The sequence below is a fragment of the Pseudomonas sp. 86_A genome (genome assembly GCF_017491705.1).
GTDB classification, from domain to species: Bacteria; Pseudomonadota; Gammaproteobacteria; order Pseudomonadales; family Pseudomonadaceae; genus Aquipseudomonas; species Aquipseudomonas koreensis.
On record NZ_JAFGYS010000010.1, the window covers coordinates 78,499 to 133,991 of the forward strand.

61 protein-coding genes and 1 tRNA gene (2 of these 62 only partly in view) are annotated in these 55,493 nt (G+C 57.7%); 27 read left to right on the forward strand and 35 right to left on the reverse strand.

Annotated elements, in window-relative coordinates; translation table 11 throughout:
• The 17 genes from J5M57_RS16460 to trmJ all read right to left on the reverse strand — a co-directional run.
• Positions 1-504 carry the 5' portion of a tetratricopeptide repeat protein gene (locus J5M57_RS16460; RefSeq protein WP_007964436.1) on the reverse strand. The gene continues 138 nt to the left of window position 1, outside the view, so 504 of the gene's 642 nt are visible here — the first part of the coding sequence; the start codon lies at positions 502-504; the stop codon falls past the left edge of the window.
• A gap of 41 nt (positions 505-545) precedes the next feature.
• Positions 546-1,835, reverse strand: a complete 1,290-nt coding sequence (gene hisS / locus J5M57_RS16465) for a histidine--tRNA ligase (protein ID WP_003227887.1) — start codon at positions 1,833-1,835, stop codon at positions 546-548.
• 36 nt (positions 1,836-1,871) lie between these two features.
• Positions 1,872-2,981, reverse strand: a complete 1,110-nt coding sequence (ispG, locus tag J5M57_RS16470) for a flavodoxin-dependent (E)-4-hydroxy-3-methylbut-2-enyl-diphosphate synthase (protein ID WP_064589068.1) — start codon at positions 2,979-2,981, stop codon at positions 1,872-1,874.
• Positions 2,982-2,984: 3 nt separating this feature from the next.
• Positions 2,985-4,019: a RodZ family helix-turn-helix domain-containing protein gene (locus J5M57_RS16475; RefSeq protein WP_207847910.1), complete on the reverse strand. Its 1,035-nt coding sequence runs from the start codon at positions 4,017-4,019 to the stop codon at positions 2,985-2,987.
• Entirely contained in the window at positions 4,019-4,777 is a 759-nt protein-coding gene (gene pilW, locus J5M57_RS16480; RefSeq protein ID WP_025109217.1) for a type IV pilus biogenesis/stability protein PilW, read from the reverse strand. The genes J5M57_RS16475 and pilW overlap by 1 nt, the downstream gene beginning before the upstream one ends.
• A gap of 12 nt (positions 4,778-4,789) precedes the next feature.
• On the reverse strand, positions 4,790-5,938 hold the full coding sequence (gene rlmN / locus J5M57_RS16485) for a 23S rRNA (adenine(2503)-C(2))-methyltransferase RlmN (RefSeq protein WP_003227893.1): 1,149 nt from the start codon (positions 5,936-5,938) through the stop codon (positions 4,790-4,792).
• Positions 5,939-5,966: 28 nt separating this feature from the next.
• A complete protein-coding gene (gene ndk / locus J5M57_RS16490) occupies positions 5,967-6,392 on the reverse strand; it encodes a nucleoside-diphosphate kinase (RefSeq protein ID WP_007964426.1) in 426 nt (141 codons plus the stop codon).
• 87 nt (positions 6,393-6,479) lie between these two features.
• Complete coding sequence (gene iscX / locus J5M57_RS16495; RefSeq protein ID WP_123530472.1) at positions 6,480-6,680, reverse strand: Fe-S cluster assembly protein IscX; 201 nt, start codon at positions 6,678-6,680, stop codon at positions 6,480-6,482.
• Positions 6,681-6,694: 14 nt separating this feature from the next.
• Complete coding sequence (fdx, locus tag J5M57_RS16500; RefSeq protein WP_025109219.1) at positions 6,695-7,036, reverse strand: ISC system 2Fe-2S type ferredoxin; 342 nt, start codon at positions 7,034-7,036, stop codon at positions 6,695-6,697.
• Entirely contained in the window at positions 7,036-8,901 is a 1,866-nt protein-coding gene (gene hscA, locus J5M57_RS16505; protein ID WP_064589072.1) for a Fe-S protein assembly chaperone HscA, read from the reverse strand. The genes fdx and hscA overlap by 1 nt, the downstream gene beginning before the upstream one ends.
• A gap of 51 nt (positions 8,902-8,952) precedes the next feature.
• Complete coding sequence (hscB, locus tag J5M57_RS16510; protein ID WP_207847909.1) at positions 8,953-9,474, reverse strand: co-chaperone HscB; 522 nt, start codon at positions 9,472-9,474, stop codon at positions 8,953-8,955.
• Between the two features lie 8 nt (positions 9,475-9,482).
• A complete protein-coding gene (gene iscA, locus J5M57_RS16515; protein ID WP_003227904.1) occupies positions 9,483-9,806 on the reverse strand; it encodes an iron-sulfur cluster assembly protein IscA in 324 nt (107 codons plus the stop codon).
• Between the two features lie 28 nt (positions 9,807-9,834).
• Complete coding sequence (iscU, locus tag J5M57_RS16520) at positions 9,835-10,221, reverse strand: Fe-S cluster assembly scaffold IscU (RefSeq protein WP_064589074.1); 387 nt, start codon at positions 10,219-10,221, stop codon at positions 9,835-9,837.
• A gap of 83 nt (positions 10,222-10,304) precedes the next feature.
• Positions 10,305-11,519, reverse strand: coding sequence for an IscS subfamily cysteine desulfurase (locus tag J5M57_RS16525; RefSeq protein ID WP_047599294.1), 1,215 nt, complete (start codon positions 11,517-11,519; stop codon positions 10,305-10,307).
• Between the two features lie 50 nt (positions 11,520-11,569).
• Entirely contained in the window at positions 11,570-12,061 is a 492-nt protein-coding gene (gene iscR / locus J5M57_RS16530) for a Fe-S cluster assembly transcriptional regulator IscR (RefSeq protein WP_007956690.1), read from the reverse strand.
• A 248-nt stretch (positions 12,062-12,309) separates the two neighbouring features.
• Complete coding sequence (cysE, locus tag J5M57_RS16535; RefSeq protein WP_064590079.1) at positions 12,310-13,086, reverse strand: serine O-acetyltransferase; 777 nt, start codon at positions 13,084-13,086, stop codon at positions 12,310-12,312.
• A 3-nt stretch (positions 13,087-13,089) separates the two neighbouring features.
• On the reverse strand, positions 13,090-13,860 hold the full coding sequence (trmJ, locus tag J5M57_RS16540; protein ID WP_064589075.1) for a tRNA (cytosine(32)/uridine(32)-2'-O)-methyltransferase TrmJ: 771 nt from the start codon (positions 13,858-13,860) through the stop codon (positions 13,090-13,092).
• Between the two features lie 145 nt (positions 13,861-14,005).
• Here trmJ and suhB point away from each other — a divergent pair, with 145 nt between their 5' ends.
• Positions 14,006-14,824, forward strand: a complete 819-nt coding sequence (suhB, locus tag J5M57_RS16545) for an inositol-phosphate phosphatase (RefSeq protein WP_003227916.1) — start codon at positions 14,006-14,008, stop codon at positions 14,822-14,824.
• 247 nt (positions 14,825-15,071) lie between these two features.
• On the opposite strand, the gene J5M57_RS16550 is transcribed toward suhB, so the two are convergent.
• The 6 genes from J5M57_RS16550 to queA all read right to left on the reverse strand — a co-directional run bounded on the left by J5M57_RS16550 (position 15,072) and on the right by queA (position 21,175).
• Complete coding sequence (locus J5M57_RS16550) at positions 15,072-15,620, reverse strand: glycine zipper 2TM domain-containing protein (protein ID WP_025109224.1); 549 nt, start codon at positions 15,618-15,620, stop codon at positions 15,072-15,074.
• Positions 15,621-15,741: 121 nt separating this feature from the next.
• On the reverse strand, positions 15,742-16,656 hold the full coding sequence (gene secF / locus J5M57_RS16555) for a protein translocase subunit SecF (protein ID WP_207847908.1): 915 nt from the start codon (positions 16,654-16,656) through the stop codon (positions 15,742-15,744).
• Between the two features lie 9 nt (positions 16,657-16,665).
• Positions 16,666-18,534, reverse strand: a complete 1,869-nt coding sequence (gene secD, locus J5M57_RS16560) for a protein translocase subunit SecD (protein ID WP_207847907.1) — start codon at positions 18,532-18,534, stop codon at positions 16,666-16,668.
• A gap of 64 nt (positions 18,535-18,598) precedes the next feature.
• Positions 18,599-18,937: a preprotein translocase subunit YajC gene (gene yajC / locus J5M57_RS16565; RefSeq protein WP_003227923.1), complete on the reverse strand. Its 339-nt coding sequence runs from the start codon at positions 18,935-18,937 to the stop codon at positions 18,599-18,601.
• Between the two features lie 43 nt (positions 18,938-18,980).
• On the reverse strand, positions 18,981-20,096 hold the full coding sequence (gene tgt, locus J5M57_RS16570; protein ID WP_161794909.1) for a tRNA guanosine(34) transglycosylase Tgt: 1,116 nt from the start codon (positions 20,094-20,096) through the stop codon (positions 18,981-18,983).
• Positions 20,097-20,110: 14 nt separating this feature from the next.
• Positions 20,111-21,175, reverse strand: coding sequence for a tRNA preQ1(34) S-adenosylmethionine ribosyltransferase-isomerase QueA (gene queA / locus J5M57_RS16575; protein WP_064589078.1), 1,065 nt, complete (start codon positions 21,173-21,175; stop codon positions 20,111-20,113).
• Between the two features lie 108 nt (positions 21,176-21,283).
• On the opposite strand from queA, the gene J5M57_RS16580 reads away from it, so the two are divergent.
• The 12 genes from J5M57_RS16580 (at position 21,284) to J5M57_RS16635 (ending at position 31,630) form a co-directional block, all read left to right on the forward strand.
• Positions 21,284-21,368: transfer RNA gene (locus J5M57_RS16580), tRNA-Leu, on the forward strand.
• Between the two features lie 164 nt (positions 21,369-21,532).
• On the forward strand, positions 21,533-22,774 hold the full coding sequence (locus tag J5M57_RS16585; RefSeq protein WP_207847906.1) for a tyrosine-type recombinase/integrase: 1,242 nt from the start codon (positions 21,533-21,535) through the stop codon (positions 22,772-22,774).
• A 279-nt stretch (positions 22,775-23,053) separates the two neighbouring features.
• The gene (locus tag J5M57_RS28940; RefSeq protein ID WP_243435090.1) at positions 23,054-23,893 is read left to right on the forward strand and encodes a hypothetical protein; all 840 of its coding nucleotides are present in this window, start codon (positions 23,054-23,056) and stop codon (positions 23,891-23,893) included.
• A 100-nt stretch (positions 23,894-23,993) separates the two neighbouring features.
• Positions 23,994-24,275: an AlpA family phage regulatory protein gene (locus J5M57_RS16595; protein ID WP_169431792.1), complete on the forward strand. Its 282-nt coding sequence runs from the start codon at positions 23,994-23,996 to the stop codon at positions 24,273-24,275.
• A complete protein-coding gene (locus J5M57_RS16600) occupies positions 24,272-24,577 on the forward strand; it encodes a hypothetical protein (protein WP_085606852.1) in 306 nt (101 codons plus the stop codon). The genes J5M57_RS16595 and J5M57_RS16600 overlap by 4 nt, the downstream gene beginning before the upstream one ends.
• Positions 24,578-25,111: 534 nt before the next feature.
• Entirely contained in the window at positions 25,112-25,396 is a 285-nt protein-coding gene (locus tag J5M57_RS28945) for a hypothetical protein (RefSeq protein ID WP_243435089.1), read from the forward strand.
• Positions 25,393-25,665, forward strand: coding sequence for a DUF3077 domain-containing protein (locus J5M57_RS16610; RefSeq protein ID WP_085641054.1), 273 nt, complete (start codon positions 25,393-25,395; stop codon positions 25,663-25,665). The genes J5M57_RS28945 and J5M57_RS16610 overlap by 4 nt, the downstream gene beginning before the upstream one ends.
• Positions 25,662-28,577, forward strand: coding sequence for a DUF927 domain-containing protein (locus J5M57_RS16615; protein ID WP_207847904.1), 2,916 nt, complete (start codon positions 25,662-25,664; stop codon positions 28,575-28,577). The genes J5M57_RS16610 and J5M57_RS16615 overlap by 4 nt, the downstream gene beginning before the upstream one ends.
• An 88-nt stretch (positions 28,578-28,665) precedes the next feature.
• Complete coding sequence (locus tag J5M57_RS16620; protein WP_243435088.1) at positions 28,666-29,529, forward strand: hypothetical protein; 864 nt, start codon at positions 28,666-28,668, stop codon at positions 29,527-29,529.
• A gap of 54 nt (positions 29,530-29,583) precedes the next feature.
• Entirely contained in the window at positions 29,584-29,772 is a 189-nt protein-coding gene (locus J5M57_RS16625; RefSeq protein WP_169431796.1) for a hypothetical protein, read from the forward strand.
• A 62-nt stretch (positions 29,773-29,834) separates the two neighbouring features.
• Entirely contained in the window at positions 29,835-30,200 is a 366-nt protein-coding gene (locus J5M57_RS16630; RefSeq protein WP_207847903.1) for a histone-like nucleoid-structuring protein, MvaT/MvaU family, read from the forward strand.
• Between the two features lie 767 nt (positions 30,201-30,967).
• The gene (locus tag J5M57_RS16635) at positions 30,968-31,630 is read left to right on the forward strand and encodes a hypothetical protein (RefSeq protein WP_243435087.1); all 663 of its coding nucleotides are present in this window, start codon (positions 30,968-30,970) and stop codon (positions 31,628-31,630) included.
• A gap of 151 nt (positions 31,631-31,781) precedes the next feature.
• On the opposite strand, the gene J5M57_RS16640 is transcribed toward J5M57_RS16635, so the two are convergent.
• The 3 genes from J5M57_RS16640 to J5M57_RS16650 form a co-directional block, all read right to left on the reverse strand.
• Positions 31,782-32,768, reverse strand: coding sequence for a HEPN domain-containing protein (locus J5M57_RS16640; protein ID WP_207847902.1), 987 nt, complete (start codon positions 32,766-32,768; stop codon positions 31,782-31,784).
• Entirely contained in the window at positions 32,765-33,298 is a 534-nt protein-coding gene (locus J5M57_RS16645) for a hypothetical protein (protein WP_207847901.1), read from the reverse strand. Before J5M57_RS16645 ends, J5M57_RS16640 begins: the two co-directional genes overlap by 4 nt.
• A gap of 92 nt (positions 33,299-33,390) precedes the next feature.
• Positions 33,391-34,029, reverse strand: a complete 639-nt coding sequence (locus J5M57_RS16650) for a hypothetical protein (RefSeq protein WP_207847900.1) — start codon at positions 34,027-34,029, stop codon at positions 33,391-33,393.
• Positions 34,030-34,071: 42 nt separating this feature from the next.
• Here J5M57_RS16650 and J5M57_RS16655 point away from each other — a divergent pair, with 42 nt between their 5' ends.
• From J5M57_RS16655 to J5M57_RS16665, 3 genes are all read left to right on the forward strand, one after another.
• On the forward strand, positions 34,072-34,566 hold the full coding sequence (locus J5M57_RS16655; protein WP_207847899.1) for a hypothetical protein: 495 nt from the start codon (positions 34,072-34,074) through the stop codon (positions 34,564-34,566).
• A gap of 351 nt (positions 34,567-34,917) precedes the next feature.
• Positions 34,918-37,164 (forward strand): hypothetical protein, encoded by a 2,247-nt coding sequence (locus tag J5M57_RS16660; RefSeq protein WP_207847898.1) that lies wholly within the window; start codon positions 34,918-34,920, stop codon positions 37,162-37,164.
• 1,536 nt (positions 37,165-38,700) lie between these two features.
• The gene (locus J5M57_RS16665) at positions 38,701-39,030 is read left to right on the forward strand and encodes a hypothetical protein (protein ID WP_207847897.1); all 330 of its coding nucleotides are present in this window, start codon (positions 38,701-38,703) and stop codon (positions 39,028-39,030) included.
• A gap of 18 nt (positions 39,031-39,048) precedes the next feature.
• On the opposite strand, the gene J5M57_RS16670 is transcribed toward J5M57_RS16665, so the two are convergent.
• Positions 39,049-39,798, reverse strand: a complete 750-nt coding sequence (locus J5M57_RS16670) for a hypothetical protein (RefSeq protein ID WP_207847896.1) — start codon at positions 39,796-39,798, stop codon at positions 39,049-39,051.
• 120 nt (positions 39,799-39,918) lie between these two features.
• Here J5M57_RS16670 and J5M57_RS16675 point away from each other — a divergent pair, with 120 nt between their 5' ends.
• From J5M57_RS16675 to J5M57_RS16695, 5 genes are all read left to right on the forward strand, one after another.
• On the forward strand, positions 39,919-40,293 hold the full coding sequence (locus tag J5M57_RS16675; RefSeq protein WP_207847895.1) for a hypothetical protein: 375 nt from the start codon (positions 39,919-39,921) through the stop codon (positions 40,291-40,293).
• Positions 40,294-40,403: 110 nt separating this feature from the next.
• Positions 40,404-41,135 carry a hypothetical protein gene (locus J5M57_RS16680; protein ID WP_064589083.1) on the forward strand — a complete coding sequence of 244 codons (732 nt, stop codon included), beginning with the start codon at positions 40,404-40,406 and terminating at the stop codon, positions 41,133-41,135.
• A 72-nt stretch (positions 41,136-41,207) separates the two neighbouring features.
• Positions 41,208-43,127: an alkaline phosphatase D family protein gene (locus J5M57_RS16685; protein WP_207847894.1), complete on the forward strand. Its 1,920-nt coding sequence runs from the start codon at positions 41,208-41,210 to the stop codon at positions 43,125-43,127.
• Positions 43,128-43,357: 230 nt separating this feature from the next.
• Positions 43,358-43,612: a type II toxin-antitoxin system prevent-host-death family antitoxin gene (locus J5M57_RS16690; RefSeq protein WP_086791676.1), complete on the forward strand. Its 255-nt coding sequence runs from the start codon at positions 43,358-43,360 to the stop codon at positions 43,610-43,612.
• The gene (locus J5M57_RS16695; protein WP_169842387.1) at positions 43,609-43,863 is read left to right on the forward strand and encodes a Txe/YoeB family addiction module toxin; all 255 of its coding nucleotides are present in this window, start codon (positions 43,609-43,611) and stop codon (positions 43,861-43,863) included. Before J5M57_RS16690 ends, J5M57_RS16695 begins: the two co-directional genes overlap by 4 nt.
• On the opposite strand, the gene J5M57_RS16700 is transcribed toward J5M57_RS16695, so the two are convergent.
• Positions 43,857-45,023, reverse strand: a complete 1,167-nt coding sequence (locus J5M57_RS16700) for an aspartate aminotransferase family protein (RefSeq protein ID WP_207847893.1) — start codon at positions 45,021-45,023, stop codon at positions 43,857-43,859. The two genes, J5M57_RS16695 and J5M57_RS16700, sit on opposite strands and share 7 nt — an antisense overlap.
• A gap of 102 nt (positions 45,024-45,125) precedes the next feature.
• On the opposite strand from J5M57_RS16700, the gene J5M57_RS16705 reads away from it, so the two are divergent.
• From J5M57_RS16705 to J5M57_RS16715, 3 genes are all read left to right on the forward strand, one after another.
• Positions 45,126-46,031 (forward strand): LysR family transcriptional regulator, encoded by a 906-nt coding sequence (locus J5M57_RS16705; protein WP_207847892.1) that lies wholly within the window; start codon positions 45,126-45,128, stop codon positions 46,029-46,031.
• Between the two features lie 55 nt (positions 46,032-46,086).
• A complete protein-coding gene (locus tag J5M57_RS16710) occupies positions 46,087-46,488 on the forward strand; it encodes a GNAT family N-acetyltransferase (protein ID WP_207847891.1) in 402 nt (133 codons plus the stop codon).
• A gap of 61 nt (positions 46,489-46,549) precedes the next feature.
• Positions 46,550-47,065 carry a hypothetical protein gene (locus J5M57_RS16715; protein WP_207847890.1) on the forward strand — a complete coding sequence of 172 codons (516 nt, stop codon included), beginning with the start codon at positions 46,550-46,552 and terminating at the stop codon, positions 47,063-47,065.
• 1 nt (position 47,066) lies between these two features.
• Here the strand turns inward: J5M57_RS16715 and msrA are convergent, their stop codons facing one another.
• From msrA to msrB, 3 genes are read right to left on the reverse strand one after another with little or no spacing between them, the layout of a single operon-like run.
• On the reverse strand, positions 47,067-47,771 hold the full coding sequence (msrA, locus tag J5M57_RS16720) for a peptide-methionine (S)-S-oxide reductase MsrA (RefSeq protein ID WP_207847889.1): 705 nt from the start codon (positions 47,769-47,771) through the stop codon (positions 47,067-47,069).
• Between the two features lie 15 nt (positions 47,772-47,786).
• Positions 47,787-49,562, reverse strand: a complete 1,776-nt coding sequence (locus tag J5M57_RS16725; protein ID WP_207847888.1) for a cytochrome c biogenesis protein DipZ — start codon at positions 49,560-49,562, stop codon at positions 47,787-47,789.
• A gap of 43 nt (positions 49,563-49,605) precedes the next feature.
• Entirely contained in the window at positions 49,606-50,124 is a 519-nt protein-coding gene (gene msrB / locus J5M57_RS16730) for a peptide-methionine (R)-S-oxide reductase MsrB (RefSeq protein ID WP_207847887.1), read from the reverse strand.
• 151 nt (positions 50,125-50,275) lie between these two features.
• Between msrB and J5M57_RS16735 the strand changes: the two genes are divergently transcribed.
• The 3 genes from J5M57_RS16735 (at position 50,276) to J5M57_RS16745 (ending at position 53,324) form a co-directional block, all read left to right on the forward strand.
• The gene (locus J5M57_RS16735; protein ID WP_169842395.1) at positions 50,276-50,986 is read left to right on the forward strand and encodes a response regulator transcription factor; all 711 of its coding nucleotides are present in this window, start codon (positions 50,276-50,278) and stop codon (positions 50,984-50,986) included.
• Positions 50,983-52,503 (forward strand): HAMP domain-containing sensor histidine kinase, encoded by a 1,521-nt coding sequence (locus tag J5M57_RS16740; RefSeq protein WP_207847886.1) that lies wholly within the window; start codon positions 50,983-50,985, stop codon positions 52,501-52,503. The genes J5M57_RS16735 and J5M57_RS16740 overlap by 4 nt, the downstream gene beginning before the upstream one ends.
• A 119-nt stretch (positions 52,504-52,622) precedes the next feature.
• Positions 52,623-53,324 carry a hypothetical protein gene (locus tag J5M57_RS16745; protein ID WP_207847885.1) on the forward strand — a complete coding sequence of 234 codons (702 nt, stop codon included), beginning with the start codon at positions 52,623-52,625 and terminating at the stop codon, positions 53,322-53,324.
• Positions 53,325-53,391: 67 nt separating this feature from the next.
• On the opposite strand, the gene J5M57_RS16750 is transcribed toward J5M57_RS16745, so the two are convergent.
• From J5M57_RS16750 to cyoC, 4 genes are all read right to left on the reverse strand, one after another.
• On the reverse strand, positions 53,392-53,883 hold the full coding sequence (locus J5M57_RS16750) for a RidA family protein (RefSeq protein ID WP_207847884.1): 492 nt from the start codon (positions 53,881-53,883) through the stop codon (positions 53,392-53,394).
• A gap of 311 nt (positions 53,884-54,194) precedes the next feature.
• Entirely contained in the window at positions 54,195-55,082 is an 888-nt protein-coding gene (gene cyoE, locus J5M57_RS16755; RefSeq protein ID WP_003227980.1) for a heme o synthase, read from the reverse strand.
• A 10-nt stretch (positions 55,083-55,092) separates the two neighbouring features.
• Entirely contained in the window at positions 55,093-55,428 is a 336-nt protein-coding gene (gene cyoD, locus J5M57_RS16760; RefSeq protein WP_003227981.1) for a cytochrome o ubiquinol oxidase subunit IV, read from the reverse strand.
• Positions 55,428-55,493, reverse strand: partial view of a cytochrome o ubiquinol oxidase subunit III gene (cyoC, locus tag J5M57_RS16765; RefSeq protein WP_003227982.1) — the 3' portion only. 558 nt of this gene lie beyond the right edge of the window; only the last 66 of its 624 coding nucleotides appear in the window; its start codon lies beyond the right edge, outside the window — the gene reads right to left on this strand; the stop codon is at positions 55,428-55,430. The genes cyoD and cyoC overlap by 1 nt, the downstream gene beginning before the upstream one ends.

Below are 55,493 nucleotides of genomic sequence, written 5' to 3' on the forward strand. Positions count from 1 at the left end.
CTTGAGTTCTTCGCGAGTGGCCAGGAACGCCTTGTCGGCGTCGCCGTCGAGCAGCTTCAGGGCTTCATCGGCCTTGTTCTGCGCACCCAGCACCTGAGCCAGACGCTGACGGGCGATTTCGCCCAGCGCCGGGTTGGCCGGCTTGGCTACGATGGCTTTGAGCTCGGTGGCTGCGTCGTCCAGCTTGCCGCTGTCGACCGCTACTTTTGCCACGAACAGGCTGCCGTACTGTGCGTACGCGGTGCCGCCGAACTCGCTGTTGAGCTTGCCGGCCAGATCCGCAACGCGTGCAGCGTCAGGCTTGCCATCCGGGGTCAGCGTGGTTTCCAGCAGTTGCTGATAGAGCACCGAGGCGCCTTGCGACTGGTTGCTCTGATACTTGTGAAAAGCCTGCCAGCCGAACACGATGACCAGCGCCAACAGGCCGCCGGTGACCAGAGGTTTGCCGTTGCGTGTCCACCAGTCCTTCAAATCCGCCAACTGTTCGTCTTCGGTACTCGACACCCCAATACTCCTTAATCGCTAAATCGGCTGTTTAGACAGCTTCAACCCTGCACGACGCAGGTGGCCAGGTGAGCGGCAAGCGCATCCCAGGCAATGCTTTGTTGTTCGCCCTGGCCACGCAGGGGTTTGAAACCTACCACTTGCTGGGCCATTTCGTCGTCACCCAGGATCAGTGCGTACAGCGCACCGCTCTTGTCGGCTTTCTTGAACTGGCTTTTGAAGCTGCCGGCGCCGGCATTGACTTGCAGGCGCAGGTTTGGAAGCTGGTCACGCACCCGCTCGGCCAAGGCCAGACCGGCCAGTTCGGCCTGCTCGCCAAAGGCGCAGAGGTAGACGTCGACCTGACGGGAGATTTCTTCCGGGATCTGCTCCAGGGTTTCGAGCATCAACACCAGACGCTCGATGCCCATGGCGAAACCGACGCCTGCGGTCGGCTTGCCGCCCATCTGCTCGACCAGACCGTCGTAACGACCGCCCGCGCAGACAGTGCCCTGGGCGCCGAGTTTGTCGGTGACCCATTCGAATACGGTTTTGCTGTAGTAATCGAGGCCGCGCACCAGTTTCGGGTTGAGCACGTAGGGAATGCCAACCGCGTCCAGACGCGCCTTCAGCCCTTCGAAGTGGGCACGGGACTCGTCATCCAGGTAGTCAGCCATTTTCGGTGCATCGACCAATACCGCCTGCGTGTCGGCATTTTTGGTGTCGAGCACGCGCAACGGGTTGGTTTTCAGGCGACGCTGGCTGTCTTCGTCGAGCTTGTCGTGGTGCGCCGAGAGGTACTCGACCAGCGCTTCACGATAGCGACCACGGGACTCGCTGGTGCCCAGGCTGTTGAGTTCGAGCTTGACCGCATCACGAATGCCCAGCTCGCCCCACAGACGCCAGGTCATGATGATCAGTTCGGCGTCGATGTCCGGACCGTCGAGGTTGAACACCTCCAGACCGATCTGGTGGAACTGGCGGTAGCGGCCTTTCTGCGGACGCTCGTGACGGAACATCGGGCCGATGTACCAGAGCTTCTGAACCTGGCCACCACCGGTGATGCCGTGCTCGAGCACTGCACGCACGCACGCCGCGGTGCCTTCCGGACGCAGGGTCAGGGAGTCGCCGTTGCGGTCTTCGAAGGTGTACATCTCTTTTTCGACGATGTCGGTGACTTCACCGATCGAGCGCTTGAACAGCTCGGTGAATTCGACGATCGGCATGCGGATCTGCTTGTAACCGTAGTTATCCAGCAGACGCGCGACAGTGCCCTCGAAATAACGCCACAGCGGGGTCTGTTCGGGCAGGATGTCGTTCATGCCACGAATGGCTTGCAGAGACTTGCTCACTTTAAATCCTTAAATTCGTTCGGCACTTCAGTCAGGTCAGCCGCGTGCGATAACCGCTGCGTCAGCTTCGACCTTCTCGGCCGCTTTCTGGCGGATCAGCTTTTCCAGCTCGTCCACCAGATTGTCATTCGTCAATTTCTGCGACGGCTTGCCGTCGATGTAAATCAGGTTTGGCGTGCCGCCGGTCAAGCCGATATGGGCTTCCTTGGCTTCGCCGGGGCCGTTGACTACGCAACCGATGACCGCGACATCCAGTGGCACCAGCAGGTCTTCAAGGCGCCCTTCCAGCTCGTTCATGGTCTTGACCACATCGAAGTTCTGCCGCGAGCAGCTCGGGCAGGCGATGAAGTTGATGCCACGGGAACGCAGGTGCAAAGACTTGAGAATGTCGTAACCGACCTTCACTTCCTCGACCGGGTCGGCCGCCAGCGAGATGCGGATAGTATCGCCAATCCCCTCGGCGAGCAGCATACCTAGGCCTACGGCGGATTTCACTGTGCCCGAACGCAATCCACCGGCTTCGGTGATACCCAGGTGCAGCGGCTGGACAATTTCCTTGGCCAGCAAGCGGTAGGCTTCGACGGCCATGAACACGTCGGAAGCTTTCACGCTGACCTTGAAGTCCTGGAAATTCAGGCGCTCGAGGTGCTCGACGTGACGCAGCGCGGACTCGACCAGCGCGGCCGGGGTCGGCTCGCCGTACTTCTTCTGCAGATCCTTTTCCAGGGAACCGGCGTTGACGCCGATGCGGATCGGGATCCCGCGGTCACGGGCGGCATCGACCACGGCACGCACACGGTCTTCGCGACCGATGTTGCCCGGGTTGATGCGCAGGCAGTCCACACCCAGCTCGGCCACGCGCAAGGCGATCCTGTAGTCGAAGTGAATGTCGGCAACCAGCGGCACCTTGACCAGTTGCTTGATCTTGCCGAACGCCTCGGCGGCGTCCATGTCCGGTACCGAAACGCGGACGATGTCGACGCCGGCCGCTTCCAGACGATTGATCTGTGCGACGGTGGCAGCCACATCATTGGTGTCGCTGTTGGTCATGCTCTGCACAGCGATAGGCGCATCGCCGCCGACAGGCACGTTACCGACCCAGATCTTGCGCGAAACGCGACGTTTGATTGGAGATTCGCCGTGCATGACTTATTGACCCAACTTCAGGCGAGCAGTCTCGCCACTGGTGAACGGAGCGATATCGACCGGTTGGCCGTTGTAGCTGACCTGCGCGGCACGAGCCACACCCAGGCGTACCGCCAGTGGCGGCTTGCCGGAAACCGAGACGCTGTCGCCTTTGTGTTTCAGACCGCTGAACAGCACCTTGCCGCGACCGTCGGTCACCTGCGCCCAGCAATCGGCGGTGAACTGCAGTTGCACCTGGCCATCGCCGGCAGCCGGAGCAGCCGCTTCTGCGGTAGGTGCAGGGGCAGCCGCGACAACGGGCGCCGTCACGGTCGGTGCCGGAGTGGTCGGAACGTTCGCTGCCGGGGCAGCCGGCGTAGCAACCACCGGGGCCGGGGTGTGAACCGGTGCGGCTGGCGTTGCAGCCGGAGCGGTCGGCGCAGTGGCCGGAGCCGCAGGCTCGGCGCCGGTCGATTCAGCGGTGGTTTCGGATTGTGGCAGCGCCAGAGCGGTCGCGCCCTCGGCCTGATTTTCGGCGACAGCCTGGTCTTCCGGCTCGTCGATCGGGTGAATCTGCGTGGTGCCATCGGCGCCTTCGACTTCAACGTGCTCCGGGGCCAGGCTGGTCAAGTCTTTGGTGCGCTGCGAGGTCTGATCCTGCCACCAGACGAAACCGCCGCCGATGACCGCAATCAGCAACAACAGGCTGACAATGCGCAAAATGGTGTGGGACACCCGCACAGGCTCTTCGATACGGCCCAGCGCATGCACATTGCTGCCCTGGGAATCGGTGCCGGTGGACTGGTCGAATTGCTGAACCAGAACGGTCTGGTCCATGCCGAGCAATTTGGCATAGGCGCGAATGTAACCGCGAGCGAAGGTATGCCCCGGCAGCTTGTCGAAAGCGCCAGCTTCAAGATTGCTCAGGGAAGTCACGGTGAGGTTGAGCTTGAGGGCCACTTCGGCCAGCGACCAGCCATTGCTTTCGCGGGCCTGGCGCAAAGTCTCACCGGGATTAACGCGAGTCGCTGCTACAACTTCGGGATGCGCCGCTTTCATCATTGCTCCGACAGGTATTGCTGATATTCCGGCGTACCGGGATAGAGTCGTTTTAGTTGCAGGCCATAACTGGCGGCCTTGTCGCGATCTTCAAACACTTTTGCCAGCCGAACGCCGAGCAATAGACTACGTGCATTTTGCTCGGTTAGCAGGCTGAAACGGTCGTAATAGTCACGCGCGGGCACATAATGCCTGTCTTCGAAGGACAACTCAGCCATTTCCAGCAAAGCACGCGGTTGTTGACGGTTCAGTCGCAGGGCTTTTTCCAGTTGCTGCTGCGCCAGTTCCCGCTGCCCGAGCTTCGCCGCGGTCATGCCGAGGTTCTCGAACACCCGCGAACGCTCAGGATACAGGGTATCGGCGGCGGCCTGTTCAAAACGCTCGTAGGCTTCCTTGTAACGCTGTTCTTCGTAGAGAAAACTGCCGTAATTGTTGAGAATGCGCGCGTCGGCGGGACGGGAGGACAGGGCTTTGCGAAAGTGTTCGTCGGCCAGTTTCGGTTCCATTTCGGCCTGGAACACCAGACCTAGCGCAGCGTTGGCATCAGGATCGGAACCGTCCAGTTCCAGCGCCTTCTTCAGCGGCACCTTGGCCCGCTCGGTCATCCCTTGCTGCAAGTATCCCAGTCCCAGTTGCACGTAGGCAGCACGCGCTTCATCGCGGCCCTTGCTGGTCTTCATCGGGTTGTAGTCACCCGACAGGACACAACCAGCACACAGGCTGGCCATCAGCAACAGCAGCGCAAAGCGCAGGGACATAGAGATCCTCTCTTAGTTAGTGTTCGCGGCGTTCTGTGCCAGATCGCTGTCGGCGCTCAATTCGCGCACGGCGATGTAACGTTCGCTGCGACGGGTGCGATCCAGCACCTGCCCTACCAATTGACCGCATGCTGCGTCGATGTCTTCACCACGGGTGGTGCGAACAGTGACGTTGAAACCGGCCTGATGCAACTGATCCTGGAACCGACGAATGGCGTTGTTGCTCGGCCGCTCGTACCCGGAGTGCGGGAACGGGTTGAACGGGATCAGGTTGATCTTGCACGGAATGTCTTTGAGCAGCTCGATCATTTCCACCGCGTGCTCAAGCTTGTCGTTGACGTCCTTGAGCAAGGTGTACTCGATGGTCAGCACACGTTTCTCGCCCAGGGCGGACATGTAGCGCTGGCACGACTCGAGCAGCATCTTAAGCGGATATTTCTTGTTGATCGGCACCAATTGGTTACGCAATGCGTCATTCGGTGCGTGCAGCGACAACGCCAGGGAGACGTCGATGTGCTTGGCCAGCTCATCGATCATCGGCACCACGCCCGAAGTGGACAGGGTCACGCGGCGCTTGGAGATCCCGTAGCCCAGGTCATCCATCATCAGATGCATGGCGGCCACGACGTTGTCGAAGTTCAGCAGCGGTTCGCCCATGCCCATCATCACCACGTTGGTGATGGCGCGGTCGATGGTAGCTGGAACACTGCCGAAAGATTTGTTGGCAATCCACACCTGACCGATGACCTCGGCGGCGGTGAGGTTGCTGTTGAAGCCTTGCTTGCCGGTGGAGCAGAAACTGCAGTCCAGGGCACAGCCTGCCTGGGACGAAACGCACAGAGTGCCGCGTTTGCCCTGGGGAATGTACACGGTCTCGACACAGCTGCCGGACGCCACGCGCACCACCCACTTACGGGTGCCGTCGCTGGAAATGTCCTCGCTGACCACTTCGGGACCACGGACCTCGGCAATCGCCTTGAGCTTGTCGCGCAAGGCCTTGCTGACGTTCGTCATGGCGTCGAAATCATCGACGCCAAAGTGGTGAATCCATTTCATTACCTGACCGGCACGGAAACGCTTCTCCCCGATTGAGTCGAAGAATTTTTCCATTTCCGGCTGGGTCAGCCCCAGCAGGTTGGTTTTAACAGTCGATGTAGTCATGGATTCACCTTCACTCTTAAGCCAATGCTTAGCGAGTGGTTACTTCAGTAGCTGCGAAGAAGTACGAGATTTCGCGAGCAGCAGCGGCTTCGGAGTCCGAACCGTGAACGGCGTTGGCGTCGATCGACTCAGCGAAGTCAGCACGGATGGTGCCGGCAGCAGCTTCTTTAGGGTTGGTAGCGCCCATCAGCTCACGGTTCAGAGCGATAGCGTTTTCGCCTTCCAGAACCTGAACAACAACAGGACCGGAGATCATGAAAGCAACCAGGTCACCGAAGAAACCGCGCTCTTTGTGCTCAGCGTAGAAGCCTTCAGCTTCGGCTTTGGACAGTTGCTTCAGTTTCGAAGCTACAACGCGCAGGCCGGCTTTTTCGAAACGAGTGGTGATTTCGCCGATGACGTTTTTTGCAACAGCGTCAGGCTTGATGATGGAGAAAGTGCGTTGAACAGCCATGGTGTAACTCCAGAAACGGTAATTTGCGAAAAATTAAACCCGCGAATTATACGCGGGTTCTTGGGTATTGCCTAACCTGCGAGACGATCAGTCCAATTCTTTGGCCCAAAGCTCCTGAACCGCTTCCAGCACCTTCTCGCCGACACGACCAGAAGTAGCATCGAAGTCAGGTAGCTCGAGGATCATCTGCTGCAGACGAACAAAACCTACAGAGTACGGATCGAGCCCCTCGTGGGCCTCGGCCAGTTCTTCTGCAATACGTTGAACATCATTCCAACCGTAGCTCATGACAGTCTTACCAGTCAGTGCGGCGCTTCGGCCGCATGGTTAAGCGAATATTTCGGAATCTCGACGGTGATGTCTTCTTCACCGACGATCGCCTGACAGGCCAGACGCGATTGCGCTTCCAGACCCCAGGCACGATCGAGAAAGTCTTCTTCCAGTTCGTCAGCCTCTTCCAGCGAGTCGAAACCCTCGCGGATGATGCAGTGGCAAGTGGTGCAGGCACAGACGCCGCCGCAGGCGCTTTCCATCTCGATGTGGTGTTCGTGGGCCAGTTCGAGAATCGAGGTGCCGGGCGCAGCCTCGACCACCATGCCTTCAGGGCAGAACTTCTCGTGGGGCAGAAAAATGACCTGCGGCATCAGATATCCTCGATTTCATTCAGGTTGCGCCCCGACAGAGCGGCTTTCACCGTCAAATCCATGCGGCGGGCAGCAAAAGCATCGGTCACTTGCGACAGACGCTTGGTCTGTTGCTCGATGGCGTAACCATCGGTGCCTTTCATCAGTTCGGTGAGTTCCTGCACCTGCAGGTCGATAACCATGCGCTCTTCGGCGTCGAGCAAGCGCTCGCCATCCGCCTCCAGAGCGCCCTGCACCGCTTCAATCAGGCGCTGGGCATCGACCTGCTGTTCGCGCAGAACTCGGGCGACCTTGTCGTCGTTGGCATGCTGGAACGAATCCTTCAGCATCTTGGCGATTTCGCCGTCGGTCAGACCGTAGGACGGTTTGACCTGAATGCTCGCCTCAACGCCCGAACCCAGTTCACGGGCAGACACGCTGAGCAGACCGTCGGCATCGACCTGGAAGGTCACGCGAATCTTCGCTGCGCCGGCCACCATCGCTGGAATGCCGCGCAGTTCGAAGCGCGCCAGAGAGCGGCAGTCGCTGATCAGCTCGCGCTCGCCCTGCAACACGTGGATCGCCATGGCCGACTGGCCGTCTTTATAAGTGGTGAAATCCTGAGCGCGGGCAACCGGGATGGTGGTGTTGCGCGGAATCACCTTCTCCATCAGCCCGCCCATGGTTTCCAGCCCCAGGGACAGCGGAATTACGTCGAGCAGTAACAGTTCGCCGCCATCGCGCTTGTTGCCAGCCAGCGTATCCGCCTGGATCGCGGCCCCGATGGCCACCACTTGATCCGGGTCGATTTCAGTCAATGGCTGACGACCGAAGGCCTCGGCAACGGCTTCGCGAACACGCGGCACGCGGGTCGAACCACCGACCATGACCACGGCGTGCACATCTTCCAGCTCGATACCGGAATCACGTACGGCACGGCGGCAGGCTTTCAGGCTGCGCGCGACCATTGGCTCGATCAGCGCATCGAAGGCTTCGCGGGTCAGTTGCGCTTTCCAGTCACCGTAGGCGACTTCAACGCTGTCGGCATCGGTCAGGGCTTCTTTGGCCGCGCAAGCGGTTTGCAGCAGATTGCGCTGCGCGCCCGGGTCGAGGTCGGCGGACAAACCCGCGCTCTCGATGATCCAGCCTGCAATCGCGTGATCGAAGTCGTCGCCGCCCAGCGCGCTGTCGCCGCCGGTTGCCAGCACTTCGAAAACACCGCCGGTCAGACGCAGAATCGAAATATCGAAGGTGCCGCCGCCCAGGTCATAGATCGCGACCAGGCCTTCGGCATGTTGATCCAGACCGTAAGCCACTGCGGCAGCGGTCGGCTCATTGAGCAGACGCAGCACGTTCAGACCGGCAAGTTTCGCCGCGTCTTTGGTGGCCTGGCGCTGAGCATCGTCGAAATACGCCGGCACGGTGATCACCGCACCGACCAATTCGCCACCCAACGTCGCTTCAGCGCGCTGACGCAGCACCTTGAGGATATCGGCTGAGACTTCGACCGGGCTTTTCGGGCCTTGAACGGTGTCGATGAACGGCATGTGCGATTCGCCGCCGACAAAGCGGTACGGCAGTTGATCGCCCAATTGCTTGACGTCGGACAGACCACGACCCATCAGGCGCTTGACCGACAGCACAGTGTTCAAGGGATCGGAGGATGCGGCCAGCTTGGCCGACTCGCCAACCTCGACGCGATCGGCGTGATAACGCACGGCGGACGGCAGGATGACCTGCCCGTCAGCGTCGGCCAGTGGCTCGGAAAGACCACTGCGCAACGCAGCGACCAGCGAATTGGTAGTGCCCAAGTCGATCCCCACAGCCAGACGACGCTGGTGCGGTTGAGGACTTTGGCCGGGTTCGGCGATCTGCAGTAGGGCCATCGTGATCAGGACTTATCTGTATATCAGGCGTGCGACCGGAGCGGCACTGGGTTAATCGTCGAGGCGCTCTTCTAACTGGCGCACTTCGTAGGTGAGCTTGTCGAGGAACTGCATGCGCCGCATCAGGCGTTCGGCCTGATCGCGTTGCGCCGCATCATCCCAACAGTCTGCGAAGCTTTCGTTCAACTGTTCCTGAGCGGCTTTCAAACGCCGCTTGAACACCGCGACACCGGCGAGATCGGCGCTGTCCTGGAGGTCTTCGAGCTCTTCACGCCATTGCATCTGCTGCAGAAGAAACTCGGGGTCATGGACCGTGACTTCCATCGGCACTTCATGCCCGCTGATGTTCAGCAGGTAACGTGCGCGCTGGGCCGGGCTCTTGAGCGTCTGGTAGGCGTCGTTGAGCCGCGCAGACTGCTCGAGTGCCGCCCGCTGCTCACGCTCGGAAGCGTCGGCAAAGCGGTCAGGATGAACACCGCGCGCCAACTCACGGTAGCGCGTGGCCAACTGCTCGAGATCCAGACGGAAGCTCGGTTGCAGCTCGAATAAAGCGAAATGACAAGGAATACCCACGACAAGCCTCAGATGTTGAAGCTTTCGCCGCAGCCACACTCACCGCGTACGTTGGGGTTGTTGAACTTGAAGCCTTCGTTCAACCCTTCCTTGACGAAATCGAGCTCGGTGCCGTCCAGGTAGGCCAGGCTTTTCGGGTCGATGATCACTTTCTCGCCGTGACTTTCGAACACCTGATCCTCTGCAACCACCTCGTCGACAAACTCCAGCACGTAGGCAAGGCCGGAACAGCCCGTGGTGCGAACACCCAGACGAATCCCTTCACCTTTGCCGCGCCCGTCGAGGGAGCGTCGCACGTGTCGAGCAGCCGCTTCTGTCATGCTGATAGCCATCGTTGACTCCTTACTCGTCGCCCAATGCTTAGATCAAGCCTTTCTTCTGCTTGTAGTCGCGAACGGCCGCCTTGATGGCGTCTTCAGCGAGTACCGAGCAGTGGATTTTCACTGGCGGCAGGGCCAGTTCTTCGGCCAGCTGAGTGTTCTTGATGGTCTCGGCTTCGTCCAGGGTCTTGCCCTTCATCCACTCGGTGGCGAGGGAGCTGGAAGCGATTGCCGAACCGCAGCCGTAGGTCTTGAACTTGGCGTCTTCGATAACGCCCTGGTCGTTGACCTTGATCTGCAGACGCATCACGTCGCCGCACGCCGGAGCGCCGACCATGCCGGTGCCGACATCCGGATCTTCCGCGTCCATCTTGCCGACGTTACGCGGGTTTTCGTAGTGGTCGATGACCTTTTCGCTGTAAGCCATGGTGCTTAATCCTCACTCATCAGAGAGTCGCTCTTTAAGCCCCGCAACCAATGGTCGCAGGGCCGGTTCGCGGCGACTTGAAATCAGTGTGCCGCCCACTCGATTTTCGAAATGTCGACACCGTCTTTGTACATGTCCCACAGCGGCGACAGAGCGCGCAGCTTGGTAACGGCCTCGCAGACTTTCTGCGCGGCGTAGTCGATTTCTTCTTCGGTGGTGAAACGGCCGAAGGTGAAACGGATCGAGCTGTGTGCCAGTTCGTCGTTGCGGCCCAGGGCGCGCAGTACGTACGAAGGCTCAAGCGATGCCGAGGTGCACGCCGAACCGGACGATACCGCCAGATCCTTGAGCGCCATGATCAGCGACTCGCCTTCAACGTAGTTGAAGCTCAGGTTCAGGTTGTGCGGAACGCGGGCGGTCAGGCTGCCGTTGACGTACAGCTCTTCCAGGTGCTCGACCTGCTTGTAGAAGCGGTCGCTCAGGGCTTTGATGCGCACGTTTTCGGCAGCCATGTCTTCCTTGGCTACACGGAACGCTTCACCCATGCCGACGATCTGGTGGGTCGCCAGGGTGCCGGAACGCATGCCACGCTCGTGACCGCCGCCGTGCATGGTCGCTTCGATGCGCACACGCGGCTTGCGGCTGACGTACAGCGCGCCGATGCCTTTAGGGCCGTAGGTTTTGTGGGCGGAGAACGACATCATGTCGACTTTCAGCTTCTGCAGGTCGATCTCGACCTTGCCAGTGGACTGAGCCGCGTCAACATGCAGCAGGACGCCCTTGGAACGGGTCAGTTCGCCGATGGCCGCGATGTCGTTGATGGTGCCGATTTCGTTGTTCACGTGCATGACCGACACCAGAATGGTGTCTTCACGCAGGGCCGCTTCGATCATCGCCGGGGTGATCAGACCGTCTTCGGTCGGCTCGAGGTAGGTCACTTCGAAACCTTCACGCTCCAGTTGGCGCATGGTGTCGAGAACGGCCTTGTGTTCGATCTTGCTGGTGATCAGGTGCTTGCCCTTGGAGCCGTAGAAATGCGCGGCGCCCTTGATTGCCAGGTTGTCGGACTCAGTGGCGCCGGACGTCCAGACGATTTCGCGCGGGTCGGCGTTGACCAGATCGGCCACCTGACGACGGGCGTTTTCGACGGACTCTTCAGCTTTCCAGCCGAACACGTGGGAACGGGACGCCGGGTTACCGAAGTTTCCGTCGACCAGCAGGCATTCACTCATCTTTTGCGCAACGCGCGGATCGACCGGGGTGGTCGCAGAGTAATCAAGGTAAATCGGCAATTTCATGGACTATCTCCTAAATCAGGCTGGCTGGCGTGCCGCTAGCTCTTTGGCTGTCATTCGACGGCGGACGCTTCAATCTTGTCCAGGCGCGGCGCCTTGCCATTGCAACGACGCTGATCCTGACGCTGGGCCACTTCCTGCACCTCACGGCGAGTTACGAGGTCGGCCAAGCTGATACCGCTGAGAAATTCGTGAATCTGCAGGCTCAGGTCGCACCACAGGTGATGGGTCAGGCAGGTGTCGCCGGAATGGCAATCGCCTTGGCCCTGGCACTTGGTAGCGTCGACCGATTCGTTGACCGCATCGATCACCTGCGCCACCTGGATACCCTGCATGTCGCGCGACAGCTGGTAACCACCGCCTGGACCGCGAACACTGGAAACCAGGTTACTGCGGCGCAGCTTGGCGAAAAGCTGTTCGAGATAGGACAGGGAGATGCCTTGGCGCTCGGAGATATCGGCCAGGGACACCGGCCCGTGCTGCGCGTGCAACGCCAGGTCAAGCATGGCGGTCACGGCGTATCGGCCTTTTGTAGTCAGTCGCATGGACAATTACCACGGAGTTCGGAATGGGCGGGAGTATGCAATTCCCGAGCATTTAAGTCAACTATAAGACCTAGTGCTTTAGTCGGGTTTACCCGCAAAAGAGCGCGCGAATGATAGCAGGGTCTGCGGCCTAATGGCACACCGGTTGCCGCCTGCCTGTGTAGGAGCTGCCGCAGGCTGCGATCTTTTGATCTTATAGAAGAGCAAATCAAAAGATCGCAGCCTGCGGCAACTCCTACAGAGACGCGTCAGCCTGCTTTGGATTCGTCTTTGCCCTTCACGCAGGCGAAGTCTTCTTCACGCAGTTCAGGCAGATCTTTCGCACAGTAATTACTGCCCAGATCCTTCAGGGCGCCGCACATCCCCTCCAGCCGCCCGTCCACCGCTTGCAGGTGATCAAGCAACTGACCAATGGCGCGCGCCACCGGGTCAGGCATGTCTTCGCTGACACCATAGGCATCGAAACCGATCTTCTCGGCCATCGCCTTGCGTTTGGCATCCTGTTCGTCATCGGACTTGACGATGATGCGCCCCGGAATCCCCACCACCGTGGCGCCCGGCGGCACTTCCTTGGTGACCACGGCGTTGGAGCCGACTTTGGCCCCGGCCCCCACCGTGAACGGCCCCAGCACCTTGGCGCCGGCGCCGACGACAACCCCGTCACCCAGCGTCGGATGGCGTTTGCCTTTGTTCCAGCTGGTGCCGCCAAGGGTCACGCCCTGGTAAATGGTCACGTCATCGCCAATTTCGGCAGTTTCACCAATAACGATGCCCATGCCGTGATCGATGAAGAAGCGCCGACCGACCTTGGCCCCCGGATGAATTTCGATGCCGGTCAACCAGCGACCGAAGTTCGACACCAGGCGCGCCAGCCATTTCAGCTCGTTGCGCCACAGCATCCCGGCCAGCCGGTGAATCCAGATCGCATGCATGCCGGGGTAGCAGGTCAGGACTTCAAAAGCGTTACGCGCCGCCGGATCTCGATGGAATACGCTTTGGATATCTTCACGCAAACGCTCAAACATCATTTAGTCCTTCCGCTTAAGAAGCTCACCACGGGCCGCTTTTTGGGTTTCCGTGAGGATGCCACGCAAAATATTCATTTCCGCCCGGCTGACCGAGCTGCGTCCGTACAACCGGCGCAGGCGCGCCATCAAGTGCCGCGGCTTTTCCGGATCGAGAAATTCGATGGCGACCAGCGTCTGCTCCAGATGCTCATAGAAGCGTTCCAGCTCATCCATGGTCGCCAGCTCGGCGCTTTTCACCGAAGCCACTTCTTCTTTCTCGATCTTGGTCGGCTGCCCTTGAGCGGCCAGCCAGGCCATGCGCACTTCATAGCTCAACACCTGCACCGCCGCCCCGAGGTTCAGCGAACTGAACCCTGGGTCGGAGGGGATGTGCACGTGAAAGTGACATCGCTGCAGCTCGTCATTGGTCAGGCCGGAGTCTTCACGACCGAAGACCAACGCTATTTCCGCGCCCTGCCCGGCTTCCTCGACCACTTTGCTCCCGCATTCGCGTGGATCGAGCAGCGGCCAGGGGATGCGCCGGTCACGGGCACTGGTGCCCAGCACCAGATTGCAGCCGACCAGCGCGTCTTCCAGGGTGGCGACGACTTGAGCGTTTTCAAGGATATCCCCGGCACCGGAAGCTCGTGCATCGGCTTCGTGGTGCGGAAACAACCGCGGTTCGACCAGCACCAATCGCGACAGCCCCATGTTTTTCATGGCGCGCGCGGCCCCGCCGATGTTGCCGGGGTGGCTGGTATTGACCAGGACGACACGAATGTTCTGCAGCAAGGGAGGCGCTCTCGGACACAGGAAAGGGGTGCAAATCTTACAGAACAGCCTACCGTTAAGCTATGAATGCGAACAGCGACCTTCACCTGAAGAAAAGTTCTGATAGAATGCGCGGCTTTCTTTAACAACCTTAGGTGACACATCCATGCAGCCCATGCTGAATATCGCGCTGCGCGCCGCCCGCAGCGCCAGTGAACTGATCTTCCGCTCCATCGAGCGCCTGGATACCATCAAGGTCGACGAAAAAGACGCCAAGGATTATGTATCCGAGGTGGATCGCGCCGCCGAACAGAAAATCATCGATGCCCTGCGCAAGGCTTACCCGAATCACTCGATTCAGGGCGAAGAGACCGGCATGCACGTCGGTAACGGCATCGAAGGCGAAGAGTACCTGTGGATCATCGATCCGCTGGACGGCACCACCAACTTCCTGCGCGGCATCCCTCACTTTGCCGTCAGCATTGCCTGCAAATACCGTGGTCGCCTGGAACACGCTGTGGTTCTGGATCCGGTTCGCCAGGAAGAATTCACCGCCAGCCGTGGTCGCGGCGCTCAACTGAACGGTCGTCGTCTGCGCGTCAGCGGTCGCACCAGCCTCGACGGCGCTCTGCTGGGCACCGGCTTCCCGTTCCGCGATGACCAGATGGACAACCTCGACAACTACCTGGGCATGTTCCGCGCCCTGGTTGGCCAGACTGCCGGCATCCGCCGCGCCGGTTCCGCCAGCCTGGACCTGGCCTACGTGGCTGCCGGTCGTTTCGACGCGTTCTGGGAATCGGGCCTGTCCGAGTGGGACATGGCTGCCGGCGCCCTGCTGATCCAGGAAGCTGGCGGCCTGGTGAGCGACTTCACCGGCGGTCACGATTTCCTTGAAAAAGGCCACATCGTTGCCGGCAACACCAAATGCTTCAAGGCAGTACTGACGGCCATCCAGCCGCACCTGCCGGCTTCGCTGAAGCGCTAAGCTTTCCGCGAAACGAAAAAGGCACCCTGCGGGGTGCTTTTTTTATGCCTGAAATTCGTCACCCGACACACCTCCGGCCCTATGTAGGAGTGAGCCTGCTCGCGATAGCGGTGTATCAGTCGCCACTTGTTTTGAATGGAAAAACGCTATCGCGAGCAGGCTCACTCCTACAGAGAATTTGTTGTGCGGCTTAAATGGGGCCACAAAAAAGCACCCCACAGGGTGCTTCTTGTTAAACAGTCGGTCCTTACTGACCCGGCTGATTCTGCGACAGAATCAGCTTGCCTTCCTTGTCGACCGGAATCTGGTTGCCCGGATCGCGATCCATCCGCACTTTGCCTTCCTTGCCATCCAGCGAGTAACGCACGTCGTAACCGACAACCTTGTCACTGATGTCGTTCACGGTGTTACAGCGAGTCTGAGTGGTGGTGTAGGTGTCGCGATTCTGCATGCCTTCCTGCACCTTGTTACCGGCATAACCGCCACCGACCGCGCCAGCAACGGTCGCAATCTTCTTGCCGTTACCGCCGCCGACCATATTGCCCAGCAGGCCACCGCCTACCGCGCCGAGCACCGTACCCACGATCTGGTGCTGGTCCTTGACCGGCGCCTGACGGGTTACGGCAACATCCTTGCACACTTCACGTGGAGTCTTGATCTGTGTTTTGACCGGCTCAACAGCCAGCACTTGCGCATACTCAGGGCCGCTTTTAACCAGGCTGTAGGTGGCAACAGCACCCCCGGCAGTCACACCGACAGCACCCAATACCGCACCAACCAGCAACGACTTGTTCACATGAACCTCCTGACCATCACATGCGGGACACGCCCGCGCTTCTCCCAGCCTTGGAGCATAAAAAAAGGCGCGAGTTCAACTCGCGCCTTTTTCGGGCTGACAGCCGGAAAAGCGATGGCCGTTATGGACGGTCGTCGACTTCCTTCTCGGTGTTGGCCGGAGGAATCAGGTCCTCGGTGCTCAGATTCAGCCAGATCAGCACCACGTTCGCGATGTAGATCGACGAGTAAGTACCCGCCAGCACACCGACAAACAGAGCGATGGAGAAGCCGAACAAGTTATCGCCACCGAAGAACAGCAGCGCAGCGATCGCCAGCAAAGTGGAGATCGACGTCGCCATGGTCCGCAGCAGGGTCTGGGTGGTCGAGATGTTGATGTTCTCGATCAGCGAAGCCTTGCGCAGCACACGGAAGTTCTCACGAACCCGGTCAAACACGACGATGGTGTCGTTCAGCGAGTAACCGATGATCGCCAGTACCGCCGCCAGCACCGTCAGGTCGAAGGTGATCTGGAAGAACGACAGGATACCCACGGTCACGATCACGTCGTGAATCAGCGAAACGATGGCGCCGACTGCGAATTTCCACTGAAAGCGGAAAGCCAGGTAGATCAGGATGCCGCCGAGCGCCAGCAGCATGCCGAGGCCGCCCTGGTCGCGCAGTTCTTCACCGACCTGCGGGCCGACGAACTCGACACGTTTGACCGTCGCCGGGTTGTCGCCGCCGACTTTTTGCAGGGCGTCTGCCACCTGATGACCCAGCTGCGGGTCTTCACCCGGCATGCGCACCAGCAGGTCGGTGGTTGCACCGAAGTTCTGCACGACAGCTTCGTGATAACCCGAAGTCACCAGTTGCTCACGCACTTTGGTGACATCAGCCGGACGCTCATAGGTCAGCTCGATGAGCGTACCGCCGGTGAAGTCCAGGCCCCAGTTTATGCCCTTGTGGAAGACGCTGAAAATAGCCAGCAACGTGAGAAACACTGTGACGCCGAACGCGAAGTTGCGAACGCCCATGAAGTTGATTGTACGTAACATGGCAGCCCCTTAAATCCACAACTTCTTGAAGTCACGTCCGCCAAAGATCAGGTTGACCATTGCGCGGGTCACCATGATGGCCGTGAACATCGAGGTAAAGATCCCGAGGGACATGGTCACTGCGAAACCCTTCACCGGGCCGGTGCCCATGGCGAAGAGGATGCCGCCGACCAGCAGAGTGGTCAGGTTGGCGTCGAGAATCGCGGTGAATGCCCGGCCGAAGCCTTCGTTGATTGCACGCTGTACGGTCATGCCAGCGGCGATCTCTTCACGGATCCGCGAGAAGATCAGCACGTTGGCGTCGACCGCCATACCCATGGTCAACACGATACCGGCGATACCCGGCAGGGTCAGCGTTGCACCCAGCAGCGACATCAGCGCCAGCAGCAGCACCATGTTCACCGCCAGCGCGACGGTGGCGATCAGGCCGAAGAAGCGGTAGATGGCGATGATGAACAGTGAGACGAACAGCATGCCCCACAGCGACGCATCGATACCCTTGGTGATGTTGTCAGCACCCAGGCTCGGACCAATGGTGCGCTCTTCAGCGAAGTACATCGGAGCGGCCAGACCACCGGCACGCAGCAGCAGCGCCAGCTCGGACGACTCGCCCTGGCCGTTCAGGCCGGTAATACGGAACTGCGCACCCAGCGGCGACTGAATGGTCGCCAGGCTGATGATCTTCTTCTCTTCCTTGAAGGTCTGTACCGGCACGTCTTTCTCGACGCCATCCACAACCTGCTTGGTGTAAGTCGTCACCGGGCGCTGTTCGATGAAGATCACCGCCATGCTGCGACCCACGTTCGAACGGGTCGCGCGGCTCATCAGCTCGCCACCGTGGCCATCCAGACGGATGTTCACTTCTGGAGTGCCGTGCTCGCCGAAACCAGCCTTGGCGTCAGTCACCTGGTCACCGGTGATGATCAGGCCACGCTCGATCTGTGCAGGAGGACGCTTGCCTTCACGGAACTCGAAGGTTTCGGAAGTGGCTTTCGAAGCACCCGGCTCAGCCGCCAGACGGAACTCGAGGTTGGCCGTCTTGCCGAGGATACGCTTGGCTTCGGCAGTGTCCTGCACGCCCGGCAGCTCAACCACGATGCGGTTGGCGCCCTGACGCTGAACGATCGGTTCGGCAACACCCAGCTCGTTGACGCGGTTACGTACCGTGGTCAAGTTCTGCTTGATGGAGTATTCACGGATTTCCGCCAGCTTGGCCGGGGTCATCGCCAGACGCAGCACCGGTTGACCGTTGAGGTCGGCCGGAACAATGTCGAAATCGTTGAAGTTCTTGCGGATCAGCGCACGGGCCTGTTCGCGGGAGTCAGCATCGCTGAAGCCCAGCTGAATGGCGCCATTGAGCTGCGGCAGACTGCGATAGCGCAGCTTCTCTTTGCGCAGCAGGCTCTTGACGTCGCCTTCGTAGACTTTCAGGCGGGCGTCGAGGGCTTTGTCCATGTCCACTTCCAGCAGGAAGTGCACACCACCGGACAAGTCCAGACCCAGCTTCATCGGGTGCGCGCCCAGATTGCGCAGCCATTGCGGGGTGGTTTGTGCCAGGTTCAATGCGACGACGTAGTCATCACCCAATGCCTTGCGCACAACGTCTTTGGCCGGCAGCTGGTCTTCAGCCTTGGTCAGACGGATCAGGCCGCCCTTGCCGTTGGCCGCCAGGCTCGAAGCCTTGACGTTGATCCCGGACTCACGCAGCGCCGTGCTGACGCGATCCAGATCGGCCTGATTGACCTGCAGCGCCGTGCTGGCACCACTGACCTGAATGGCCGGGTCATCGGGGTATAGATTGGGAGCGGAATAAATCAGACCGATCGCCAGCACCGCCAGGATCAGAATGTATTTCCACAGAGGATATTTGTTCAGCATCACGCCGCCCGTTATGAACGCGGGGCGCCTTGCGCGCCCCGTCGATTGAGTAGAAGTTGGAACCTTAGATCGCTTTCAGCGTGCCTTTTGGCAGCGTGGCGGCGATGGCGCCCTTCTGGAATTTCATTTCCACGGTGTCGGAAACTTCCAGAACCACGAAGTCATCGGCCACTTTGGTGATCTTGCCGGCGATGCCGCCGGTGGTGACCACTTCGTCGCCCTTCGCAAGGCTGCTCAGCAGGTTCTTCTGCTCTTTGGCGCGCTTGGCCTGTGGACGCCAGATCATCAGGTAGAAGATGACCAGGAAGCCGACCAGGAAAATCCACTCGAAGCCGCCGCCCATTGGGCCTGCAGCAGCCGGTGCAGCTGCGTCAGCCATGGCGTTAGAGATAAAAAAGCTCATTTAGCACTCCAGTTGCAAATGTTGAATCTTGGGGTCAGAAAACTCAGTCCAAAGGCGGAACGGGGAGCCCGCGTTTGGCGTAGAAGGCATCGACAAAGGCGGCCAATGTACCCTGTTGAATAGCCTCGCGCAAACCAGCCATCAGCACCTGATAATGGCGCAAGTTATGGATGGTATTGAGCATGCTGCCGAGCATTTCGCCGCACTTGTCCAGGTGATGCAGATAAGCGCGGGAGAAGTTCTGGCAGGTATAGCAATCGCAGGTCGGATCCAGCGGCGAATCATCATGGCGATGGAACGCGTTACGGATCTTCAGCACGCCTGTATCAATGAACAGATGCCCATTGCGGGCATTACGGGTTGGCATCACGCAATCGAACATGTCCACACCGCGGCGCACACCCTCAACCAGATCTTCCGGTTTGCCAACGCCCATAAGGTAACGAGGTTTGTCAGCAGGCATCATGCCCGGCAGATAATCCAGCACCTTGATCATCTCGTGCTTGGGCTCGCCCACCGACAGACCGCCGATGGCCAGGCCATCGAAGCCGATCTTGTCCAGGCCTTCCAGCGAGCGCATGCGCAGATCCTGGTGCATGCCGCCCTGAACGATGCCGAACAGCGCAGCCGTGTTGTCGCCATGCGCGTTTTTCGAACGCTGGGCCCAACGCAGCGACAGCTCCATCGATACCCGCGCAACATCTTCGTCAGCCGGGTACGGCGTGCATTCGTCGAAGATCATCACGATGTCGGAGCCCAGGTCGCGCTGCACCTGCATCGATTCTTCCGGGCCCATGAACACTTTCGAGCCGTCGACCGGAGAAGCGAAGGTCACGCCCTCCTCCTTGATCTTGCGCATCGCGCCCAGGCTGAACACCTGGAAGCCGCCGGAGTCGGTGAGGATCGGGCCTTTCCACTGCATGAAATCGTGCAGGTCGCCGTGTTCCTTGATCACCTCGGTGCCCGGGCGCAGCCACAGGTGGAAGGTGTTGCCCAGAATGATTTCCGCGCCGGTGGCCACGATGTCACGCGGCAACATGCCCTTGACCGTGCCGTAGGTGCCCACCGGCATGAAGGCCGGGGTCTCGACGGTGCCACGCGGGAAAGTCAGCCGACCACGACGGGCCTTGCCATCGGTGGCCAGGAGTTCAAAGGACATGCGACATTCGCGACTCATTCTGTTTCCTCTGGGCCTGTTTGTTCAGGGGCAGTCGGGGCGGGATTACGGGTGATGAACATCGCATCACCGTAGCTGAAAAAGCGGTACCCGTTGTCGACGGCGGCTTTATAGGCGGCCATGGTTTCGGGATAACCGGCGAACGCCGAAACCAGCATCAACAGCGTGGATTCGGGCAAATGGAAGTTGGTGACCAGGGCATCAACCACATGGAACGGCCGGCCCGGGTAGATAAAGATGTCAGTGTCGCCACTGAACGGCTTGAGCACGCCATCGCGCGCAGCACTTTCCAGTGAACGCACGCTGGTGGTGCCAACAGCAATCACCCGACCACCACGCGCGCGACACGCGGCAACGGCGTCGACCACATCCTGGCCGACTTCCAGCCACTCGCTGTGCATGTGGTGGTCTTCGATCTTGTCGACACGCACCGGCTGGAACGTACCGGCACCGACGTGCAGGGTCACGAACGCGGTCTCGACGCCCTTGGCGGCAATCGCCTCCATCAGCGGCTGATCGAAATGCAGCCCCGCCGTCGGCGCCGCCACCGCACCGAGGCGCTGGGCGTACACGGTCTGATAGCGCTCGCGATCCGAACCTTCGTCCGGGCGGTCTATATAAGGAGGCAACGGCATGTGCCCGACGCGATCGAGCAGCGGCAGCACTTCTTCATCGAAGCCCAGCTCGAACAGCGCATCGTGACGCGCGAGCATCTCGGCTTCGCCACCGCCGTCGATGAGAATCTTTGTCCCCGGCTTGGGCGACTTGCTGGAACGCACATGGGCCAGCACGCGGTGCGTATCGAGCACCCGCTCAATGAGGATTTCCAGCTTGCCGCCCGAGGCTTTCTGCCCGAACAGCCGCGCCGGAATCACCCGGGTATTGTTGAACACCATCAAATCGCCCGGGCGCAAATGCTCAAGCAAATCAGTGAATTGACGGTGTGCGAGGGCGCCGCTGACCCCATCCAGGGTCAACAGGCGACTGGCGCGACGCTCGGCCAAAGGGTGGCGGGCGATCAGCGAATCAGGAAGCTCGAAGGTAAAGTCAGCAACGCGCATGATGGGGTTCGTCTAGCAGGGCCGGAAAGTCTAGCGGAATTATCAAAAATTGACCATGAAACGTGATTGACCAACGGTAATCACCTCTCTATACTTCGCCGCCATTGAGCCCTGATGGCGGAATTGGTAGACGCGGCGGATTCAAAATCCGTTTTCGAAAGGAGTGGGAGTTCGAGTCTCCCTCGGGGCACCACATAGCAGTATCTGAGAGTCTCTACCAGCCTCTCAGACCCAGAGAAACCGGCCACTTGGCCGGTTTTTTTGTGCCTGTCTGTCTACCCCTGTCTCCCCTTATCCGTTGTATCCCTGTATCCCTGCTTGTATCCTGAGAAAAATACCGAACTTTGGGATACAAGGATGAAGCGCGCAGACATCAAGCGCCGCCCTCTCGCTGACACGACACTTGCGGGACTGGAGCCGGAATCAAAGGAATATCGTGAGCTGGACGGAAACGGCCTCTACTTCAGGGTTAAACCTGATGGTGGTAAATCCTGGCAGCTCCGCTACAAACGTCCGGCGGGCAATTGGGCTTGGATGGGGCTGGGGGGTTACCCAGAAGTAAGTGGTGCGTTGGCACGGGACAAAGCTGCTGAACTGCGTAAGGTAGTGAGCAGCGGGGCCGATCCTCTCGAACAAAAACGCTCTGCCAAAGCGGCAATTGATGCTGCCAGGACTCGGACCTTCCGAGCCGCTGCTGAAGCTTGGCTCAAGGCCAAGGAAGAAAAGGGACTCGCTCCCTCCACTCTTAACAAAATCCGCACTTACCTCGACAAAGACATACTCCCAGCGCTGGGAGATAAGCCCCTTGACGAAATCACTCGTACCGACTGTGCAGAGCTCCAAGCATCTCTCGAAGCCCGAGACGCACACAACGTGGCGGAAAAGTGCCGCACTTGGATCAATCAGATATTCGGGCGGGCCATCGGCCTAGGCCTCACGGAAAACGATCCGGGCAGCCGCCTGCGAGATATTGCAGCTCAAGCCCCGAAGACTCAGCAGCATCCTCATTTGCTGGAGCCTGAGTTGGCAGACTTCCTCCAAGCACTCAAAAATACCCCCAGCAGGTTGACGGCCAGGACTGCAGCATGGCTCTGCATCTGGACCGCATCTAGACCGGGCATGGTTCGGTTAGCTGAATGGAAAGAGTTCGACCTTGATAGAGCGATATGGACGACGCCCGCCGCCAAGATGAAGATGCGCAGGGACTTTGTGTGTCCACTCCCTAAGCAAGCGCTCTCCGCTCTCAAAGAACTTCATTGCCTCACAGGTCGTAGTCGCTGGCTGTTCCCTGGGGTGGGCGCAAAGAACCCAACGATTAGCGAAAACACCATCAACAAGGTGTTCGCGACAGTCGGTTACAAGGGGCGATTGGTTGGTCATGGTACTCGTCACACCGCCAGCACTCTGCTCAGGGAACACGGCTGGCCGAAAGAGCACGTCGAAGCGCAGCTTGCTCACAAAGAAGAGGGAATATCGGGGGTCTACAACAAGGCTCAATACCTTGAGCATCGAGTGAAGATGATGCAGTGGTATGCAGATCACCTTGATGCGTTAGCAAGCGAAAAGGTAATCAAGGGACAATTTGGAAAAGTGGTATGAATGCACTTATCCATACCACCTTCAAAATCCGTGTTACAGGTGTAACTCGTGTAACGATGCCGGCCAAACGCCCGGATTCATTGACTTTCAATCCCGATACACTCTTGCACGACCTTCGGTACATGCGATGTAACGCATGCCGTTCGTGTAACACCAGAATAAGCCCCTCGCATGCTGCGGGCCAAATTTCTCCACGCTGGGCCAGAGCGCAAATATCGCTGGAAACGCATCCAACTCGCAGGGCGAGGGATAGAGCGTTACACGTAGAGAACCTTGGGCATGATTGAAACTCATCCAATTTTGCACACGGCGCTAACCGCCGGCCTACTTCAATATCTCTCCGGTCAACCGCTCTATGAGCTCTGCAATGAACAGATCACTGATCTATGCGAGCTAATCAATCAATGCTGCGTACGCATCCAGAACGGCGACATCAGCAGCGATATGAGCAGCATGTGCATACAGACAACGATGCATGAAGAGGCCATTTTTCAGTACGCCTCAACCGACAAAAAAAATCGTCTTGCACATTGGGTTCGCCAATACAGCAGCTGCCCTTCAGCTTCGGAGCGCGATGCATATGCAGCCTACGTCATGGCCTGCGCAGTAAAAGCGCTAAGCGCATTATCTGACTGGATGCGCTCTACGGAAGACGAGGCATGGTCACATGTTGCTGAACCTCCCACGGACTGTCCGTGGGATATTTATTGTCTCGTCGTAGAGGGACAGGTCGATCCCATTGAACGCATTCAGGCACTAGAACAATACGTGCTGTTTCTGGAGCCCATAACAACCCTACCCTGCTTGATCAGTGACGAACTGACCCCTACTGCTTACAGAGCAATCAAGAACGCTATACGCACTAAGGGCGGCATCATCAGCGGAATGGAGCGTAACGAAGAAATCAGCGCACGGGATACAGCAATCATTAGGCAAGGTCGCCACTACGTGACGAGCGGAATGCCACGAAGAAACGTGACCACGGCGGTACATGCTTGGCTGGAGCGGGAGGTTTCCAAACCGCCCAAGCAGCGCGCGGAGTGGCTGACGCTGGAAACCGAAAAAGCGCTGACCCGCAAAAGCGTAGAGGCCATACTCAAGCGCAACTTTGTGCTGTGAACAAAGGTTCACCGAAATTTCAATTGGAAGTGAACTGCTTCCCGCAGACGATTTTCTAGACCATTGCTCTCGTTGTCCAAATCAATCGAGAGCAATACCTATGAACACCTCTGTTACCGATTTTCCCCGCAAGACTCCCGTCAACGCCACCTCACTTTTTGATGCCACTTCAACTTTGATCCGCATGCGGGAGGTGGAAGGCATTGTGGGGATGAAGCGTTCGACCATCTACAAACTGATGCAGCGCACCGACTGCGGCTTTCCGCAGCCCGTCAAGCTGAGCAACAGCAACGCACGCGGCGCCCCTGTCGCCTGGGTCCTTTCCGAAGTTCAAGCGTGGGCGCGCAGCCGCATCGAGGCACGCGATCAGGTGGCTGCATGAGCCACAAGACTGCAAACAACGCTTTGATGCATCCCTTTTCCGTGTTGCGTCGGATCGGTTTCTCGACTCGCGTCATGCAGCGCCTTGAACGCTACCGCAGCCAGCAGGACAAGCAAGGTCGCGTTGTCAGCGTGCTCAGCTGGGCCGACGGCACCTGGTGCGCCCTCTCCCTTCACTGCGAAAAGACCGGGGCCGTGGTCGTCGACGAAGGCCAGCAGGTCGACGCCTACGAAGATGCCCGCTCCATGCTCAGCGGCGGATTCCTGCCCCTTCTCTCCCTGCGCTGGGAAGCCCATGCCTGAAACAAAAACGCCTCCGGGGGCGATCCGGAGGCGTTGAGGTCAATCTACATGCCCGAACAATTTATGCCGCACCTGAAAAATCCGCAAGCCATCAGCGCAGTTGCTATTTCGAAACACGGACGTTACTCTCTGGCCGTAGCTGCAAATTCAGCGACCGGGCGTGGAAACCCGTTTGAAAACTTGGCGCACAGGCGCCCCCATTACGATTGCAGGCGTCTTTTTTTACGCCTGCGATTTCGAGTTATGGCGGCTGTGTGTGGGCAGGCTTCGGCCTGGCCGGGTTCCAAGTTTCCCGGTATTTCCACCCCACGCACAGCTGCCACCCAATCCCGTGGAAAGGATCGTGGCAGTTCCATAGTCAAAACTTGGAGCGCCACCTATGCACGCCCTCAATCCGTCCAAAATTCGCGCCGCTGCACACCGTGCAATGGCTCTCGCCGCTTTACACGCCAACTCCAGCCTCGCTACACGCCTCTCCCGCTACAACGCTCACATGGCCAAAGCCCGCGCACTCGAAACCGCAGGCGGTGCCCAATGAACAACGCCCTGAGTTTTGCCCTGCCCGAAGATCTGCTCTGCGTGAATCCAACCGCCGAAGCCGGTGTACCAATCGACGCTATCACCTGCGCCATTGCCCGTGCCGACTCGGTACTCACGCTGCTGGAAGATCACTTCGAAAACGAATCCTCACGCCTTGCCAATCACGTCATTGCCGCCGTTCTCTGGGACGTGCGCGGCACCCTCGGGTTGATCAAAACGCTGGCCATCCACGGTGACAACACTTCGGCGCCTGCGGTGCAGAAAGGCGGTGCGCTATGAGCATTTCCACCACACCGGGCCACGCTACCTTTTCTCGCGTTAATGCCACCGACCTCAAGCTGTTTCGCGTCAACGCCGGTGTGCCAGTCGAAGACGCACTGGAGATGGTGTCATTGCTGCAGCATCACGCGAACCAGCTCAGTTTCGACGCTGCCATGAGTGACCACGGCGAGCGTTTCAGTTGGCCCGCCTTGTACCTGGGCGAGATGGCCAAAGCGCTGATCGACGACATCAACGATGCGCTGTTTCTACCGAGGGCTGACACATGAGCCAACGACCGAACAACGCTAAACGCCCGAGCTTTGCCGACGTGAAAGCAGCTGCGCTGAAAGACATTGATCGTGTCTTGTCGCACTGGCTGCCCAACGGCAAGCGCGTGGATGGCGGCAAGGAATACACCGCTCCGAATCCGACCCGCAGCGACAAGCGCGCCGGTTCGCTCAAGGTCAGTTTGAGCAAGGGCACTTGGGCGGATTTTGCCACCGGCGACAAAGGCGGCGACCTGATCGATCTGGTGCGCTATCTGGACGGCGGTACCGACGTCGAAGCATGCCACAAGCTGGCGGACTGGCTGAGCGTTGCGCCCGGTGCCGCCAAGACTATGGCCGCTCCGAGCAAGCCCGAGGCAGCAACATGGAACGCCATCCAGCCGATCCCGACCGAGACCATGAACAAGTGCCCGGCCAAGCACCGTGAACACGGTGTGCCGTCCAAGGTGTGGATCTACCGCGACGTACAGGGTCAGCCGCTCATGGCGCTGTATCGCTTCGACCTTGGCCCGGATGAAGACGGCAAGCCGAAGAAGGTCTTTGCGCCGCTGACGTGGTGTCAGCGTGCCGATAGCCAAACCAAACAATGGCGCTGGCAGGGTCTGCCGGATCCGCGTCCGCTGCTGCGCCTTGATGAATTGGTCCTGCGCGCTGACACACCAGTGGTTCTGTGCGAAGGCGAGAAAGCTGCGGATGCCGCCGCCGAGTTGCTGCCGGACTACGTGGCCACCTGCTGGCCGAACGGCTCCAATTCCTGGCACAAAGCCGACCTGACGACGCTTAAAGGACGCGACATTTTGTTGTGGCCGGACAACGACGACAGCGGTAAAGCCTGCATGGCTAACGTTGCCGAAAAGCTGCGCGAAATCGGCGCCGCTTCGGTCCGGGTCATCGCGCTGGAGGTGTTCAAACGCAAGCCGACGCTGAAGAACGACCGCGCCGCGTTTGCCAATGGTGGTCAATGGGACGACGGCGACGATGCCGCCGATGCACTCTCCAAAGGCTGGACCGCCGGCCACTTCGCCGAACTGCAAAGCAGCGGCGAACTATTCGGCGTGATCAAAGAAAAACCGATGGTTGCCCCGGTAGAACCCAAGCCGGAACCAGAGCCGGAAGCGAAACCCAAAGCAGCAGCCAAGCGCCCGGCAAAATCGAAAAACGACCTGATGCCGGGAGGCTTTCGCCTGACGCCCGAGGGTGTGTTTTACGCAGGCGACGACGGTGAAGCACGCCCGGTGTGTTCGCCACTAGCAATCCTTGCGCGTACCCGCGACGAGAAGGGTCACAACTGGGGCTTGCTGGTCGAGTTCGACGATCCCGACGGCACCAAGAAACGCTGGAACATCCCGGCACGCACCATGACCGGCGACTTTGGTAAGGACGTGCTCGGCCCACTGGTGGACATGGGGTTGCGTCTGGCAGGCAGTCGCTCGGGGCGCAACGCACGCAACGATTTGCAGAGTTACCTCGGCGGCTTCGACAGCGCGCAACGTGCGCGACTGGTCACCCGTTTGGGTTGGCATGACAACGCCTTTCTGTTGCCCGAGCAACAGGTCGGCATGCACGCGGAACACCTGCACTTCTACGAGGCCGGCGCGCAGCTTCCGCCGATCAGCGAAGCGGGCACGTTGGAACAATGGCAACAGCAAATCGGTGCGCTGTGCATCGGCAACCACCGTTTGGCGTTTGTCGTCGGTGTGGCCTTCGCCGGCCCCCTGCTACACATGCTCGGCCACGAATCGGGCGGCTTTCACCTGTACGGCGACAGCTCCGGTGGCAAAACCACGCACCTGCAAGTTGCCGCCTCGATCTACGGCGGACCGCGTCTGGTGCGTTCGTGGCGCTCGACCGACAACGCTCTGGAGTCTATCGCCGCCGCGCATTCCGACGGGCTTCTGGTGCTCGATGAAATCGGCATGTGTGATGCCCGGATCATCGGCGAGACGGTGTACATGCTCGGCAACGGCACCGGCAAGGCCCGCGCCAATGATCGAGGCCAAGCGGGCAGACAGGTGCAGGAATGGCGCTTGCTGTTCCTCTCTACCGGCGAGAAGACCTTGGCCCAGCACATGGCCGAAGCCAATAAGGAACTGAAAGCCGGCATGGAGGTGCGCATGCTCGCCGTCCCGGCGGATGCCAGCAAAGGCCTTGGCATGTTCGACACACTCAACGGGTTTGAGGACGCCGCAGCTCTGTCCGACGCGCTCAAGGCGCGGGTGGCGAACTACTACGGCACACCGATCACCGCGTTTCTCACCGCCCTGTGCGAACCGGGCAAGCGCCACGGCTGGGCGGCAATCGTGCGCCGCACGCTGGAAGGCTTTATAGCCAAAGCGCTCCCAGCCTCTGCCAGTGGACAGGCACACCGTGCTGCGGCGCGTTTCGGTCTCGCGGCGGCCGCTGGCGAGCTGGCCACCGCGATGGGCATTACCGGCTGGCCGGACGGCACGGCCACCACGGCCGCTCGGGTGTGCTTGAACGCATGGCTGAACGAGCGTGGCGGCGCCGGAAACTTCGAAGGCGATGCGATTTTGGCGCGGCTGCGCCAGGTCATCGAGCGCTTCGGTGAAAGCCGTTTCACTCGCTGGGAATCGGCGGCGGCGAAGATCGACGAACACGGCCCACGCACTATCGACCGTCTCGGCTTTCGCAAGACGCTGGAGCATGGCATGGGCGACACCATGCACACCACCAACACCTATTACGTGCTGACCGAGGCGTGGCGCTCGGAGATCTTCCGCGGCATGAACCTAACGGCGGTGAACAAGGAGCTACTGCAGCGCGGTGTGCTGGAACCGAGCAGCGACGGTAAGGCGTCGAGTTTGGTGCGTCTGCCCGGCCTGGGCCAGCAGCGCTGCTACATCGTGAAAGTGATTCCGGGAACGGATGACGGCGAGGCACGGGCTGCCTGAGGGCAACTCTGCTGATCGAGGTAACGCCGGCTCATTCCCGGCCTCGCCAGCCGAATCACTCAAATCAAACTCATCAAGGACAACGAACATGACAATGAATGAATTGAAACAGCAACTCGCCGAATTGATTGCCGAGAAAGAAGCAATTGAAAACAGTCTTCCCATCTTGCACGCGGAATGGAGCAATGCGCCTAACAACTACAGTCCAATCGGCAACATGATCGGAAGCCCTGAGAGAAGTGCCGCCATGGATCGTTACTCCAGTGCCGAATGTCGCCTGAGGGCAATTCCATCCTCGATCAGCCGTATCGAGGAAAAGATGGCTTACTTGGAGCGCATTGAACACGTCGAAGAAATCAGGGCAAAGTCGATCCAGACCATGTCCGAAGCTGCCGCTGAAATCGAAGCGCTGAAGCAGACACAATCGCACCTGACCCAACGCCTTCAGACCATTCAGTCGGATGCGCAGCAATCGCTGGAGAAAGCACAGCAGGCAGAACGAGATGCTGCAAGCCTGTATGCGCGTAGCCTTGCGAGTGGTGATAGCGACGGAGAGAAATCCGCTAACAGCGAAATGCAGAAGGCAGCCAAACAACTCGCCGCCACCGATGAGCATGTCAGAAGACAGGAACTCATCATGGAGGCCTTGCAGGCTGAGCTCGACTCCCTTGAAACGCAAATCGCAACTGCACAGCAGCGGGAGAACGATGCAAAAGAATTGGCCCTGAGCGCTGTAAAGCTGACTCTGGAAGAACAGTGGAACTCCGCTGCGGAACACTTGGTAGCCCTGGGCGCGCGGATACTCGCGGCGGACTACGCCCGAGGGTACTCGGGATATGGTTTCTCCAAGCTCGATGTACCTCAATTCGGTCCTTTCCATTCGGATCTTCGTCACTCAGACCTAGTCACCGCAGCCCGCTCCATCAGCGCAGAGGATCTGCTGGCAGCTTGAACCCGAAGCAGCCCGCTCACGCGGGCTGTTTAGAACCCCATCAGGACAAAGATCATGATCACTCCAATACTGAGCAGCGCGAACTGGACCGACACCTTGAAGGCACGCAAAAACCACCTGACCGCGCTGATGAAAATCGTGGACATCAAAACGGGCAAGGTCTCGAATGTTCAGACACTGACGGTCAACTTGATCAAGAACGAAATGAGCTACATCGAAGACCAGTTGAAGGGGCGCAAGTGAGCTGAACTCCGTGCTGTAATACACTTCAGATAGATATCGCTAAAACACAACAAGGAATTCACATGTCCAAACTCGCCGAATACCGCCAGCTTGAGAAACACCTCGCCGAACAGCTTCAGGCTTTGGAAGCACTGAAGAGCGATGGCGCGTTGAAAAAAGAGATCGAGTTCGAAACCAAGCTACGCGAGCTGCTCGATCAGTACGGTTTCAGCCTCAAGCACATCATCAACCTGCTGGATCCGCAGAGCACGAAACGCGCTTCAACACCAGCGGCGACACCTGGCAAACGCAAGCCTCGCGAGCTGAAGGCCTACAAAAATCCGCATACCGGTGAAGTGGTTGAAACCAAAGGCGGTAACCACAAGACGCTCAAAGAGTGGAAAACCAAGCACGGTTCCGACGAGGTTGAAAGCTGGGTTCGCAAATAACGCAGCTTGAATAAAAGGCCTCTAAGAGGCCTTTTTTTTGTTGATGACATCCTTCGCGCCTGCGACTTCACCCTCAAAGAATCACTACCATCAGCAAAAGGAGTCTACGTTGTGGACACAATGAGCAGACGTGAGATTGGTGACCTGTTGTCTCGGCGCCTTCCACAATGCCCCATCACCTGCTCGATAAATGCCGACCGTAGCTTGTCTATCGAAGTGATCGGCCCCGACCAGCGACAATTTCACGATTGCGCACATTGAACGCTCCAGGTACCACGGCGAAGCGGGAATTAACCGCCTGCTCCGCGAGATCCTCGAAGAGATGATCATCTCTCGCCGGTCTACAAATCTGGAATAACACTAGGTACCTTGCCCTACGCCCTCGACTGCTTCCCTATAGCTCGGTGCAGCCTTCCGCGAAGTATTGCTCAGCCCTCCCAACCTGGTAGAAAAGAGCTGCCCCTAGCTGTCCTCCACGATTTTTTCTTAACGACCGCTTCTGCCCACTAGCGCCGCTCACGGACGTCTGCTTTCGGCCAGAAGCAGCCGCTGGATAGACTAGTCGCAGAGAGGTGGCGTCCAACACTGAAACTTTAACGCAGCTAAGCTTGGCGTCATCCGTGTCGCGTTTCTCCTTGGGCTATGTCGCGCTGCGATTCCCACCAGGCTAGATAACGGCTAAAAGGACGACAAGAAACGTTATAGAGCATCACAACCGCGCTCAAGCACTGGAGTGATGTCGCCAAATGGTAATTGGAGGCCACTAAATGGTAACGCGATCCATAGACGAAGTACGTGCCGATTATATTTCCACGATGGGACAAGAACTCGGTGCTAATTTCTACGAACTTTACAGAGAACTGGTAGAGCTTCATGTTCTCTGGCAGCAGTATCGGCAGCTTTTCGGAGATTCAACTGACACGGTTCAGCTGCTCAATAGAACGGCTGGTTTATTCTTTAAAATCGTGCAAGATGAGCTTTGGGATAGCGTACTACTTGGCGTGTCACGAATGACGGACCCTTCTAGTACAGGAAAAAAGAAGAACCTAACCGTGCTGTCGCTTTCACCACTCATCACTGATTCCGCGCTAAGGGCGGAGGTTCAGGATCTCTGCACTAAGGCGGTAACGGCAGCAGAGTTCGCCCGCGAGCATCGCAACAAACGTATAGCTCATCAAGACCACAACTACCTTAGTAACCGAAACTCCAATCCTCTCAGCGGTATCAGCAGAGCTGCAGTCGAGGATATGCTCGCAGCACTAAGAGATGTCCTGAATCGCCTAGACAATCACTTCCGAGACAGCACCGTCCTGTATGAGCAATTCGTGGATGATAGTGGGGCTAGGCTGCTAGTCCATAAGCTAAGTAGACTCGAGCAACTCCAAGGATCAGTGCCACAAAAAAGCGCCCCTGATAATGCGCTCAAATAGTTCGCTTCGTTCACCGGGGTCGGCTGAACCGACCCATTAGCTAATCGCTATGAATGTCTGCATGGGGTCGATTGCGTACCGTCGTGATAGACCGCTATCGGCCAAAAGCGGCCTGTCATATCAGAGCGTAATTTAACTGAAGGGCGATTTTTTAGTAAATCATGGGGTGATCTAGAGAGTAAATGACATTATTGTGAATGTCGTTGATGAGGTTTTTGTTGTTCTCAAACAGCGGTACTGCGTATTCTTTAAATTCGAGTAGCGTTTCTAAATTATTGAGTAATCCTTGCATTACGCCAGCTTGGCACCTACCTACGGCATAAATCATAATCGTGCTAAACAATTCGAGTTTTTCTTTTGTAAAGTCTACACTTCGGAATCCTGAATGGACAGAGTCGTTCCGAAAATCTCGAATCTCTTTGACCACTTCAATAAGTTGTTTTTTCCAGTGATTGTATCTGGTATGTTTTTCTAGTTTTGCTTTAGTTTCGGGTGTTACTATCCATTGCTGCTGTCCGTTTGGAAATCCTAGAAATAATCTGATGTAGCTCTCTACACAGTTATCGTTTTCGTCCGCTTTTAATAATGCCTCTAGGGCGAACCACAAAAAGATTATTTTCAGCTGAGGATTTGTCTCGTTTTTGCTATTTCTTGCCCAGTGGAGAGACCGTCTGTATCGGTCGCATAGCTCGTTTTTGAGTGAGAGCAAATAAACTGTGGTGTCAACATTTTGTATGCTTCCATGACGCATTACAAAAGAAAGAGACTGCTGAAAGCCGGTTCTTGTAATAGGTGTGATTTCGCCCGATGATAAGTCTTTTATCAGTCCGATTCGAGAAGTCTTTATCGCGGATATCGAAAATTCAGTAGACTTGAAATCAAGAACTTCAAGGAATTTGGTGTCAGCAGCATGTATGGCTTCGTTATGAGTCTCACAGTCAATGATTGTAGCAATCCTTGCACATATTTTATGTTTGTTGAAATCCAGCCCGTTTTCAGATGCGGACTTTTCAAATGCACTGACTTCTAGTTGAGTGTCAGCTGAATAAGATCGAAGCTCAACACTGCCATAGTTAAAGGTGGAAGGAAGAGTAATGCTTCTATCGTCCAGAATTTTCACAATCAAAAAGCTGGTCATTTGCACCTCTGAAGAGAGTGTGTAAGTCTTGTTATTACTACTTGCTTGAGCCAGTTATTGTATTGAGGTGTTAGTGCTATGTGGTTCATTGATAAGTACTTTGCTAGCGGCTCAGCTATTATATAACTATTTCGTCCAATGCAGACTTCAATGATTGTTGATAGTTGGTCAGCATTCAATTGCTTCTGAAGAAGCTCGCAACATGTACTCTCGCAAGCTGCGATATTGTTCTGTGATTGATAATATCGTAAACGATACCAGTGCACTTCGTTGCTGTCTTTTGCAGAGTCCGTTAAAAGTTTGTCGTATTTATAAACCCAATCATTGTCAAAGGTGGCGATTGCTATCGTATAACCTAGTCGTATTGTTCTTTCATGATTCGGGCCTAATTTGCACAGGTCTAAAAAGAAGTGCTTGGCCTCCAGAAGCCTGCCACGCTTAACTAACGTGTCAATATAGTCTGTAAGCCGTTTTGGGTATTTCCGACTAGTCGTGGCTGTTGCCCTATAAATCTTTTCAGCATCTTCCAAAACGGGCTCCTTTCTCTACATATCACTAATCTTACGATTGCACACTGCTGGCCTGCTGCGCCTGCATCGGTTCTACAAAACGCGTCAGCGCTTCAATCACTTTTTTTAGCTGTATAGAAACTTCCGTTTTCACCCCAGAACTCAAGATCGCCCTGTGCGTTTACGAGGTAGAACTCACCGAAATCGCTTCCTTCAACATCGACTAGAACAGATCGTCCGGAAATCTTCTTCGAAACAAATTCCTTGGTTCCCGACGAGCCATCTTTAAACGTGGATTGGACAAATATTTTCCCGTCTTTTCGGTAACCCACCATTTTGTAATCGGTTCCCCAATTACTCAGCCAACTACCAAATACCTCTCCTTCGGATGGTGTGCTGCTAGTCATGAGTTTATTGTATTCAGCGACTGTGGTTCCCAAAAAACGAACGTTTAATGTGGGGTCAAAATCTGTCTTGGCCCAGTATCCACCACCATCCTCACCTTTGATCCGCCAGCTGATGAAGGTTCGTTGAAAGCTCATTGGGTTCGAATTTCTGATTTGATTTGCCAATGCTTCAAGTGTGGGTTGATCCACACGTTCGTCTAGAACAACCTCGACCGCTCGCTTGATATCGCGCTTAGACTTATCACTGACAACCGAATAGTTAACAACTTGAAAGGACGAGGTGGCAGAGGCAGTAAAGCTTACGATTGTCGCCAGAATTCCGAAAAATTGCGCAAAACGGTTCATCCCTAAACTCCATGATTACAAAATGACATCGCGGATTCTGCCATGGTTGTTCTGAACCCTCCTTATTTTTTGTTCATACCTGACTGGACTGCGAATAACGCCATTTACATTCAACAGCCCCCATACCTGGTCCAGGTGTGGGGCCTTTTTTTGCCCACCTGGAAACCACTGGCCCCAGGACTGCTCTACCGCTACGCTGTTTTCTGGTTTAACCGCAGCGAACCCCAACGGCTGCAACTGGAGGTGAGCATGAATGACACATTAACGGCCCTGGACTGGTCGCCGACGTTCAAGATCCAAACACTCAAGCTGCTGGCGCGCATCAGCCAGGCGGCCAATGCCGACGATCTTTGGCGCGTTAGTGATCGCGCCGCCGGGTTCGTTCTGGGCCTGGAGACGATTGAGGCCCTAATGGCTTGTATGGCGCCTTTGAGGAGGCTGCTACCGCACGCCGGCAGGACGAGTCGCAATGATCGAATGCCCGTACAAACAAAATGGGGTGGCTACATCGTCAGCTATACGTTTATTCATAAGTAAGCTCACCGGACTCGACCTTATTTTCGTGAATAGTAGACTAAGCGGCAGCTATTGTGGCCGATTGCTGTCTGTCGGGACGGGCAGAGATCGACTCATCGGTATCCTCAGCGAATGCTTCGTTTGGTGAGTTATCTTTGTCAATGTAAGCCTAATTCCTGTACTGCGTGTTGGCTTCAGATTTAACCTACGTTTGCGGTGCTTTTGAGCGGCAGATATCGATCAGGTGGACGGCCATTCATCTCTTCGAAAAAGGGGCCATCGTCTCCTTATGAAATTGTGGACGATTGCTGGAAAAAGGAATCGATAAATCGGTGCCGAGACTAATCAATTTGAACAGGACGTAGAGACACCATGGCGAAGTCGAAAAAAATTGGTCGATGGAAACTGACTTATGCTCGAGCGTCACTTAGACTGCTTCATTTCCAGGCCACCTTAGTTAGATGGCGAAAGCAACACGGCGTCAAAGCACTTACCTTGATAGCAGTTATAGCTTTTTGCGCAAGCATGCTAGCAATACCAGTTATACAAAATACATTTAATTGGTTTTTTACCGTTCCGGAAAATTTTGTATCGCTGAAAACATTATTGGGAGGAACAAGTAGTGCTTTGCTAGGTGCCACTGCCATTGCTTTTTCATTAATTTTGTTTGCAATGCAGGTTAATGTGGAACGCATGCCCCACGGTCTATTCAAGCGCCTTAGCTCAGATTGGAAACTTCTTGCAGCCTTCTTAATTTCGTTTATTAGCGCACTCACAGTTGGCGCTATGTCCCTAACCCCCACGGCTAGTCGAGCCGCTTTTGCAATAGTGGTAGCTATTTGGGCGATAGTGTTAATGCTCAGCCTTTTTGTTATAGCTTATCGACGTGCGCTGCTGCTGATCAGTCCAATAGCTCAGCTTTCGATAATGGCCAAGCAAGTTCACAATGAATTTCGTGCGTGGGAGCAAGGGTTTGTAAGGCTAGGCCCCATAATTCAAGATATTCAGAAGAGCCGCGAATTGGTTTTAGATGAGAGTCAAGTGCAGTTTGATGCCGTAAAGGCTGAATATTTTCGAGTAAATTTTAATTGGGATCACCATGCACGACAGGCTATTCAATACTCAATGTCTTACGCTCAACGCTATTCTGAAGTTGGCGATCATGAGGTTGCAGAAAGCGCGATTCGCGGAGTAATTCAGATAAATACAGCGTACTGTACAGTTAAAAGCGGGACTTTTGTTGGGAGTAATTTGCTTTTCGAAACTTCCGGATCAACCGATGGACTGATAAATTCTACGTTAGAAAGTTTTCGGCAGATGATGCGTGTTGCTCTCTCGAGAGGGGATGAGCAATTGGCAGAGCATACGCTTAAAGGAATAGCTTCTTTAATTTCAGTTTATGCAGTTATCAAGTACCCTGGAAGGAATACCTCAAAGAAGCATGCAGGCTTGGCATCGGGGTACCTTGAGGCTGCTGTCGAGTCTGTCCTTCCACACAATATGCCAGACGTAATTATGGAGGGGTTGCGCCTTATGGGGAAAGCCGCACGATCGATGTTGAGGCTTTCAAACTCAACTGAAATAATATCCCTGACAAATAAAATCGCTTTTGTTTCATACGCCGGCATGGTGAAATCCGATTATAGGCCAGCTACTCTGGTCGCTTTTGATCAGCTATCATTAATAACTTTTGAGCTGATTGTTGGCGCAAAGGACGACATAAGTTACCCCGTTAGCGAGCTAAGGTCTGCGATAAAAAGCGCCGCGCTGGTATTTTTCGAAGTTCCAAGTACGTCACTTACGTCTATCCACAGTAGCAACCTAGCGCCTTACTATTCAAGCGCCAGCATGAGTTCGCTTAGATCTAAATTACTCCCTTTGGTTAATGAAATTTTAAATGCGCCAATCAATGATAAAGATGCGATCAGGATTATCGGAAATATAGAGGTTTGGGCGGATCAAATTTACTCGCCGCAAAAAGAATTGTTGCTCGCTGCGGTTAGCAAAAGGCTAGGATTCACGTCTGATCTCCTGCAATGGGCCGTCGGAATGTCGGAAATGTTTTTAGCCGTCTCCAGCGCCCCAGCCTGTGATGATAATGAAAAAGAATCCCTTCAAAAACATGCAATTTGGTTACTTTCAACTATTTCTTTCCTTCCTGATGACGCTGACTCAGTTCGTTTTGTTGCAATGTTTTCTGTAACCGAGTTGCTTTTTGATGCTGCCGTAGATAGCAAAAAATGGGATTGTGAAGATTACTACAATTCTGCAAAAGACCTCCTTTTTCAGTGGACGATGAAGGGAGGAAAACACCAAACTGGGTGGGGAGTTCTAACGCGTGGAGTGCAAGGTCTGGCTGGTTTAACTTTGAGTGAGCCAGAAGTTGATGTAGGTAGTCTTGTGCACAAGCTAAAAATAGCTTTGGCAAAGGTAGGTGGTCCTTCATTAGAACTACGTCAGTCAGCGGCGCAAGATTTAAGGCGAGAGGCGGGGCGGCATCGCGGACGCGAGATGAATTTTTCAAAACTAGACCAGGTATTAGAGCGCGTTGACCAAGCAGCCCTTAGAACACTCATGTTAGACGTAGCTGCTTTGCTGGATGGTGCCGAACAAGAATAATTGTCTATAAACTCGGAAAGTGTCCTACCCGGCTAAAATCACGCTCTCCAATGAATTAGCCTTGATTTGTAGAGCGCGAGAAGGGCCGCAATGGGACGATCTCCGCCTTCCGCGGAGCACAGTTGACTCAGCGCGGAAGCTTCCTCTCTAAATGAGTGATATTGGAGTGTGGAGCGAAATCCTAACCGTCCGCGAAGGGCCGCTTTTGGCCGAAAGCGGCCCGCTACGACTGCTGACTGATCGCTGGCAGAGCGGCCAAACTGATGATTACAGCCCGTTAATCGCATCTCTTGGGCAGACTGGGAGTGGGGAAGTACCTGGTCTCCTGCGCATGGACATGACCTCCTCCGTCCCTCTTTCAAGCATCGGAGCGTTACACCAGATGGCAGAGTTACACGCCTAAAGGTTTGTGTACGAAGCCGATGTAACATCAAAAATGTTCAATAAATACAGCCACTTACCAACCATCGTTACACCAGTTACACGAGTTACACCGCATTTTTGAGGGGTACAGACCCCCACACCCCGTAAGCATCAATCCCACCAGCGAACGTCAGGTGTATCTCCCGCAGTGTGCCGGGGCCCCTGAGGTTTTCTTCGAGACACGGGGTCGGAAACCCGCCGGACCTTGTTAGCGGGAGAACTCCCAGCTTAGTGAACAGGTGAACCCGGTGAACTGCCTGTTCACCTGTGCATCTGCACTACAAAACAATCGATCCAAGGTCATCATTACCGGTACGGTAACGATGTCCTTTTTTCTTCAAGATCCTTTCAATTTCAACGTTGAAATTTCAGTAAGCTCCAGCATCTCCCGCTACCACAGTCCCGCGGGTTTCCGACCCCGTGTCCTTCAGATAGTCCTAGGGTCCCCGGCGGCATTTCGGGGACTGATTGCTTTCTGCCATCCCCCAGCTAACCTCCATCCCTGCTGGTCATGGGGTATCCCAGCCAGCACAACAGACATGGTTAAAAATGTTGAGTCATTACCGATCCGACACACGGAAGCGAGGACTAGCAAATGCAATCATTTATCGTGAACAGAAACGTTCAACCCAACGGCGACTACGAAGTGCACAACACGACGACTGGATGCAGCTTCATGCCGCAGCTACAGAACCAGGTACCACTCGGAAGTCATCTCACCTGCATCGGTGCTGTAAACGCCGCCCGAGCTGTAAACCCAAATCTGCGAATCAACGGTTGCTACTACTGCTGCAACCCTTGCCACACCAGCTAGGTTGCAGGGAGTGCATGGCTGGTTGCGGGTCGTTTATGCCTAAACCTACGATTGTGCGATCATAGGCCTAAGCAACCTGTATCCCCGTGTGTATCCCTAACTGTGTAATCCTGCTACAAGCCACGGATTATATGGAAGACTACAGTCTCCCTCGGTCACCAAAATTAAGAAAGGTCTTGCTTAGCAAGGCCTTTTTTTTCGTCTGCCGGAAAGTGGCTGCTGTTGTAGAAGCTGCCGAAGGCTGCGATCTTTTGATCTTCCTCTGTTACCCCAACAGGACATCTCAAAGGATTCACTGCATGGAAACCTCACTGGAAACCGTCGCCCTGTTCTCCCTCAAACTCGCCTACGAGGAAGAAGGCCTGAGCCCGATTCTGCGGGACGACATGGTCATGGGTGACTATCAGAAAGACGTGTTCGAATTGCTGGTGCGCCGTGGGGATGTGCAGACCATTCAGTTCAAAATGAATGAGTGCCTGGGTTTGGCGTTGGATGCCTTGGGCGGTGTCGAGAAACCGTTGGGGCGGGAGCTGCACAAGCTGTCTGCCGACTTCAGGCAGGTGCAGTCGCTGGAGCAGCTTGATCAGCCGCTCCTCGCGCTCAAAGGCTATTTGAAAGACATTCTTTGACCGAGCTGACGTCGTGCCTCAGCGGCGCGCCTTCAACACGCGAATATCTGTCGGGAATCCATCCGCACCGACAATCTTCTTCCAGCCCACGTACTGAAACTCGCCGCGCTCATCGATGTAATCGCCCTTCTCCACCGACCGGCCACCGACGATGGCCACGCGTTTTTCCTCGCCACAGCCGCCATCGGATGGGCGAACGGTGTAGATCACGTACGGTTTCACATATTGCGTGGCGCGGAAGTATTGGCCGCAGATTTCGTCGACGGTGATCAGCATGGTTTTCAGGCGGGCTTCGCCGTCCATGTCTTCGTGCAGTTTCAGGAAGGAGATGTCGCCAACGTCGCTGTAGCCGAGTGAACGGGCGCGTTTATATTCGGGGGAGTTCTGGTGGGCGATGCGGCCTTGCTCGGCGGCCTGGTTCATTCTGGCGGCGAACTCGGCATTGCCTTGAGCAATGGTTGCCTCGGCCTGGGCGGCGACATTTTCGCATTGAGCGAATTCTTGGGAGCCGAGGTATTGGGGCGTCAGGTTCGAGCGGCGCTGGTTCATGCTCCGCAGGCTGTTCTCCAGGTCGCCGACTACCTCATAAGCGCTGGGTACGCGACCACTCTGGACGTCGGCCATTTTTTCCTGCATTCGCTGGCAGTTGGCGAGGTAATACTGCCAACTGCTCTCCGGAGGCTCTTTCCAGGCGGCGAGTGCCGGGGTGATGGCGCTGGCGAGTGCGATTGCACAGAGCGTATGTAGAGCAGAAGCGACTTTTGACATGAGTAGTCCATTACAGGAATCAAGAAAGTGGCGCGACGCTACTATTTTGTTATCTTGCCGTCCATTGCCGGTAAGCGTGTCTGAGGCAGGCACTGCAACTGATTTCGAAGGATGGATACGATGGATGTTTTGTTTTTCTTTATCGCCTGGGCAGGCATGTGGGTGTGGGTCGTCCGCAACCGTAGCAGCTGGAATCTGCTCCTCGCCAACTTGCTGGGCGCCGCCAGCGGATTGATGGTGGGTGTGGTGGTCGAGCAGCTTTACGTGGGCTTGTTCGGAGCGCCGCGGCCAACTGTACCCAGCCTCATGCGCACCGTGCTGGAAATACTGTCATTTGCTGCCGCCGTGATTGGCGTATGGATGTTGGTAGCCCACCGCTCGCAGGTCGAACATCCGGTTCTTCGCCAACTGCTGTCCGGCCTTTGCGGCATTGTGGCCGGCATCACGGCGATCATGTTTTTTGCCCAGATCAATCCGCCCAATCTCGGCATGTAAATGTCTTCGTGGCGTCAGACCTCTATTTTGATATCTTGCCGTCCATCTTCAGCACTCACCGCCAGTGAGTGCTGTTTTGCAGGCTATTGAAGGTTTAAGGAAAGGATCGAATGGAGTTTCTGAGTTTTCTGGCATTTATCGCCGCCTGGGGTTTCATGTGGCGCTGGGTGGTGAAAAACCGTGGCAGCTGGAATCTGTTCTACGGCAACGTTGTTGGCGCGGCGGGCGGTTTTATTGTCGGCATGGTGGTGCTGTCGATCTTCCTGTCGCTGTTCCCTTCGGCGCATAAATACGATCGTGCGCCCGCCGAAGAGGTGATCACGCAAAGCGATGTGACCACCAGCCTGCTGCCGGAAGCCGAGTCGGATTCGACGTCCGCGACGCTGGAAAACGCGCCGGGCTTTGCCGCGATCGAGCCGGACAACCAACCTTCGCCGCCGGATTCCGCACTGCTGCCGAACTACGCCAGCCGCGCACCGAAATCGATGGCGGAACAAGCCGTTCTGGATCAGAGCGACGCGCAAGGCCGCAAAGCATTTAAGGCGCTGCGCGACAAGCTCGGACAAAATGCCGATAGCGATAAATCGATGCTCGCCTATGTCATGTGCAGCCCGCTGGTCACCAGCACGCTGCGCTTCCCGGCGTCGGCGCGCTTTGCCGACAGCTCTGCCATTGTCACCCAGCGCTTCAAGGATCAGGTCTACACCCTGAGCAACAAGATCACCGCGCGCAACATGAACGGCGATGACGTCACTTATCGCTTCGACTGCTCGGTGCAAGAGCAACCTGCGTCTGCCGAATGGCGACTGCTGGCGCTGAAGCTGCAGAAGACCGACTCTTAAGCCTCGTTTAAGGGTTCAAGGCGCCGGCTGCGCTATCATCGCCAGCCTGTGCGCCTTGAGCTTTGCCTCCGAATGTCCCCGATACCTGCTGACCTGAACCCCCTGCCTCCCGTGTTGGCCGGCCCGCTGCTGCGCCGGCTGGAACCGAGGCGACTGGTGCTGTGGCTGGTCGGCAGCCGCGAGCTGGCGCTGACCCTGCGCTTGCAAGGTGTAGGAGACATTCCTCTCAATGCCGGGAAATGCACGGTCATTCCTGTAGGCCGTCACGCGTTCGTCCATCTGATTGACGTCACACTCGACAGCGCCCTGCCCTTTGACAGCCGCATCGACTATGACCTGCTGATCGACGACCAGACGCCCATCGCCGACTGGGCGCCGCATCTGCTGTACGGCGATGCCCGCTGCCCGAACCTTGTGCTGCGTTCGCGGATTGATCAGTTGCTGCACGGTTCCTGCCGCAAGCCTCATCACCCGGCCGCTGACGGTCTGCTCTGTGTCGATCAACTGTTGGCGGCAGAAACCGCTCCGCAGCAACGCCCCGCCCTGCTGATGATGAGCGGCGATCAGGTCTACGCCGACGACGTTGCCGGCCCGATGCTGCGTGCCATTCATGCCTTGATCGAACGCCTCGGTCTGTTCGACGAATACCTCGACGGTGCCGTGGTCAGCGACAGCGCCAAACTCTACGAACATCCGGCCAGTTACTACCACCGTGCGGATTTGTTACCGGCGCTGGAGAGCAACGAGACATTGCGCGAGCGATTTTTCGGCGGCGCGCGTAAGCCGATTTTCACCAGCAGCAGCGCCGACAATCACCTGGTGACGTTCGCCGAAGTCATGGCGATGTACTTGCTGGTGTGGTCGCCGGTTGCGTGGACGCTGATCAATCCGACAGCGCCCTCGCTGACGCCTGAACGCTTGCAGCGCTATACCCTCGAACACACCCGCATCGATGCCTTCAAGGCCGGTTTGGGCAGGGTCGCCCGGGCGTTGGCGCACCTGCCGAGCCTGATGATTTTCGATGACCACGACATCACCGATGACTGGAACCTTTCCGCGCAATGGGAGGAAACCGCCTACGGTCATCCGTTCTCCAAACGCATCATCGGCAACGCCTTGATCGCCTACATGTTGTGCCAGGGTTGGGGCAACAATCCGGATGCGTTCAAGGATCTGCTGGAGAACACCCGACGCCTGAGCGCCAGCGGTGATGATCGCTATCTCGACAGCCCGGTGCAGGACGCGTTGATCGATGAACTGCTGCGCTTTCAGCATTGGCATTTCGTGCTGCCGACCAGCCCGGCACTGGTGGTGCTCGACACCCGCACCCGTCGCTGGCGCAGCGAGATGGCGCTCAAGCAACCGTCGGGGCTTCTGGATTGGGAGGCGCTGAGCGAATTGCAGCAAGAACTGCTCGATCATCCGTCGGCGATCATCGTTTCACCGGCACCGATCTTCGGCGTGAAGCTGATCGAAACCGTACAAAAGGTGTTCAGCTGGTGCGGTTATCCGCTGCTGGTCGACGCGGAAAACTGGATGGCGCACCGTGGCGCCGCGCAGGTGATCCTGAACATTTTCCGACACTCACGCACACCCGGTAACTACGTGGTGCTGTCCGGCGATGTGCATTATTCCTTCGTCTACGAAGTGCTTATCCGACACCGCAAAGCGGGGCCGCGGATCTGGCAGATCACCAGCAGCGGGATCAAGAACGAGTTCCCGAAAACCCTGCTGGAATGGTTCGACCGCCTCAACCGCTGGCTCTACTCGCCGCGCTCGCCACTCAACTGGTTCACCAAACGCCGCCGCATGCGCATCGTGCCGTACACCCCGGAACATGCCGAAGCGGGCGAGCGCCTATGGAATTCGGCGGGGATCGGCCAGGTGTTTTTCAATGACCAGGGACAGCCGAGCGAGATCATTCAGCACAACTCGAACGGGGCGCTGAAGACGCGGATGCTGGCGCCGGCGTTGGGGGATTATCCAGACTGAGTCTCAGGTTCTTTTCCTACACTGACATTGCCAGATGATGACAACACAACCTCTGCGCATGAGGCAAAACCGAGGATGAGGATTACAGCCTTCTCAGAAACGTCTCCAAAGTTCTTGAGCGATACTAAATGACTCGCAGCCCTCCTTCTGCGAAACAACCATTGGTAGGTATCGCCTTGTCATCATGTACTCATTTCTGTACGTTCTTTGCATCCAGCGAGGACTACGACATGCAAACCATCAACTACACCACAGCTCGCGCGCATTTGGCCGAAACGATGGATCGCGTTAACGAAGACCGGGCTCCCCTTCTGGTCACGCGCCAAAAAGGTGAACCCGTCGTGATGATGTCTCTGGCTGAATACAACGCACTTGAAGAAACAGCCTACTTGCTGCGCTCTCCAGCCAACGCCGAACGCTTGATCAAATCGATTGGCGAAATGCGTGCCGGCAAAGCCAAAGTCAGGCAATTGATCGAAGAATGAAAATCGAGTTCACGCCATTAGGCTGGGAAGACTACTTGTGGTTTCAACAGAACGATAAGGCCGGACTCAAACGAATCAATCTGTTGATAAAGGCAATTCAGCGCGAACCGTTTGAAGGGATCGGCAAGCCTGAGCCGCTCAAACACAACATGAGCGGCTTTTGGTCCAGACGAGTAACGGGTGAACATCGTTTGGTCTACAGCATCGAAGGGGGTGAGATTTGCGTCATTAGTTGCAAATATCACTACTGAATGATGTGCCCCAACCCTCTGACAATCATCCCCACCTCCCGCTCATCAAGCGTCAGCGGCGGCAGCAGCCGTATCGTCTTGCCACGCGTCACATTGATCAGCAACCCATGATCCCGCGCCGCAATCAGCGTCAAATCGCGGATCGGCTGTTTCAACTCGATTCCAATCATCAAGCCCTGCCCGCGAATCGCCAGCACATTGGGGTTGTCCGCCAGCTCGGCGCGCAGACGGGTCAGCAGGCGTTCGCCCTGCACCCGGACGTTCTCCAGCAGCCCCTGATCTTCGATGATGTCCAGCACCGTGCAGCCGACCCGACAGGCCAGCGGATTACCGCCAAACGTGCTGCCATGACTGCCGGGGGTTAACAGCTCCGCCGCCCTGCCCCGCGCCAGACAGGCGCCGATCGGTACGCCGTTGCCGAGGCCTTTGGCCAGGGTCATCACGTCCGGAACAATGCCTTCATGCTGAAACGCGAACCACTGGCCAGTGCGGCCGATGCCGGTCTGGATTTCGTCAAGCATCAGCAGCCAGGCGTGGCGATTGCACAGTTCACGCAGGGCCTTGAGGTAACTGGGCGGCGCCAGTTGTACGCCGCTTTCGCCTTGAATCGGCTCGACCAGAATCGCCACGATCCGCTCGCCATGCTTTTGCTGCACCTGCTCCAGCGCGGCCAGATCACCGAAGGGCACTTTGACGAAATCCCCCGGTAGCTCGTTAAAGCCCAGACGCACCGCCGGCCCATCGCTGGCCGACAGAGTCCCCAGCGTGCGGCCATGAAACGCATTGGCCATGACCACCACCAGCGGCTGGTCGATGCCTTTGCTCCAGCCGTACAAACGCGCCAGTTTCAGCGCAGTTTCGTTGGCCTCGGCGCCGGAGTTGTTGAAGAACGCCCGGTCCATTCTCGATAGCTGCGTGAGTTTCTGCGCCAGCTGTTGCTGCCAGTCGATGCTGTACAGATTGGAGGTGTGCAGGAGCATTCCAGCCTGCTCGCTGATGGCCGCGACGATGCGCGGATGCGAGTGCCCGACATTGGTCACCGCTACGCCCGCAACGGCATCCAGGTATTCACGACCGGCCTGGTCCCACAGGCGAGTGCCCAGGCCTCTGATGAAACTCAGGGCGAGCGGTTGGTAGGTGTTCATCAGGGCGGCGGTCATGACTTCAAACTCCAGTGAAGGTCGGTGTGTTTGCAGTATGGTTAGCCACCAGAACTGGATAAACTCGGCGAAACTTCAATCATTTAACAGCTGGGCTTGATAATGGACCTGTTGCAGGCGATGAGCGTGTACGTGAAGGTCGTGGAAGCCGGGAGCATGACGGCGGCCGCGTTGCAGTGCGAAATGTCCACGACCATGGTCGGCAATCACCTGCGCGCGCTGGAGAAACGGCTCGGCGTACAACTGCTGCAGCGCACTACCCGGCGGCAGCGCTTGACCGAATTTGGCAGTGTTTATTATCAGCGCTGCCTGGATGTTTTGGGTTTGGTGGCCGACTCCGAACGCCTGGCTGAACAGGCCCTCGATGAGCCGCGCGGCCTGCTGCGCATCACCGCGCCGCTGACCTTTGGTGTCGAACGCCTGGCCCCGGCGCTCAGCGAGTTTTCCCTGCAATACCCGCAGGTCAAAATGGATGTGGTGCTGACCAACAGCCGACCGGATCTGCTGGAAAGCGGCCTCGACGTAGCGTTTCGGCTGGGGCATTTCGAGCAATCGAACCTGATCGCCCGGCCGCTGATCGACTACACCCTGACCGTGTGCGCCTCTCCAGCCTACGTCGCCCGACGCGGCATGCCGATCACTCCGGAAGACCTGCAACAACACGACTGCCTGTCGTTCGCCTACCCCGCCGGCGATGACTGGCAATCGGTGGAAAAACGCTGGCGCCTCAGCGGCCCGGACGGCGAGATTCTGGTCGACGTCAGTGGGCCGATGCTGATGAACACCTCCGCCGGCCTGCATCAGGCAGCGCGCACCGGGATGGGCATTGTGATGTTGCCGGATGCGTTGGTGGAACAGGATCTGCGCGACGGTAAACTGGTGACAGTGATCCCCGATTACCAGCCCCCGAGCCGCCCGTTGCATCTGCTGTACGCGCCGGATCGTTATCGCTTGCCGAAGCTGCGTCGGTTTGTCGAGTTTGCGATGCAAACCTGGGGCAGGTCCTGACGCCAGTCGCGATCAACTACGCTCGAATAACTGCCAACAAGGACTCTGCCAGCCAATGAACAACATCACCGTACGTCATCTATTACCCGTGGAAGTGGAGCCAGTGCGACAGTTCCTTGGGCAAAATGGCTGGAGCCACCGAACAGGCTCCAGCGACCACTTCGCTCAACTCATCGAAAACTCCCAACGCACTGCCGTCGCGCTGAGCGGCGAGCAGATCATCGGTTTCGCCCGAGGCATCACCGATGGTTTGTCCAACGGCTATCTGTCGATGGTCGTGGTCGATGACCAGCATCGACGCGCAGGCGTCGGCCGCGCGCTGGTCGAGCATGTGATGGGTGACAACCCCGAGATCACTTGGGTCCTGCGCGCTGGGCGCGAAGGGGCGGAGAGGTTTTTTGCCAGTTTGGGGTTTGAAACATCGCTGATTGCCATGGAGCGGCCGCGCTTGAAATAACCGGCGCCGACCATGGCAACCGCTATGATTCATTTTCTCTTTCAAGCACGGACGCCCATTGATGCTAATCACTCTGCAAAACACCCCACTGTGGGTTTATGCGGTTTTCCTGGTACTCGTTTATTTCGGGATCAAGGCTCGCTCGCCCAGCCCCAAGAGCCGTTTAGCAATGCTGGTCACACCGCCAGCATTGATAGCCTGGTCTCTCTTTTCAATAAATCTGACGCTTGACCCAGCCCTGTCCCTCAGTTGCTGGATCGGCGCCCTCTTGCTGGGCGGCGTTACGGCATGGCTAATGTTTTCGACGCAATACGTGACGCTTGATGATTCGCAAACAGGACTGATCTTGCCCGGCACATGGAAAGTGCTGATGTTGTACCTGCTGTTTTTTGCCGTGAATTACTACTTTGGCTATCAGGATGACGTGCATCCGGAGCACGCCTCTGCTCCGGATATGCTGCGGTTCAAAGCTGCAATGTCAGGTTTCGTCTGTGGGTTGATAGGCACTCGTTCGCTGAAGTATTACCGGTTGCTGCGCTTGCTTCAGGCGCAACGCCCGGGATTGACCGCACAATGAATCAGGAGCCGTCCTTCACCAACACCGGCTTCTCCTGATAACGCTGCGCAAACAACTGCTTCAACTGCGCGACCTTCGGCATGTCGTTGATCACGATGTACGGATAGGTCGGATGTTCGGTGAGGAAGTCCTGGTGGTAGTCCTCCGCCGGGTAGAAGTCGTTGTAGGTTTCCAGTTTGGTGACGATCGGTTGGCTGTAGGCATGCGCTGCGTCGAGTTGGGCGATGTAGGCCTGGGCCACGCGTTGTTGATCGGCGTTGACCGGGAACAGCGCCGAGCGGTATTGCGTGCCGCTGTCGGGGCCCTGACGGTTGAGTTCGGTCGGGTTGTGGGCCACCGAGAAGTAGATCTGCAACAGGGTGCCGTAGCTGACTTGCGTCGGGTCGAAGGTGACTTGCACCGACTCGGCATGACCGGTGTCGCCTTCACTGACGCGCTCGTATTCCGCCGTGTTCGCCGCGCCGCCGGCGTAACCGGAGACGGCTTTCTGCACGCCTTTGACGTGTTGGAAAACGCCTTGTACACCCCAGAAACAACCACCGGCGAACACGGCAGTTTCACTGTGCGCCTGGGTGGTTTCATCAAGGGTCGGCGGCGCAATGACCACCGCGTCTTCAGCCCCGAAAGAAAACGCCGAGCACTGACCGATCACGCCGGCCATCGCGACGCCCAACAATCCGCGTCGCCAGTTGTTTTGAGTTTTCATGTTGCGCACTCCCGCTCAGCCGAAGGTGAAGGCGTAGGCCGATACGCCCGGGTCAAGAAATTCGATGGTGAAGGTGCGATCCTTCACCGCATCGGTTTGCCGCACCAACTGGTACAGGCGCTGTTCGGTCACGCGACCACTGCCATCCGGGGCGACATCCACACCGTGGGCGTCACCCGGCGCCTGCCCGTCAATCGACACGTTGAAACGTACCGGTTTGCCATCCGCGCCCGGGCCCAGCACCAGATGCAGATCGCGGGCGTGGAAGCGGTAAACGATGCGACTGGCCGGCGCGCTGGCGGTGGCGCGCTCGGCACCGACGGCCCATTGGCCGCCGAGGCTCCAGTCATTCAAGTTCAGGTTGGTCGGTGGGATATAGGTCGCGACCTTGTCAGGCACCAGGCCGGTTTCCGGTACGAAATGTTCCGCGCGTTGGTAGCCGACGTAGGTTTCCGGCGACAGCACCTGATGCATGTCCGGCGCCTGTTGCACACCATTGGCATCGGCGTTGATCAAGCCGTCGGCCACGGTTTTCGCCCCGGCCTCACGCAGTAACTGCTGGATGACCCGCTCCGATTCGGCGTAGTCGCCTTCGCCAAAATGGTGGTAGCGAATGCGTCCCTGGGCGTCGGCAAAGTAATGCGCCGGCCAGTATTCGTTGTTGAAAGCGCGCCAGATCTTGTAGTCGTTATCAATCGCCACCGGGTAGTTGATGCCCAGCTCTTTCATGGCTTTGGTGACGTTGCCCACATCGCGCTCGAAGGCGAATTCCGGAGCGTGCACGCCAATCACCACCAGGCCCTGATCGTGGTACTTCTCGGCCCAGGCTTTGACGTACGGCAGCGTGCGCAGGCAGTTGATGCAGGAGTAGGTCCAGAAATCCACCAGCACCACTTTGCCCTTGAGTGCCTGGGCGTCCAGCGGTGGCGAGTTGAGCCATTGCACGGCGCCATTGAGCGGCGGCAACTGGCCTTCGATCGGCAGTGTTCCCGGGGCCTTGTCGGCGACTTTCATCGCAGCGCCCACGGCAGGAATCTGCGTCATCATCGTTGCGTTACCCGATGGAGACTTGCCGGACAGCTGGCCGACCAGCGCTTGTTCAATCCCGCCAGTGGATGCCGTCGACAGCCGTGCCAGCAGCCCGGTGTCGAGGCCCAGCGCAATCGCCGCGACACCCGCGAGCATCGCCGCGCCCAACCCGCGCCGGATCCATTCACCGGTGCCGATCGAGCGCTTCATCAGCGCAAATACTTTACCGCCCAGCAGCAAGGCCGCCGCCAGCGAAGTCGCGGCGCCCGCCGCGTAGGCGAGCAACAACAGCGTGGTGGCGATGCTTGCCCCTTGCAACGCGGCTCCGGTCAGAATCAAGCCGAGAATGGGTCCGGCGCACGGTGCCCAGAGCAGCCCCGTGGCGACGCCGATCAGAAACGAGGCGCCGGGACGCGGACGATTGTCCTGTCCGGCGGCCTCGGACAGGCGACTGCCGGCCGACACCAGTGGCCGGGTCAGCCGCTCGGCGAGGCGCGGCAACAGCAGCGTCAGCCCGAACAGTGCAACGAACAGCAACGCGAGCCAGCGACCGTACTGATTGACTTGCACCACCCAACCGCCGCCCACCGCTGCCAGCGTGGCGACGAGGGCGAAGGTCAGCGCCATCCCGGCCAAGAGCGGCAAGCCACTCTTGATAAACGGCTGCCCGGTGCGAGCGAAGACAAAAGGCAGAACAGGCAGGATGCACGGACTGACGATCGTCAGCACACCGCCCAGATAAGCGAGAACCAAGAGCCACATGGTGTCGTCCTGTAGAAAGTGAAGAGCGAATACGTGTCATGGCTCATGCCGCCACGGGTTTGAAGGTCATTGCCAGGCCATTCATGCAATAGCGCAGGCCAGTGGGTTTCGGGCCGTCGTCGAAGACATGCCCCAGGTGCCCGCCGCAACGTCGACAGTGGACTTCATTGCGGGCCATGCCGAAGGAGCGGTCCTGTCGCGTCGCCACCGCATGCTCCAGCGGCGCCCAGAAACTCGGCCAGCCGGTGCGGCTGTCGAATTTGGTCGCCGAAGAAAACAGCGCCAGATCACAGCCCGCGCAAGCGAAAGTGCCGTTGCGATGCTCGTCGTTAAGGGGGCTGGTATAGGCGCGTTCGGTGCCTTCTTCACGCAGGATGGCGTACTGCTCGTCGGAGAGCCGCGCGTGCCATTCGCTGTCGCTGTGGGAGACCTCAAACACCTCATCGGCCTGCGCCTGATCAATCAGCGCGGTGCCCGGGGACAATTTTGGCAATACACCCACCACCAGGGCTGCAAGCCCCAGCCCGCCACTCGCTACGAGAATCTGTCGCCGTGAAAACATGGCCGTCTCCAAAAATTCCAGGTGCCTGTCATGGAACACAGCCTAGGCTTGGGTTGATCGCCAAATCCTCACGGGAAGTTAACGAATTCGTGATAACTCGCCGCGGGGAAAAGCCGCACAATGCGCTCACTGCGCCGAAGGATTGAGCTTGATGGAACAGACCAGACGCATCCTCGTGGTCGAGGATGATCAACACATCGCCGACCTGATTTGCCTGCACCTGCGCGACGAGCATTACGACGTCGTGCACAGCGCCGACGGCGATGACGGCATGCGCCTGTTGCAGCAAGGGCAATGGGATGCGCTGATCCTCGACCTGATGCTGCCGGGCGTCGACGGCCTGGAAATCTGTCGCCGTGCCCGGGCGATGGCGCGCTACACACCGATCATCATCACCAGCGCGCGCTCCAGCGAACTGCACCGCATCCTCGGTCTGGAGCTGGGAGCCGACGACTACCTGGCCAAACCGTTCTCGATGCTGGAACTGGTGGCCCGGGTCAAAGCCTTGCTGCGCCGGGTCGACGCCATGGCACGCAACCTGAAGATGGACGCCGGCAGCCTCAGCCTCGATGGCCTGAACATCGACCCGATTACCCGCGACGTCACCCTCAATGGCGCCCGCCTGGACCTCACCCCGAGGGAGTTCGACCTGCTGTATTTTTTCGCCCGCCAGCCGGGCAAGGTGTTCTCGCGCATGGACCTGCTCAACGCGGTGTGGGGCTACAGCCACGAAGGTTACGAGCACACGGTCAACACCCACATCAATCGCCTGCGGGCGAAGATCGAACGCGATCCGGCGCAACCGACCCGCATCCTCACCGTGTGGGGTCGTGGCTATAAATTCGGCACGGAACAACCATGAAACTGACCCTGTCGCAGCGCCTGTCGCTGGTGTTCGCCGTGTTGCTGCTGGTGTGCTGCGGCACCTCGGCATGGCTGCAGGTGCGCTCGAGCAAGATGCATGAAGTGGAAGTGGTGCAAGGCTTGTCGCGGGATCTGGCGCAACACATCGCCCATGACACGGTGCTGATGGACAGCAATGGCCTGATGCCCGGTGCCGTGCGCGAGTTGTTCAGCAAGCTGATGCTGGTCAACCCGAGCGTCGAGGTGTACCTGCTCGACACCGAGGGGCGGATTGTCGGCAATGCGGCGCCGGAGGGACATCTGCGCCGAGAGACGGTCGATCTGGCGCCGATCCGCCGGCTGCTCAATGACCAGCCGCTGCCGATCCTCGGCGATGACCCGCGCAGTGCCGACGGGCGCAAGGTGTTCAGTGCCGCGCCGTTGCGGGTCAACGGCCAGCCGGCCGGCTACCTGTACGTGGTGCTGCTCAGTGAAGAACACGATCGCTTCGCCGAACGCGGTGCCACCAGCGCCGCGCTGAACACGGCATTGCTGTCGATCGGGCTGGTCGCGCTGTTGTGCCTGATTGCCGGTCTCACCGCATTCAACCTGATCACCCGGCCCTTACGCCGGTTGACCGAAACCGTCAGCCGCTTCGACATCGACGGCGCGCCGCAAGCGCTGCCGGCCCCGTCCACCGCTGTGGATAAAAGCGCTGACCCGGATGAAATCGCCGTGCTCGACGCCGCCTTCCGGCAGATGCAGACCCGTCTCGGTGAACAGTGGCGCTCGCTGACCCGGCAGGATCAGGAACGTCGCGAGCTGGTGGCGAACATCTCCCACGACCTGCGCACGCCGCTGGCCTCGCTGCACGGGTATCTGGAAACCCTGTCGCTCAAGGACGCCACGCTCACCGCCGAAGAACGCCGGCGTTATCTGGGCATCGCCCTGGATCAAAGCCGCAAGGTTGGCGGGCTGGCGCAATCGCTGCTGGAACTGGTGCGCCTGGAACACGGTTTCGTGCAGCCGGTGCTGGAGCACTTCTCCCTGATCGATCTGCTGCAGGACATCTTCCAGAAATTCGAACTGGCCGCTGAAGCACGCCACGTCGAACTCAAGGCCAGTTTCGTGCCGAACCTGCCAACGGTCTGCGCCGACCTCGGGCTGATCGAACGGGTGCTGACCAACCTGGTGGACAACGCCTTGCGCCATACCCCTCAGGGCGGCGAGATTGAGCTGGATTTGAAGCCGCGTGGCGCCTTGGTGGAGGTGACGGTCAGCGACACCGGCCCGGGCATCGCCCCCGAGCTGCGCGAAGGTCTCTTCCTGCGCCCGTTCAATATCGGCGGCGCGCGGCGCGACGGTGGATTGGGCCTGCGCATCGTGCACCGCATTCTGCAACTGCACGGGCGCGAGATTCAGTTGCTGGACGTCGCGGGGCGCGGCGCGACTTTTCGCTTCTCGCTGCCGACCGATCAGCAAACCGCTGAACAGTGGATGATGCGCTCGATGAATTCGCACACCCCGGACAAATAATCCGCACCGCCGGCCTGTTGTTCCGTGACAACACCGCCCCGCTCCCCTAAATTAACCGGCCTGAAAAAGACCTCGCGCTTTCTCATCTCCACTCAAGTTAAAAAAGTAGTGAAATTTCAATGTCCGATTTCAACACCGCTGAATCCGTAGTCACCGAATCGTCCAAAGCGGAATACGAAAACTCCATCAATCTTTCACAACACCTTCCACAAGCCAAAATCATCAGCGAGATGGTCCTGGACGCTTTCCAGTCGACCCGCGAAAGCGACCAGATCCGCGAGCTGCGCGCGGCGATTCGTCAGGCGCATGACAGCTTCGATGACGACAAGGCCTACGAGCTGATGGGCGAACTCAAGCGCCTGAAGGACGCCGAAGCCGCCGACATCGCCGCCCTCGAAGACCTGAGCAGCAAGTTCTCGATCGGCCGCATCCTGTCCAGCTTCAAGGACGATCCGGCATTTCAGGAAATCGTCTACGGCCTGGCCCTCAAAGTGCTGAACCAGACCCATCAGGCGATCAGCAACCCGAGCGGCGGCAAGAGCAAGGCCGCCAAGAAGAAAGAACTCGAAATCTTCACCATCAGCAAGGACGGCGTCAGTGTGACCCTGCCGCTGCGCACTCCACGTTCGCGCTTGAGCGTTGACCGCGAAGCGCTGGAGTTCCTCGGTTTCACCTTCGTCGGTGAAGGCGAAGAGGCCGAGCTGGAGGGCGAAACCTTCCTCGACAACGCCGGCACCGAACACGCGATCAACCGCAAGAACATCATCACCGCCCTGCAACAGCAGACCGCGTTCGATGGCTACAGCATCGCCGCGCAGTAAATCCGGCGCAGACGAAAAAGCCCCGCTCTGAGGTCCAGGCGGGGCTTTTTGTTGGGCGGCCCAGGGGTCAGGCTTCCGGGTGCACCGCCGCGATCATGTCGACTTCAAGCGCCGCGTTCTTCGGCAACTGATACACACCGACCGTGGTGCGGGTGTGCCGGCCGGCGTCGCCGAGCACATGACTGAACACGTCCGATGCGCCGTTGGCCACTTCACTCAGGTCAACGAAGTCCGGGGTGGACTTCACATACACCGTGACCCGCAACAACGCCCGGATCTTGTCCAGCGAACCCACCGCATCGACGATCAGCGCCAGGCAACGCATGGCGCTGATGCTGGCGGCGGCTTGGGCATCCTTGAGGGTCAACTCCAGACCAACGCGGCCGGGATACAGAATCCGGCCATTGACCCTCGGCACCATGCCGCTGATGTACAACTCATCGCGATGACGAATCAGCGGCGCGTAATTGCCGCCGGCAGTGTTCTCGCCATGGATGTCGTACTTCAGCTCTTGTGCCAGGGCAATGAAGCGCTCGTCGCAGGTCATCCTCTCAGTCATTTCGCCCAGCCTCTGAATCGATGCGTGAAATTTCGCGGAGTAGAACAGTTGAGCGCCGAGGAAATGGCATGGCGCTATCACTGAAGGTTGGATCCAAATCTAGGTGTTTTGACAGTACTCCGCAACCTTCGAAATCGGCGGCGCGCGCCATCGCGAGCAGGCTCGCTCCCACATTTGATTGGCGTCGTTCACAAATCCACTGTGGGAGCGAGCCTGCTCGCGATGGTGTCACCTCGATTCAGCATAATTCACCCAATAAAAAACCCCGCACATCTCTCAATGTGCGGGGTTTTTCTTGAAGCCTTACAGCCTTACGGCGCGTACGTCAGCAGCAACTCGGCCGGCACCTTGAAGTCCAGGGACATCATGACGCTCAGGGCGGTGATGGTGAAGATCGAGAACACGAACAGCTTGCGTGCCCAGACCGTGTCATCCACCGCCTTGTAGCCGGTCCAGGCCATGTACAACCAGTACATGCCCATGGCTGCGGCAACGGCGAGGTAGCTCATGCCGGCGTAGCCGCTGAAGGTCAGCATCAGGGTCGCCACGAGGAACGCCAGGATGTAGAGCAGGATGTGCTTCTTGGCCACTTCGATTCCGCGCTTGACTGGCAACACCGGAATCGATGCGGCCAGGTAGTCGTTGAAGCGGAAGATCGCGATGGCGTAGGAATGCGGCATCTGCCACAGGCTGAACATCACCAGCAGGGTCAGTGCGGCCATGTCGAAGCTGTTGGTTACGGCAACGTAACCGATCACTGGCGGCATGGCGCCCGACAGACTGCCCACCAGCGTGCCGTGAACCGACTTGCGCTTGAGGTACAGGCTGTAGAAGCCGACGTAGATGATGAAGCCGATTACCGCGAACAGGGCAGCCAACGGGTTGGCCACCTTGTACAACAAGGCAACGCCGAGAACACCCAGGATGGTCGCGTAGACCAGGGCCAGTTTCAGGGAGATCAAGCCCTGCACCAGCACCCGGTTTTTGGTGCGTTCCATCTTCAGGTCGATGTCGCGGTCGATGCAGTTGTTGAACACGCAACCGGAGGCCACGACCAGGGAAGTGCCGATCATGGCGGCCAGGAACACCGCCAGATCTACATGCCCTTTCGAGGCCAGGAAGAACCCGCCTGCCACAGAAAGCACGTTACCGAAAATGATCCCCGGTTTGGTGATTTGGATAAAGTGCTTGAGCGACATCGGGTCTACCTCACTTCGCCATCATGTACGTGTGGATGCTGAACATGATCCACAGCGACAGGCCAACCAGCAGCAGGATCACGATGGCCGTAAAGACAAACGCGATCACGTTGTTACGTTGTGCAATCGAACGGTCCAGGTGCAGGAAGTAGTACAGGTGAACGATCACCTGGATTACCGCGAACAGCAGGACGATTGCCAGCGTGGTCGACTTCGGCAATGTCGGAAACATCACCAGGCCGAACGGGATGGCAGTCAGGATCACCGACAGGATGAAGCCGATGGCGTACGACTTTACGCTGCCGTGGCCAGCATCATGGCTGTCATGGGAGTGTGCATTAGCCATTACAGAGTCCCCATCAGGTAAACAACGGTGAATACGCAGATCCACACCACGTCCAGGAAGTGCCA

Excerpts from the sequence above, each read along its gene's own strand:
- J5M57_RS16745 (WP_207847885.1), top strand. The coding sequence starts at position 52,623 with ATGTCCGATTTCAACACCGCTGAATCCGTAGTCACCGAATCGTCCAAA.
- msrB (WP_207847887.1), bottom strand. The coding sequence starts at position 50,124 with ATGTTTTCACGGCGACAGATTCTCGTAGCGAGTGGCGGGCTGGGGCTT.
- secF (WP_207847908.1), bottom strand. The coding sequence starts at position 16,656 with ATGTTACGTACAATCAACTTCATGGGCGTTCGCAACTTCGCGTTCGGC.
- hscA (WP_064589072.1), bottom strand. The coding sequence starts at position 8,901 with ATGGCCCTACTGCAGATCGCCGAACCCGGCCAAAGTCCTCAACCGCAC.
- J5M57_RS16725 (WP_207847888.1), bottom strand. The coding sequence starts at position 49,562 with ATGTGGCTCTTGGTTCTCGCTTATCTGGGCGGTGTGCTGACGATCGTC.
- J5M57_RS16620 (WP_243435088.1), top strand. The coding sequence starts at position 28,666 with ATGACAATGAATGAATTGAAACAGCAACTCGCCGAATTGATTGCCGAG.
- cysE (WP_064590079.1), bottom strand. The coding sequence starts at position 13,086 with ATGTTTGAGCGTTTGCGTGAAGATATCCAAAGCGTATTCCATCGAGAT.
- J5M57_RS16655 (WP_207847899.1), top strand. The coding sequence starts at position 34,072 with ATGGTTGTTCTGAACCCTCCTTATTTTTTGTTCATACCTGACTGGACT.
- iscU (WP_064589074.1), bottom strand. The coding sequence starts at position 10,221 with ATGGCTTACAGCGAAAAGGTCATCGACCACTACGAAAACCCGCGTAAC.
- iscA (WP_003227904.1), bottom strand. The coding sequence starts at position 9,806 with ATGGCTATCAGCATGACAGAAGCGGCTGCTCGACACGTGCGACGCTCC.
- queA (WP_064589078.1), bottom strand. The coding sequence starts at position 21,175 with ATGCGCGTTGCTGACTTTACCTTCGAGCTTCCTGATTCGCTGATCGCC.
- cyoE (WP_003227980.1), bottom strand. The coding sequence starts at position 55,082 with ATGTCGCTCAAGCACTTTATCCAAATCACCAAACCGGGGATCATTTTC.
- J5M57_RS16670 (WP_207847896.1), bottom strand. The coding sequence starts at position 39,798 with ATGTCAAAAGTCGCTTCTGCTCTACATACGCTCTGTGCAATCGCACTC.
- J5M57_RS16475 (WP_207847910.1), bottom strand. The coding sequence starts at position 4,019 with ATGAAAGCGGCGCATCCCGAAGTTGTAGCAGCGACTCGCGTTAATCCC.
- J5M57_RS16695 (WP_169842387.1), top strand. The coding sequence starts at position 43,609 with ATGAAAATCGAGTTCACGCCATTAGGCTGGGAAGACTACTTGTGGTTT.
- J5M57_RS16710 (WP_207847891.1), top strand. The coding sequence starts at position 46,087 with ATGAACAACATCACCGTACGTCATCTATTACCCGTGGAAGTGGAGCCA.
- J5M57_RS16525 (WP_047599294.1), bottom strand. The coding sequence starts at position 11,519 with ATGAAATTGCCGATTTACCTTGATTACTCTGCGACCACCCCGGTCGAT.
- J5M57_RS16595 (WP_169431792.1), top strand. The coding sequence starts at position 23,994 with ATGAACACCTCTGTTACCGATTTTCCCCGCAAGACTCCCGTCAACGCC.
- cyoD (WP_003227981.1), bottom strand. The coding sequence starts at position 55,428 with ATGGCTAATGCACACTCCCATGACAGCCATGATGCTGGCCACGGCAGC.
- J5M57_RS16640 (WP_207847902.1), bottom strand. The coding sequence starts at position 32,768 with ATGACCAGCTTTTTGATTGTGAAAATTCTGGACGATAGAAGCATTACT.
- J5M57_RS16600 (WP_085606852.1), top strand. The coding sequence starts at position 24,272 with ATGAGCCACAAGACTGCAAACAACGCTTTGATGCATCCCTTTTCCGTG.
- ispG (WP_064589068.1), bottom strand. The coding sequence starts at position 2,981 with ATGCACGGCGAATCTCCAATCAAACGTCGCGTTTCGCGCAAGATCTGG.
- J5M57_RS16740 (WP_207847886.1), top strand. The coding sequence starts at position 50,983 with ATGAAACTGACCCTGTCGCAGCGCCTGTCGCTGGTGTTCGCCGTGTTG.
- tgt (WP_161794909.1), bottom strand. The coding sequence starts at position 20,096 with ATGTCCTTTGAACTCCTGGCCACCGATGGCAAGGCCCGTCGTGGTCGG.
- J5M57_RS16665 (WP_207847897.1), top strand. The coding sequence starts at position 38,701 with ATGGAAACCTCACTGGAAACCGTCGCCCTGTTCTCCCTCAAACTCGCC.
- yajC (WP_003227923.1), bottom strand. The coding sequence starts at position 18,937 with ATGAGCTTTTTTATCTCTAACGCCATGGCTGACGCAGCTGCACCGGCT.
- rlmN (WP_003227893.1), bottom strand. The coding sequence starts at position 5,938 with ATGACTACATCGACTGTTAAAACCAACCTGCTGGGGCTGACCCAGCCG.
- J5M57_RS16615 (WP_207847904.1), top strand. The coding sequence starts at position 25,662 with ATGAGCCAACGACCGAACAACGCTAAACGCCCGAGCTTTGCCGACGTG.
- iscR (WP_007956690.1), bottom strand. The coding sequence starts at position 12,061 with ATGCGACTGACTACAAAAGGCCGATACGCCGTGACCGCCATGCTTGAC.
- J5M57_RS28945 (WP_243435089.1), top strand. The coding sequence starts at position 25,112 with ATGAACAACGCCCTGAGTTTTGCCCTGCCCGAAGATCTGCTCTGCGTG.
- secD (WP_207847907.1), bottom strand. The coding sequence starts at position 18,534 with ATGCTGAACAAATATCCTCTGTGGAAATACATTCTGATCCTGGCGGTG.
- J5M57_RS16750 (WP_207847884.1), bottom strand. The coding sequence starts at position 53,883 with ATGACTGAGAGGATGACCTGCGACGAGCGCTTCATTGCCCTGGCACAA.
- ndk (WP_007964426.1), bottom strand. The coding sequence starts at position 6,392 with ATGGCTGTTCAACGCACTTTCTCCATCATCAAGCCTGACGCTGTTGCA.
- J5M57_RS16715 (WP_207847890.1), top strand. The coding sequence starts at position 46,550 with ATGCTAATCACTCTGCAAAACACCCCACTGTGGGTTTATGCGGTTTTC.
- J5M57_RS16650 (WP_207847900.1), bottom strand. The coding sequence starts at position 34,029 with ATGAACCGTTTTGCGCAATTTTTCGGAATTCTGGCGACAATCGTAAGC.
- J5M57_RS16630 (WP_207847903.1), top strand. The coding sequence starts at position 29,835 with ATGTCCAAACTCGCCGAATACCGCCAGCTTGAGAAACACCTCGCCGAA.
- J5M57_RS16635 (WP_243435087.1), top strand. The coding sequence starts at position 30,968 with ATGGTAACGCGATCCATAGACGAAGTACGTGCCGATTATATTTCCACG.
- J5M57_RS16675 (WP_207847895.1), top strand. The coding sequence starts at position 39,919 with ATGGATGTTTTGTTTTTCTTTATCGCCTGGGCAGGCATGTGGGTGTGG.
- iscX (WP_123530472.1), bottom strand. The coding sequence starts at position 6,680 with ATGAGCTACGGTTGGAATGATGTTCAACGTATTGCAGAAGAACTGGCC.
- msrA (WP_207847889.1), bottom strand. The coding sequence starts at position 47,771 with ATGAAAACTCAAAACAACTGGCGACGCGGATTGTTGGGCGTCGCGATG.
- J5M57_RS16685 (WP_207847894.1), top strand. The coding sequence starts at position 41,208 with ATGTCCCCGATACCTGCTGACCTGAACCCCCTGCCTCCCGTGTTGGCC.
- J5M57_RS16585 (WP_207847906.1), top strand. The coding sequence starts at position 21,533 with ATGAAGCGCGCAGACATCAAGCGCCGCCCTCTCGCTGACACGACACTT.
- J5M57_RS16690 (WP_086791676.1), top strand. The coding sequence starts at position 43,358 with ATGCAAACCATCAACTACACCACAGCTCGCGCGCATTTGGCCGAAACG.
- J5M57_RS16680 (WP_064589083.1), top strand. The coding sequence starts at position 40,404 with ATGGAGTTTCTGAGTTTTCTGGCATTTATCGCCGCCTGGGGTTTCATG.
- J5M57_RS16700 (WP_207847893.1), bottom strand. The coding sequence starts at position 45,023 with ATGACCGCCGCCCTGATGAACACCTACCAACCGCTCGCCCTGAGTTTC.
- fdx (WP_025109219.1), bottom strand. The coding sequence starts at position 7,036 with ATGCCGCAGGTCATTTTTCTGCCCCACGAGAAGTTCTGCCCTGAAGGC.
- J5M57_RS16705 (WP_207847892.1), top strand. The coding sequence starts at position 45,126 with ATGGACCTGTTGCAGGCGATGAGCGTGTACGTGAAGGTCGTGGAAGCC.
- J5M57_RS28940 (WP_243435090.1), top strand. The coding sequence starts at position 23,054 with ATGATTGAAACTCATCCAATTTTGCACACGGCGCTAACCGCCGGCCTA.
- pilW (WP_025109217.1), bottom strand. The coding sequence starts at position 4,777 with ATGTCCCTGCGCTTTGCGCTGCTGTTGCTGATGGCCAGCCTGTGTGCT.
- J5M57_RS16610 (WP_085641054.1), top strand. The coding sequence starts at position 25,393 with ATGAGCATTTCCACCACACCGGGCCACGCTACCTTTTCTCGCGTTAAT.
- J5M57_RS16625 (WP_169431796.1), top strand. The coding sequence starts at position 29,584 with ATGATCACTCCAATACTGAGCAGCGCGAACTGGACCGACACCTTGAAG.
- suhB (WP_003227916.1), top strand. The coding sequence starts at position 14,006 with ATGCAGCCCATGCTGAATATCGCGCTGCGCGCCGCCCGCAGCGCCAGT.
- J5M57_RS16660 (WP_207847898.1), top strand. The coding sequence starts at position 34,918 with ATGGCGAAGTCGAAAAAAATTGGTCGATGGAAACTGACTTATGCTCGA.
- J5M57_RS16735 (WP_169842395.1), top strand. The coding sequence starts at position 50,276 with ATGGAACAGACCAGACGCATCCTCGTGGTCGAGGATGATCAACACATC.